Below are 57,095 nucleotides of genomic sequence, written 5' to 3'. Positions count from 1 at the left end.
GGCGGTGGAATACATAAACAAACACGGCTCGAAATCATGGAAAGAAGAAAACGGCTACCATCGACGAAGTCTCAACGAAGTGGTAATGTTCCGCTACAAGACAATTTTCGGTGGAGAATTGGATGCCCGAACATTAAATAATCAGAAAACGGAGGTCAAACTCAAATGTTTGACATTAAATAAATTCATCGGGATTGGTATGCCCGATGCTTACAAAGTGAGTTAATTTTACTTGCTACGATAGTGAAGAAAAATACCGGATGGACTGCCGTTGCAACAAAGTCCGGTAAATATGAAACTGCCGGGTGTGCCGGTATGGTTGCCTGCAATGGCCGCCGCACAGTTTTTATACCATGCGGCGGCTTGCCTTACAATTGTTTAGCTGCTTGCTATTTAATAAAGCCTTTATTGTTTATAACGCTGCCGTCATCATAAACCGTGCGCTTGATGACAAAGCCTTTTGCCGTTGCCGACACCGGTTTGCCGGTCAGGTCGTAATAGCTTTCGGAAACAATGGATTTTGCGCCGACAATGTTGTCCATATTGGTGCTTATCAGGTGTTCAAACGTTGCCGCTACCGTTACGCCAAAATCGGGCATGGTAAACTGATAGGTGGCCGTGCCGTTGGGTACAGACGCAATGCATCGCGTCTCTACGGTCGTCTCTGCATCCCCCGTTTTATGCGCCGAAACCGCATCTATTTCATACCCTTCGTCGGGCGTTACGGTCAGCGTAACTATTTCGTCTTCTTCATAATCGGCAGGGTTCCTGTCCAATAAAACCGTGCCATTTTCCAGCGTGGCGATGCTTACGGTGTAGGAGGGCGCGGTATACGCCGGTATATTCACCGTCAGCATATTGCTCACGTTGTCCGCCGCATCCTTTGCGGTGATATACAACGTATGCGCCCCCGCAGTGAGCATAGGGCTGATTGTCTGCTCGCCGGCAATCATAGCTGCGGAGTTCGTTCCCGTCGTTACAAGCGCGGTCGCGCTCGTCGGAGCTTCGCCGTCAAGCTGATAATAATACGTTCCCGCTTCGTCGCTGGTGAAATTTACCGTCGCCGCCGTGTCGCTTGTGCGGCTGACCGTCCCCTCTGTCAGTGTGGGCGCGGTGGCGTCGTCTTTTACCGTAATGCCGTCTACCGCGATAAAACCAGTGTTTGTGCCATTCACATAACTCACCCCGCTTTTGCCGCCCTGCCTTGCCCAGGTTGCTACGGCTTCGGTGCTGTTTGCCGTTACTTCAAGTTCGTCGCTTGTGCCGACAACAAAAACTGTTCCACTGCCGGTTTTTTCGATAAACACGGCTCTGGTAGTACTGTAGGGATCGCGAAATTTGCCGCCTGTGCCGGTCGTCGTAACAGTGCCTCCGTTTACCAGCACGGTGTTATAGACTCCGTATGCTTGAATAACCGGGTAATTGCTGTTGTTGCTTACCTCTCCACCGGAGATTATCGTGGTTTGATTCCCGCCGGTAAAAAAGATTGCGATTCCTTGCGCGGTGATTGTGCCGCCGGTTATTTCCAGCGTAGTGCGGTTGCCTTGGTAGTTAATCGCGTATCCGTAGTTAGCGGCGATTACGGCGTCTCCGCTGACGACTGTGTTCGTGCTTGTCCAGAGAGCGATTCCATTCCCGTTGTTTATCACGCTCGCGTCTTCGAATTCAAAAACACCGCCGCCGTAAGGATAAAGGATATAAGTGCCGGTTCCGCTTACGCTGGCTTTCCATACCACTTTTTTGCCTTCGAAAATACTTAATTCAACTCCTTCCGTCATATTGGAGAGTTCGCCCGTAACGGTAACGGTATCGCTCTCTTCGAGCGCGGCTTCAATGGCGTCGTTGATTTCCGCAACGATATATAAGCCCTCGCCGCCGTTGACGCTGATACCCGCCTGACGGGTTACGCTTACGGCGGTGGCGTCGTTTTTCCAGTTTTCAACGTCGGCTATGGAGCCGGTGGCGAGAAGGATTTCACCGCTGTTGCTCGTAATAAGGCAACTGTTGTTGCTCGCTTCGTTTGTGCTGGTGAAGTCGCCGGAGATAATCGTTACCGTGCCGCCATTACACCATATCGCGTTGTTATAGCCGCTGTAGATGCCGCTTTCTACTGTTAAATTGCCGCCTTCCACGCTGATATAAGAAGCAACGTTGCCGTTTTTAAGCGTAACCGCGCCGTTGTTTATTTGCAAGGAATAGCCGCTGCTGCCGAGCGTTTTACCGCCAAAATCTATGGTATAGGTTTTATCCACGGACAGCGAAACGTCCATCATATTGCTTACCGTTACGTCGTCCAGCATGGTAATGGTTCCGCCGTCTGCTACGGCTATGGCGGCTGCCACGAGAGTGCCGAATCTTTCCGTGCTGCTGCTGATTGCGAAGTATTCCTCTACCGTTATGCCGGGAGTTTCAATAAATCCGGTGTTGTCGCCGTTTTTGTAACTTATGCCGCTTTTGCCGTCTCGCTTTTTCCACGTTGCCGTGGCTTCGGCAGGCGTTACGGTGAGGGCGGTGCTTGTGCCTGTAACGAAAGAGGTTGCCGCGCCGGTTTTTTCGATAAACACGCCGTTGGTGTCGTCGGTAACGCCAAATTTGCCGCCTGAGCCATTTGCCGTAACCGTGCCGCCGCTTACCAGCACGGCGGTATTGTTTGCGTTGGCGTGAATAACCGCGTTGGCGTTGCTGCTGTTGCTTACCTCTCCTCCGGAGATAATCACGGTCTTATTTTCGTTGAAAAGCCGGATTGCGTTTGCGGTATTTGAAGTTATTTTGCCGCCGGTTACTTCCAGCGTAGCGGCGTTGGTGCCGTTGAGAAGAATCGCGTAGTTGCTGTTAGCGGCGATTTCAGCGTTTCCGCTGACAACCATGTCCGCGTCTGTCTGTATAGCGTATCCAGCCCCGTTTTGTATCACTCTCGCGCCTGCGACTTCAAGAACACCGGTGCTGCTGGCAACTAATGAAATGATAGAATTACCGGTGTTTCCGCTTACGTCTGCTTTCCATATCACTTTTTTGCCTGCGGGAATGTTAAAGTTAAATGTTGCCGTCACGCCAAATAAACTGCCCGTAACCGTAACCACGTCGTTATCTGCGAGCGCGGCGGTAATGGCGGCGTTGGTTGCCGCAACGGTGGTCAAAGCCTCGCCGCCGTTGACGTAGAGTTCGTTGCCGGACACCGTTACGCCGGGCACTTCAATAAAGCCAATGTTTGTGCCATTCATGTAACTCACTCCGCTTTTGCCGTCTTGCCTTGCCCACGTTGCCGTGCCGGCGGAAATTACGTCGAGTTCTTCGTTGCTGCCGGCAAGGTACTCCGTGCCTGCGCCGGTTTTTCGGATTGCCACGGCGTTGGTCGCTGGGTTCACGTCAAGCAGTGCGCCGGGTGCGTTTCCGTTGGAGGTGATTGTGCCGCCGTTCCAAAATACCACGTTGTTGCAGCCGCTGAGGGTGCTTCCGTCTGCATACACTACCGGCTTGTTGCTGGTGGTGGTGTTGCTGATTGTGCCGCCGGTGATAAGGAGTTTCAAGTCGCTGGTGCCTGATTTTATCAGAATTGCGTTTGCGTTTTCGGCGGTGATTGTGCCGCCGGTAACGGTAACAACTGTGTTTGCAAAACCTGAGAACGAGATTGCCTCGGCAGTTCCGCTTGTTGTGATTACGGCGTTTCCGCCTACCGCCAAATTGCCGTAGGTGGCAATTTTGCCTGCTACCGTTCCGCCGGTAGCGGTAAGAATGCCTGTCTGGGGCCAAAAAAGAATCACGGTTTGATTGTTATTGGGTCCTTCTATACGCCCGCCGGTTATTGTCAGTTTTGTATGGTCTTCTGCGTTGGTTGCGACAAGCGTTGTGGTGCCGGGGCTTTTGATTACCCCGCCCGCAATTTCCAGTTCGCCGTTGCCTGCCAGCTCGATAATCCTTTCGGCGAGGTTGCTTCCGCTTACGCTGGCTTTCCATACCACTTTTTTGTCTTCGGGAATGTTGAGTTCAAGGGGTTCCATTATGCCGTCCAGTTCGCCGGTAACGGTAATGGTATCGCTCTCGGCAAGCGCGGCGATAATGGCGGCGTTGATTTCCGCAACAACAGATAAGCCCCCGCCGCCGTTGACGTGAATACCGGTGGATACATACGCCGCCGCCACGATTTTCAGCGGCGCGCTGATGTTACCCGCCGCGTCCTCCACTACGACGTAAATATTCTGCGCACCTGCCGTGAGGGTAACGTCTTTGCCGCTTACCGTGCCGAAAACAGAGCCGATTACCGTTCCGGCTTTGACCGCCGTACTCGTCGGGGTGGTGGTTACACCGCTATTTTGGACGAGATAGTACGCCGTACCCGCTTTGTCGGTAGTGAAACCGATGGTCGCCTCCGTATCGCTTGTGCGGTTGACCGTTCCTGCCGTGAGCGCAGGCGGGATAAAACCGGGCGCGTAGTATTGCACCGCTCCCGCCGTTGCGTCCGGGAAAAACCGCGCCGCGCCGTAGAAGTCCGCCTCCGGGAAACCGCTTATGCCCGTCGGCACGATGTTCAGTTCTGTGCCGGTAGGTCTGAAAGTCGTGGTGTTGAAACGCAGCGTTTCGTCGTTCGTGTCGCCTGTGCCGTTGAATGTGAAGCGATAACTGCTCTTGTCCCACACATTGTATCCGCCCGATGTTACCGTTCCTCTGTAGCGATACACAATATTGCCGTTGACAGCAGCGGTGTTGCCGTAAAAGAGGTTGCCTGTCAGGGTAGTATTGTCGGAAGATGAACTGCTGTAAATACAGCCGCCATAATGTCCCGCCGTATTGTTATAGAAAGTAGAGCCGTTCACATTGAGCGTGGAGCTGCCTGCAACATACAGCGCGCCCCCATCCGCGGTGGAACTGTTGTTGGAGAAGATACACGAATTGAAGTTGAGCAGTGCGCCGTCCGTTACGCCCGCTACGGAGCGGTCGTTGGACACAATGCCGTTGAAGCGGACGTTGTTAATGGTAACGCTTACGCCCGACCCGCTCACGGTTATCGCTTCAAAGCTGCCGCCTGACTCGCTTGTGCTTGTACTTGTAATACTAACGCCGAAACCCTCAATGCGGACGGTTTTATTGACAGTAAGATTTGAGTTCAGCGTAATGGTTTGCCCCGCGATGGCGGAACAGTTTATTACCGCGCCGCTGCTTGCGTCTGCAACCGCTTGCCGCAAACTTCCGTCTCCGCTGTCGTTGTTATTGCTAACGTTTATTATACCGTTAAGTTGCGCGCCCACCTCTATTTTCAGCGGTGCGCTGAGAAAACCTGCCGCGTCTTCCACCACCGCGTAAATATCTCTTGCGCCCGCCGTGAGCGTTACCGGTATCAAGTTTTCGCCGAACGCGATACCGCTGATGGACGCTCCCGTACTCTTTATCGCCGTATTATCGGCGGGCGGCGTTGCTCCGTTTGCCAATTCCACGTACCATAGCTTGCTTGGCGCGTTGGTGGGCGTATAGGTGGGGACACCATTGGTGTTCGAACTGACGGTAAAAGCAATATTCGCCTCCGTATCGCTTATGCGGAGTGCGCTTCCCTCCGAAAGCAGCAGCGGCGATGTGGTAACAATAACGTAGTAGCTACCATTGGGAGCCGTAAAGACGCCTGTTTGGTTTTCCACTATAACCCGTATGAAGTATCGCATGGACGGCTCAAGCCCTGTAAAGGCTACTGTGTTCGCGCCTGCGATCGCTGTGCCGATTCTGCCGATATTAACTGTGCCCCAGGTAGCTTTACCGTTCGCATACTCTATAAACGTTTCTCTTGATGAGGGCGCACCTCCCGGGTTTATTGTAGCGTAACAGTAATAGGTTCCCGCCACGTTGGAGGTAAAGGTCAGTTTGGCACTGTTATTCGTTACGTCTGTTCCGCCGACGGCGGTGAGAACCGGTTGCGCCGGTGCGGTTTCCGCGGTCTCCACTGCGCCCGCCGCCGTTCTGTTGTACCGGCTGACGCCGTTAATGTCGGTTGCGGGATAGTTCGCAAGATTGGCGAGCGGCACGATGTTCAGGGGATAAAGGTCGTGGTGTTGAACGAGAGGTCGCTAATCCGCGTGTCTCCCGTGCCGTTGAAGGCGAAACCGCGATTATCGTTCATGTTGCTTGTAAGGTCTCTGTCCGACACGTTGTATCCGCCCGATGTGCGAGTTCTCGAAGCGCTGCTCTCACAGTAAACCACATTTCCTATTGTTGTTGCGGTATTACCGTAAAACAGGTTTCCCGTCAGCTTTATACTCGCGTCCGAACCAACATAAATAGCGCCGCCGAAGCCTGAGGTGTTATTGTAAAAAGTGTTCCCTGTTATCTCCGCATTGGTGTTGCTGCCCGTAACGACAATAGCGCTTTTGTTATTATTGGCAAAAATACAGTTGCGCACCGTTGCCGTACCGGATACTGCTAATGCTGCGGTTGTGAGTGTATTTCCTGTGAAGCGGCAGTTTTCAACTGTCCCGCCCTGTAAAGCAAACACGTAACCGCTGGTGAGATTTGAGAAATTCAGATTACGGACAGTAGTGCCGGTTGCGTTTCCGGCTGTGGTTAAAAGCATTCCTGTCACGGTAACGCCGTGTCCTTCGATAGTAAGGTCTTTTGCCGGAAATGTTATGTCATTATACACGAGCGTAACGGTTTGCCCCGCAATGGCAGAGCAGTCAATCACGTCTCCGTTCTGCGCCTCGTAAAGCGCTTTGCGCAAAGAGCCGTCTAAGCTGGCGTCGCCATTGTCGCTGTTAGTGGTAACGTTGCGGGTAACAGCCTGCGCCGTTAGCGGCGCGAGGGTGATGCACATTATATATATAAGGTACGCGAGGGTACGGGTTGCAAATAATGTTTTCATACGTTTGCCTCCTTTTCATAATGAATGTCCGCCAGTCCGTTTTTGAGTTCCACGCTCGGCGTAAAGATAACCTTAGCCGAGATGGATTCGGTGTTGAAATCGGCGGGAGTTTCCGCGCCTTCGCCCGAGAGGTTGAGCCGCAGGGTGCCAAAGTCGCCCAACTGTACGCTCATACCGAGTTTCAGGAAAGTGGGCAACTCTTCCATAAAGTTGCTCAGCACATTCTCGATGTCGCCCTTTGTGAGCGAACTGCGCCCTGCGATTTCCTTAGCGAAATCCTTGAGCGTGAATTTACCCGCATTTACCGCGCTCGGATACCATTTCTTCGGCGCAGTGGGCTGTGAGGGGTTGCCCTTTTCGATTAATTTAAACTTCATTTTAATAAAATTTATTTGTTAAACAATATAGTGAAAAAATCTCTTTATTTTTTTTGTCTGAATCAGGATTATCCGGATTAAAAGATTTACAGGATTTAATCCGGATAATCCCAAAATCCTGCAAATCCTGATTCAGACAAGGGTTGTATTTCCGTAAGGACAGCGCAAAATTTCCGTCTAAACGGAAATTTTCTTGCGTCTATACAGAAATGCGGGTGCGTGCAATGTAGGGGCAAGGCGCGCCTTGCCCCTACGAAACGCGCAACAAAACACATTGTTGAAAATATGCTTAATGCGTTGATTACAAGCTGTTTGTGTGTGTTTTTTTTGGGGGGGGGTAAAAGCCGAAATTTGCGCGAACCGCACTGCAAGGGGGCTTAAAACGCGCAGGAAGGGCGTTTTAAAGGCGGCACACAGGGCTGCGCAACGTGATATGTAGAGAAGTGTCGGCATTTTTTTTCTATTTCGCGGCGAAGATATGAAATAAAAAAATAATCGAGTGGACAATTCGTATATTTCTTCATGTCAAATCGTATTTTGGGGTGTTTTTTAGGTGACAATTCGTATATTTTTTTTACATTCTATTATGATTTGACAGGTAAATAGAGTTTTTATTCGCTGGTTTTCAGATAGTTAATTCTATTCATGTGATTAAAATAGAGAAAATCGGGGAATTTTTTGTATATTTGCAGCCGGATAAAATAGAAAAAATATGTTGCTTACAGAGAAAAATAATTTTGAAGAAAATGCAATTTTACGGACATTGTCCGCAAAATTACAGCAGTTTAATATTGAGGATTAAAAATATGAGCAAAAAAGAAACTATAACCGTTCAGGGAACGGAAATTGCAGTAATCACTTCAAAAGAGGATGATTATATATCATTGACCGACATGGCTAATGCCAAGGATGGACAGGCGCGTGCTGCCGATATTATCAAGAATTGGATACGGACGCGAACAACGCTTGAATTTCTTGGTGCGTGGGAGCAACTTTACAACCCGAATTTTAACGTGGTCGAATTTGACCACTTTAAAATGCAGGCGGGATTGCCGTCTTTCGTTCTCAGTACAGGAGAGTGGATTACAAAAACCAATGCTGCAGGCATTTACGTAAAGCAGGGAAAGTACGGTGGAACGTATGCCCACAAGGATATAGCCTTTGAATTTGGCGCAGCAATCAGCGCAGTTTTCAGGTTGTTTTTAATCAAGGAGTTTCAGCGTCTGAAGGAAAGCGAAGAACGGGCTAAATCTCTCGAATGGAACTTGCAGCGTACTCTCTCTAAAATCAACTATCGTATTCATACAGATGCTATTAAGGAACATATTATCCCCAATGTTGTTACAAAAGAACAGGTTTCCTGCACGTATGCAGAAGAAGCCGACTTGTTGAATGTAGCTCTTTTCGGCAAAACAGCCAGGCAGTGGAGGGATGAAAATCCGGGCACGAAAGGCAATATCCGCGACTTCGCCACATTGGAACAGCTTGTCGTCCTCTCAAATATGGAAAGTATTAACGCTCTGTTAATCAGGAAAGAATTGCCACAGGGTGAACGTTTGCCGGAATTGAACAAAGTGGCGATTACGCAAATGCGTTCGCTGGTGGAAAATAAGAATTTTAAGCGGTTACAATGATAGATTTCAGGCTATACCTCGCCATGCTTGCCATGCTTATCCCCGTCTTCACAGCCGGGACGTGCATGATACTGGCGGCTTTCTCGCGCATGAACTGCCTGACGCGGCAGGAAAAGACGTTGAAAACCATTCTTGTCCTGTATCTGTCGATGACATTCCTTACATGGTTTACCATTTTCTGTTATTACATCTTTCCCAAAGCGTTTGTTGTCCTGAACATTCCCTGTCTGGCAGGCTTCATTTTAGCTCCGCTATTCTTTTACCGCGTAATCCGTTTCCTTACACGCTTGGAACAGGCGGAACAGTTTTCGCCGTGGCATTATCTGCTTCCTGCACTGATTGGAGCGACATTCCTGTTGTGGTCGCTGTTTGTCCCGTTTGAGGCGCAGGTGGAAATTGTGGCGAGCAGGAAATTAGTCGTAGCCGGAGAATATGAGGCTTATTCGCGGTTTTTTACAACAAAACCGCTACTGCGGATGCTTTTTGTATTTGTTTACTATGGTTTTATCGCCCGCCTGCTTGTCCGCTACTATCGCCGGACAAATGATGCGGACGTTCCGGTGCGCAAGCCTGCCCGCTGGATGGTGTACCTGATTGTCCTTTCGCTGGTTTCCGTGTTTTCCTCCGTCATATCAGCGCTCCTGCCGAGAAACGAGATACTTGCTTCCGTATGGACGGCTGTTACGGCTTTTTGCATGTCGGGGCAGTTCATTGCGCTCACTTTCCATATTGTCCGTCGCAGGTACCTGCCTTATGCCGTGCACCCGGAGCCGGAGGAAGAAGTGGAAACGAAGGAGGAAATCGAAAAAAGTGAAGAAAGCGGGGAACAGGAAGATGACCGCCGGTTTCATTCGGGCAAACTGACGCGACGGCGGGTAAATGCTTATTTCCGCAAGGAAAAGCCGTACCTGCAAGCGGATTTTAAGATTACCGATTTGGCGGAGGCGATGGATGTGAACCGCGCCGTCATGTCGGGGTTTATCAACAAGGCGTACAAGATGAATTTCAACCGTTTCCTGAATCTGTGGCGGCTGAGGGAGCTTGAACGCTTGCAGGCTTTGCCTTCCAACAGGGGGAAAAGCATTGCCAAACTGATTGGCAGGGCGGGATTTACGGAAGAGAGGCAGTATTATCGCGCGAAGAGGTCTGAACTGTGATTTTAATATGATTTAGATGATTAGCATTAATCACGAAAATCATACTAAAATCACAGTTCAGACAATTGAATATTAGAAATTTATAAATAAAGATTATATGATAAAGAATGAATATAAGTATTCGGAATTGACTTCTAAAATTATTGGCTGTGCAATGGCAGTGCATAGAATTTTAGGCAATGGTTTTCAGGAGGTTATCTATCAGCGAGCGCTGGAAATCGAAATGAAGCTGGCGGGTATCCGTTTTCAGCGCGAATTTGAAATGCCTGTTTATTATCGTGATATTCAAATAGGCACTCGGCGGGTTGATTTTTTTGTTGAGGATGTAATTTCTGTTGAATTAAAGGCAATTACGCAATTTGAAAATACAAATTTCGCACAGGCAATCAATTATTTGGAAGCATATAATCTTGAAATTGGATTGTTGATTAATTTTGGCGAAACAAGTTTGAAATTCAAACGGCTAAACAACAAAAAATACAAACCCGAATAATCATACAAATCACAAAAATCAAATGGAAATCACAGTTCAGACGATACAGGCATTGATATTTTCCGCACCTGCCGCATGTGCGCTGGTGTGTCTGGTCATGATGCTGCTGGATACTTTATACACGGGAAAAAACCGGCAGGAAAAACTGCTCCGGCTTTTCCTGTCGCTCACCTTTACGGTTGCCGCCCTGTGCTGGACGGGGCTGGTGTTTCAGGCCGTCGCCCCCGAAGTGTTTATCCGTTATTCTGTCGTATTCACGCTTACGCTGATATTCGACCAGCTGCTGATTTACCGCTTTGTACACATTATAACGGCTACGGAACGGCACAGCCGTTTCAACCGTCTGCATTTCGTTGTCCCCGTCCTGCTGACGGCGGTTGTGGAGCTAACAGGCTACGCTGTCCTGACAGGCGTCGTTTTTGTTGTTTACAATACGCTTTACCCTGTTCTCGGTATCCTGCGGATACGCCGTTACAGGCGCAGCATTGAGGATTATTCAGCCGATGCGCAACGCACGTCCCTGAACTGGCTTTTGCTTATGCAGGCGCTTACGCTGATGACCACGCCCGTTCCGCTTTTCGGGATGTTGTTCAATGTGGATGTTTTTTCCGGCTCGTGGCTTTCCGTACAGGGAGCGTTGCCTGCGTTTTTTATTTATCCGATACTGTGCTACAACCTGCTTTCGGATAATTATGTGATTGTCAAGCCGGATGATGGCCCGGCGGACAACGCTGTCGAAATCACGCCGAAACGCTTTGCCCGCTACCTGCGCGATAAAAAGCCCTACCTGAACCCGCAACTGCGGATAACGGACGTCGCCGCCGACCTGCATTCCAACCGTAGCAGTGTATCTGCGCTTGTCAATCGTGAGTACGGCATGAATTTCAGCCGCCTTATCAACCGCAACCGCTTGAAGGAACTCAACCGATTGCGCCTCTCGCCCGACCACAGCGAAAAAGACAATCTGCAACTTGTGCTGATGGCGGGTTTCAGCAGTTACCGTAGTTACCTGCGCGTGAAAAGCAGGGAGGACAGGATGAGTGTGCTGAAAGAGTTTTGAGGGGAGTGCAAACCCCTGCCACACACGCGCAAACCCCTGTTTATTGTCTGAACCTTGATTTTCCTGATTACAGGATTTTCTTGATTTTTGTTTGGAGAACAATCATGTTAATCCTTTAATCCTATAAATCAGGGTTCAGACATTATCGACAAAAACGGCAATGCGCTTGAAAACTTTTTTGAGAACTTCAAGCGGCAAATCAAAGACCCTACCCGCTTTGACTTTTACCGCGCTCCGCTGGAAAAGTTAGGAGACGTTATGAGCTGAGCAGTGTACACGAGGGAAAAACCGTCCATACAGGCGAATTGACAGACCGCAACGGTAAAAAGTACAGCGGCTACATAACCCTGAATAAAGAAACCGGAAAATATGATTTCATGTTTCCGAAGGATTACAGGGATGCCCTTGCTGCCGGAAAAGTCATTCCCGATGACCGCCACAAGGTGCAGGTTGCCAAAAACAATAACGGCAACACCACCGAAGCTACCAAAAATATCAAAGAGCCTTTGAACAGCGGTCAAACGCAACCCACCGAAAAGCAGACGGAAAAACAAGCCGCCAAGCAGGAACAGGAAAAGCCGAAAAAATCCAAAGGCGTAAAAATGTAATATTCACCACTAAAATCCAAGTAAAATGAAGATAGCAATCATAGCAGAAAAACCGAGCGTAGCCCGCGAAATAGCGGCTATCGTTGGCGCAAGCCACAAGGAAGATGGTTTTATGACAGGCAACGGTTACATGGTAACGTATGCTTTTGGGCATTTGATACAACTCGCCATGCCCGAAGACTACGGCTTTTCGGGAATAATGTCTGAACCATGATTTGCTTGATTAAAGGATTATTCTGATTACTTTTGCAAAAAAGTTCAGATTATGTTGCATGAAGATTTAACAAAACGAATTATCAAATGTGCCATGCAGGTACATAGCGCTTTGGGAAACGGTTTTCAGGAAGTTATATACCAGCGAGCTTTGGCTATCGAAATGGAACACGAAGGGTTAGCATTTGCAAGAGAAATGGAAATGCCTGTTTTTTACAGGGATATTCAAATCGGAACACGAAGGGTTGATTTCTTTGTTGAAGAAAAGATTATGGTAGAATTGAAAGCAATTATCAACCTTGAAGATGTACACTTGGCACAGGCGATGAATTATCTTGAAGCCTATAAAATGCAGGTGGGATTATTAATTAATTTTGGCGCAAAAAGCCTGCAATTCAAGCGAGTACACAACAACAAACTTTGACCTTGATTTTTAGGATTAAAAGATTAACTTGATTGCTGAAAATCATGAAAATCTTTTAATCAAGAAAATCAAGGTTCAGACATTTACAAAAAGAAGCAAACCAAAAGCACGGTTTTTCGGCGGACAAGACGCTTTCCATTGCGCAAAAACTGTATGAGGCAAAACTGATTACCTACCCACGCACAGGCAGCTGTTATATTTCCGCCGATGTATTCGACGAAATCCCCGAACTCATTAACAGTCTGAAAACGCACCCGCGTTTTGGCGGTTATGCCGCCAAAATAGACACTCAAATCCTGAATCATATTACCATAATTATCATGTTAGTCTTGGGACTTAGTTGTAGCTTATCATCTTGTAGCGGTGATGATGATGCCCCAGCGCCTGTGCCCGCACAAGGTACATTCACTAAAACGTATTCTATTGCACTAAATGCATCCGCTAGTACTGCAACACCAAGTTATAGTACTGCTGTCCCATTAAAATTAGCTGACGCCATAGGCGAAGAAAACGTTAAGAATTTTGTAACAAATACAGCTGCTCCTAACTTGGTTGTAATGGGTATTAAAGTAAGAGGCTTAGAAGCGATTAAAGCAGCAGGTAAAGATGAAACCTTAGATTTGTTTTACGTTAAGGTTGGTTCTGCAGAATACAATTTGGGCAAAGTTAATGTTGCCGGAGGCGGTTCTGATTTTTATTCTGACCAACTCTTGCAAGGCGCAAAATACCTTCCGGTTGCCCAAAAGACTTTTGAACTTCTAACAAAAGATAAACAAGTGAATATTGCGTATAAATTTAAACCGGCTGTAAATATCAGTACTGTAGATAATTTGAATCCCGTTTATTTAGATATAACCGTTGCTGGAACTTACACGTACAATACCTATCCCAAAAAGTAAAATTTGGAATTAGTAAAATACAAAAGCCGTCCTTTTCGGGGGGCGGCTTTTTGTATTTGGACAGCCCCTCCTCAATCGAACTTGTATTTTAGTTCGTCGAACAGCAAAACAAAAAAACCTTCGTCAACACCCGAATCAATCAGGGTGTTTATGTCGGCTTCAAAAAGCGCGATAAAATCACTGGGACTATTGTCGAGGATTGATACGGTTTGCATATAGTAGTTCAGGGCGGCTTTTTTATTATTGAGAACCAACTCCACGTGTCCAGCATTCAGGTAATCGTGCTCATTGGGTTTTCCCGACAATATCTTTTGGTAGTATTGTCGCGATAAATCGAATCTCTTTAATAAAAAGGCCGTCCATGCTATTGGTCGCCAAGCTTTTGGATTATCTCCCCCGTCGAGTAATTCTACTTTGAAATAAACATTCAGCGCTTTCTCATATTCGCCCATATCCAGGTAGCAATGGCCTATGTTCAGCTCGTTGGATATATTGGCGGGCGTTAAAGTCTGCAATTTTAAATAATACCCGAGGGCAAGTTCCGGGCGCTTTATTGTGCGGTACACCTGTGCAATGCGCTTTATTGTCCACGAGTTGTCGGGTCGTATCAGGTCGGCTTGCAGGTAGGCCTCCAACGCTCCCTGCGTATCGTCCAGCATTTGCCGGCAGTAACCTATTTTCTGCCAGGCATCCGAATCGGTGTTTTCTTCTTTCACCAAAAGCAGGTATATATCAAGCGCTTCCTTCAGAAAGTTTTTCTCGAAACAATACAGGGCAATCTGCCGCATGATTTTGGCATCCGATATTAAGGGAGCGATGGATTTCTTGTCGTAAAAGTTTATTTTTAGCCGGAATATGTCAAAAAAGTTATTCTTGCTCCGGAACAATTTAAAGAACCGGTACAAGCTCTGTATGTATTGGTTCGACAGTATTTCTTCGCTTGTATTCGATTTCAGGGCAGCCGCTTCTTCTTGTATGTGTTTCATCTCTTCCGATTCGTCGCTAAACCGGTACATCATCATTTTTCGCTGACTTTCGGGCAATTGCAACAGGCTGAAACAAAACGAATATTTATCGGAATCGCACATGTGTCCCGAGTTGATGACCGCCGCCTGCAGCAAACTGTCTTTCCCTGCCTTTGAAAACAAGCTTTGCAATTCGGAATAAGATTTATCGAAAGGCAGGAACCAGTTTGTTATATCGCTGAAAAAAGGAAAGGATTTCAGGCTGGAGAAGGTGGAATGAAAAACATCGGCGCCCTCCATTTGCAGGTTCGAGTACTCCTGAAGCTTGTTTGCCAAGCCCGATTCTTCGAGTTCTTTTTTCCATTCGGGATTCTTTTCCGAGAAATCGGTTTCGCCCATCAACTCTTCCATGTTGAGCTTTTTTCCGGCCAGGGTATTAAACTTGAGCATTTCGGGGATAATCTCCTCGCGCAGTTTTTTGCTTATTTTTTCTGTTTCGCGCGAACGAATCAGTTGTTTTATGATGGCTACGACCGATTGCCTGAAGTACAGGTTTTCGGACAGGGATTCCAAATGTTGCTCGCATTCGGTATAAAACGACCAGCGCGCGTCGTACATTTGAAGGATGATAATTAGCCCTACAATCGCCCGTTGGGCAATCACCGGGTTTTCGTCAACCGAAAAGCTCATCAATATCCGTGTCTTTTTGGCATCGAAACGGTGTATGAGGTTCAAGGTCAAGGCCGAGATAAACAGGCGCTTTTCCCTGTCTTTAATGTCGAGGGACCGGAGGAAAGCGATGTAATTGTTGTAGTCGTTCTCGTTTGCCCGTGCCGACAGGTAAACCGACATAAACAGCCTGGATGCAATCTGTTCCCGTTTTACGGCCAGGCTCCTTAATTGCTCCTCTTTTTCGGCCCCTTCTGCCAATAAGTCCGTTAAGGCAATGGATTCGCCCACTTCCTTCAATTGACTTTGGTAGTCGGTTATTTTCAGGAACTTGCTCAGGACGCCAATCCGCGATCTTTCGTAAAAAAAGCCGGAAGATACGGACATCAATAATTCGTCGGCCACATCGTCCGACAACTCATACAATGTGCGTATCAGGCCGAAATACACCTCTTGCAGGCTGGGGTCTTCCATCGCTTCAAACTGATAATGAAGCATAAACTTGTAGTTGGTCTCCAGTTCGCTTAGCTTCTCGGAGACCTGCCAGTTCTGAAGATTTGCGGCTAACCGTGTCAGCGCTTCAATGGCCTCCTTCAACTGCCTTTTTGACAGATGCAGCGCAATTTCCTTTTTCTGATTGATTATATCTTGACTGTTCATATTTCAGATTCGTTTTTGCGTGGTAAATGTAATTAAAACATCAATAAATATGCCAGTTTAAGCGAAAAAATATAATGTGCCAATATGCCATGTGAATAATGAGACTAATATGCCAATGTGCTAATGAGAATAATGTAGGGTCGTGGCGTGCCGCGACCATTTTAATTTTTGTCATTGCGGGCTCCGACCCGCAATCTCCTGAGCATGGCGCAAACCTATGCATTGCACAACCTAATTTTCACCTCATTTTCATTAACAAAACAACCTCAGTAGCAGCATATTATGATGAATAATGGAACCTCATTACCTCATTATTCACGTGTTTTTTGTTGGTTCAATCTGATATAAAGAATTGCCGGCCGTATTTACTCAGGGACTTACCATTGACGAGGTAAAAGAAAATATTGCCGATGTTTTGGAAATGTATCTGGAAGATGTAAGAATAGCTTGACATCCCCAAACCACCCGAAAGATAATCACTCATCAAATTATTGAACACATAGGGGGCTCCGACCCGCAATGACAAAACGTTGCTTTGCTAATTCTCAACTCTCAATTCTCAATTCTCCATTCAATTGCCATCTTGTCATATTGGCGCATAAACACAAAATGTTAAAAGAACATATCAACTGAAAAAGCATGGTTAAACCCTATTAAATGCTTTTTTTGCAGGTTAAAAGTGTTAAAAAATAGAGGAAAGACTATTTTACAGAACGATATTTGTCTATACATTTGGAGAAAATATCACAAGAAACTTTTAAAACTTAGAGTATAAACTAAATTGGTAAATGAATATGAAAAAGATTTTAAAAAATGTGTCTATGTATGTTGCTGTTGCATTGCTGAGCGTTGGCGCTACTTATGCAACATATACTTACCTCGAAAATCAGGAAAATTCGGGTTCGGTGGATATATACGATAGCTTTTCGGGGCAATTCGATGCTAAGAACCTGCATCTGGCAGGCCTCACGGCAGAGGGCTATCCCGATTTTACGAAAGCCGCCGAGAATGCTGTTCATGCCGTAGTGCATATCAAATCGACTGCCAAGCAAAAGCTTAGGAGAGGCAATTCCAATCAGATGCCGATGGATCCGTTTGAATATTTCTTCGGATTTGGCAACCGCCCGAATCAACCAATCGAACCTCAGCCTGTTGTTGGCTATGGTTCGGGTGTCATTATTTCAAGCGATGGCTACATTGTAACCAATAATCATGTGATTAGCAAGGCGCAAGAGATAGAGGTAACACTGAACGACAACAGTAAATATTCGGCAACCCTGATCGGCGCCGACCCTCAAACGGATATTGCCCTGATAAAGATTGACGGGAAAGATTTCCCGCTCATACCCTTCGGCAATTCCGATGCCTTGAAAGTAGGCGAATGGGTGTTGGCGGTAGGTAATCCGTTTAACCTGAACTCCACGGTAACAGCCGGAATTGTTAGCGCAAAAGCCCGTGGCGGAATAGGCAGCAACGAGCCGGGTAATGTTCAATCCTTTATTCAAACCGATGCGGCAATTAATCCGGGGAATAGCGGCGGCGCTCTTATCAATACCAAAGGCGAGTTGGTCGGCATCAATACGGCCATTTATTCGCAGACTGGAAACTTTACGGGTTATGGCTTTGCCGTGCCCGTTTCGATTGCCGGAAAAGTAGTTGCCGACTTAAAAGAATATGGCGCTGTGCAACGAGCTCTGTTGGGCGTAATTATCAAAGATGTTTCCAATGCAAAAGAATATTACAAGGAAGAAAATCCCGAAAGAGCCAAGAACATCAAGGTAAACGAAGGCGCTTACGTTGACAGCTTAATCGAACGCAGTCCGGCCAAAGTTGCAGGCGTGCAGTCGGGCGATGTTATTGTGGGAATAAATAACGTGAAGATTCGCAATATCGGAGAGTTACTGGAGCAGATAAGCAAATACCGTCCGGGCAACAAAGTGAAAGTTGTGTTGAAACGGGGAGACGCCGATAAAACAGTTGATGTTGTGCTGAAAAACAGCAGCGGCAACACCTCCATTGTTACAAAAGCCGATGATTTGGTGGACGTTGGCGCAGCATTCAAAGAATTGTCGAAGGAGCTTAAACAGAAATACGGCATCAGTACGGGCGTGGAAGTCGCCGGAGTGGACAATAGCGGCAAATTTGCCCGAAGTGAAATAAAGAAAGGATTTATCATTCTGAAAATAAACGACCAACCGGTATCGGGTGTGGACGATGTGGAAGACATTATACAAGCCACCGCTCAAAGTCAGGACAAAGTGTTGTTTATCAAAGGTTTTTACCCGAATGGACGGGCAAAATATTATGCAGTTGATTTGGGGGAATAAAGCCCCCTAATCCCCCGTAGGGGGATTTCAAAAGTCTCTTCCTTGTTAAAAGCCTCCCCTACGGGGAGGTTCGGAGGGGCTTAACGCTTAATTCCCTAAAACATAATCGGGGGATTAAGCGTTATTATTACAATACATAAATTAAATGTCATTCGGGTTGCAAAATAGCGCTGAAAATGCTATATTTGCACACATTTTTCGTTTGATTCGGGTGAAAAGGTTTTTACTACACTATAACAATAAGTAAATGAGGCAATTAAAGATTACGAAATCAATTACTAACAGAGAAAGCGCTTCTCTGGATAAATATTTGCAGGAAATTGGACGCGAAGATCTGATTACTGTGGAGGAAGAGGTAGAATTGGCCCAAGCTATAAAAAGAGGAGACAGGGCAGCTCTCGAAAAACTCACCAGAGCTAATTTGCGATTTGTTGTATCTGTAGCTAAACAATATCAAAATCAAGGATTGAGCCTCCCCGACCTTATTAATGAAGGCAATCTGGGGCTGATTAAAGCTGCCGAAAAGTTCGATGAGACACGCGGTTTCAAATTTATCAGTTATGCGGTTTGGTGGATTCGCCAGTCCATTCTTCAGGCTTTGGCCGAGCAATCGCGTATTGTGAGGTTGCCGCTGAATCAGGTTGGTTCCCTGAACAAGATAAGCAAAGCATTCTCCAAGTTTGAGCAGGAACACGAACGCAAACCCTCTGCCGAAGAATTGGCCGATGAACTGGATATTCCGGTAGATAAAATCGCCGATTCGCTGAAGGTTTCAGGGCGCCACATCTCGATGGATGCGCCTTTTGTTGAAGGCGAAGACAACAGTTTGCTGGACGTTTTGATTAACGACGATGCCCCCATAGCCGACAGAACGCTGATTAACGAATCGTTGCAACAGGAAATAGAAAGGGCATTGTCCACACTGACCGAAAGGGAAAGCGAAATCATCAAAATGTTTTTTGGTATTGGCTGCCAGGAAATGACACTGGAAGAGATTGGCGACAAATTTCAACTGACACGGGAGCGTGTTCGTCAGATTAAAGAAAAAGCAATTAAAAGATTGAGGCAAAATTCGCGCAGTAAACTTTTGAAAGGTTATTTGGGTTAAAATTATCGTCCGAAACAAAAATACAAGAACCCCCGAAGAAATTAATTCTTTTGGGGGTTTTCTTATATGAAAACGATACTATAATACCATATTTTGTGTCATTTTATTGTCTTTCTTCTAAAACATCGTTCTTTATGATAGCTAAAATGCTTATTTTTGTGTCAAAAAGAATTTTTATTCTGTTAAAAATGAAAAAATGCATAGCTATTTTCTTGTAAAATCGAATATTTTATCTCAAATTTGCATCGGGAAATATCTACTATATATAATTCACAAAAAATAAACTTGTTGTACGCATGAAGAAGCTGAAATTTACTAAAATGCAAGGCGCGGGTAACGACTATATATACATCAATGGTTTCAATCAGGATGTAAAGGATAGAAGCGCTGCCGCTATTAAGCTTAGTAACAGAAATTTTGGTATAGGTTCGGATGGCTTGGTGTTTATCTTGCCCTCCGAAGTAGCGGATTTCAGAATGCAAATGTTTAACTCGGACGGTTCCGAAGCCGAGATGTGTGGAAATGCTGTGCGCTGTGTAGGAAAATACGTTTACGACAATGGATTGACCTCGAAAAAAGATATTTCGATTGACACCAAAGCCGGTGTGAAATATATTGCGCTATTGGACGGGAACGCCGTTTCGCGCAGGGCTACGGTTGATATGGGAGAACCTATTCTCGACTCGGCTTTGGTGCCGGTAACTATCGTTGGAAATCCGGTGCTGAGCCAGCCCCTGGAAATAGACGGCGAAACATGGAAGATTACCTGTGTGTCGATGGGAAACCCTCATGCTGTGGTTTTCACAACCGGAATCAAGGATTTCGATTTACCTGTATTGGGTCCGAAATTTGAGAAAAATCCAGTCTTTCCACGGAAAACAAATACCGAGTTTATAGAAGTAATCGACCGCAACACACTAAATATGCGTGTGTGGGAGCGGGGAGCCGGAGAAACCCTGGCTTGCGGAACGGGCGCATGTGCAGCAGCCGTAGCAGCGGTGTTGAACGGTTATTGCGACCGGAAAATTCGGATTCACCTGTTGGGTGGAGACCTCGAAATAGAGTGGAAAGAAGAAAATAACCGGGTGTATATGACCGGCGAAGCCGTAACCTCATTCGAGGGCGAAGTGTATTACGAAGATTAGATCAGAAATATATAAAGTTTAAGTTTAAGAGTAGAACATGGCATTAATAAACGAAAATTACACCAAACTGCCGGGAAGTTATTTATTCTCGGATATTGCGCGGAAAGTAAACGAATTCAAGGCCGCTAATCCTGATGCGAACATCATCCGGTTGGGGATAGGCGATGTTACAAGGCCATTGCCGCAAGCTTCGATTGAGGCGCTTCACAAAGCGGTAGATGAAATGGCTGTTGCCGGAACATTCAGAGGATACGGGCCTGAACAAGGCTATGACTTTTTGGTAAATACAATTGTAGAAAACGAGTACAAAGCATCGGGCCTGGATATTGCCGCCGATGAAATATTTGTGAGCGACGGCTCGAAAAGCGATACCGGAAATATCGGTGATATTCTGGGGATAGATAACATTATCGCGATAACCGATCCTGTTTATCCGGTGTATGTGGATACAAACGTGATGGCCGGACGGGCAGGAAATCTGGGCGCCGATGGCAAATGGAACAAGGTTGTTTATCTGCCTTGTACCGCCGAAAACAATTTTGCACCCTCGTTGCCCGCCACCAAAGTAGATATTATTTATTTGTGTTACCCCAACAATCCGACCGGTACCACGCTAACTAAATCGCAACTGAAGGTGTGGGTTGACTATGCACTGCAGAACAAGGCCATCATCCTGTTCGATGCGGCATACGAAGCATTTATAACCGAAAGTGATGTGCCACACAGCATATACGAAATAGAAGGAGCCAAAGAGGTGGCCATTGAGTTCCGCAGTTTTTCTAAAACGGCAGGCTTCACCGGCACACGCTGTGCCTTCACCGTTATTCCGAAAGCCCTGAAAGGATATACCTTGACAGGTGAGGAAGTATCGCTGAATAAACTTTGGAATCGCCGCCATACAACCAAATTCAACGGAACGCCCTACATTATTCAGCGCGCTGCCGAGGCTTGCTATTCGGCGGAAGGCAAGAAGCAAGTACGGGAAACGATTGATTATTACTTGAACAATGCTCGGATAATTCGCGAAGGGCTTACCGCTCAGGGACTGAAAGTTTATGGTGGCGTCAATTCGCCTTACATTTGGGTGAAAACGCCCAACGGATTGAGCTCGTGGGAGTTTTTCGATTATTTGTTGCAGAAATTGAATATAGTCGGAACTCCGGGTGTAGGATTCGGCCCGAGTGGTGAAAGTTATCTAAGATTAACTGCTTTCGGAACACTGGAAAATACACAGGATGCCGTAGCCCGTTTCAAGAAAATCTCGATTTGAATAGAATGAACAAAAAATATCAACAACTTTAATTTATTGATTTATGTCAACATTAAGATTCCAAGCTGTGGCAGATGCAGCAAACAGAAAGCCCGTAGAGGTAGAGAAGCCGCTACAAAAGACTTCTGAATATTACGGCAATAAGGTTTTTAACCGGAAGGCTATGATTAAGTACCTATCGAAGGAAACTTACAAAGTAATCATGGATGTGATAGAAAAAGGTAAGACCATTGATAGAGGAATTGCTGAACACGTTGCTGCCGGCATGCGCATGTGGGCGCTCGAAAATGGCGCAACTCACTATACTCACTGGTTCCATCCTCTGACAGACGGTACAGCCGAAAAGCATGACTCTTTTGCCGAACACGATGGCCAGGGCGGTATGATTGAAGAGTTTAGCGGAAAATTGCTTGCTCAACAAGAACCGGATGCATCCAGCTTCCCGTCAGGAGGTCTTCGCAATACATTCGAAGCTCGTGGATACTCGGCGTGGGATCCTACTTCACCCGCATTCATCGTAGGCGATACACTTTGTATTCCTACTATCTTTATCTCTTACACAGGCGAAACGCTCGACTACAAAACTCCTTTGTTGAGGTCGATTGCTGCCGTTGATAAAGCTGCCGTTGATGTATGCCATTATTTCAGCGATGATGTAAAAAAAGTATATTCGTATTTGGGCTGGGAACAAGAATACTTTCTGGTGGATGAAGCTTTGTATGCTGCTCGTCCCGATTTAATCCTGACCGGTCGTACATTGATGAGCCACGATAGCGCTAAAAACCAGCAGTTGGAAGACCACTATTTTGGTTCTATTCCGCAACGTGTGCTCAAGTTCATGGAAGAACTGGAGTATGAATCATATACCTTGGGTATTCCGGTGAAAACCCGCCACAACGAGGTTGCTCCCAACCAGTTTGAGTTGGCCCCTATCTACGAAGAATGTAACTTGGCGGTTGACCACAACTTGCTGGTTATGTCGGTAATGGAACGAGTTGCCCGTCGTCATAATTTCAGGATATTGCTGCACGAAAAACCGTTTAAAGGTATCAATGGTTCGGGTAAGCACAACAACTGGTCGCTGGGAACAGATACAGGCGTTCTGTTGACCGCTCCCGGAAAAGAAAAAGTGGCTAACTTGCGTTTTGTTACCTTCATCGTAAACATCCTTGCTGCCGTTTATAAAAACAACGGACTGTTGAAAGCTTCTATTTCGTCGGCAACAAATGCACACCGCCTGGGCGCCAACGAAGCGCCTCCTGCAATCATCTCGGTATTCCTGGGCAGCGAAGTTAGCTCTATCCTGGATAAATTTGAAAGCAGCTCGGTGAAAGACGCCATCGTTGTAGATGAAAAGAAACAAACCAGCCTGGGCGTTGGTCAGATACCGGAAGTACTTCTCGACAACACCGACCGTAACCGTACATCGCCTTTCGCGTTCACCGGCAACCGTTTCGAGTTCAGAGCTGTTGGTTCGTCTGCAAACTGTGCATCGGCCATGACCGCCTTAAACTCGGCTGTTGCAGAACAGTTGAAAACATTCAAAAAAGAAGTGGACGCTATTATCGCATCGGGCAAATCGAAAGAAGAAGCTTTGTACGAAGTATTGAAGAAATACATCAAAGAATCGCGCCCGATTCGCTTCAACGGAAACGGATACAGCGACGAATGGAAAGCAGAAGCTAAAGAACGCGGATTGGATTGCGAAACAAGCGCTCCGGTTATCTACGATAATTACACCTCTGCTCAAAGTATCAAGACTTTCGACGGCATTATGTCCGAAGTAGAACTTCATGCACGTAACGAAGTGAAATGGGAAATCTATACCAAGAAGCTTCAGATAGAATCGCGTGTATTGGGCGATTTGGCGCTTAACCATATCATTCCGGTAGCCATCAGCTATCAATCTGTATTGCTGAGCAATGTAGCCAAGCTTCAGAAAATATATACCGATCCTGCGAAATTCAAGGAATTGGCAGAAGAACAATTGCGCTTGATAGAAAAAGTATCGGATCATGTAAACGCAATCAATGCCAAAGTGCATGAAATGAAAGATGCTCGCAAAAAAGCCAACACTATTGAAAGCGAACGCGAAAAAGCAGTTGAATATCACGATATTGTAGCTCCATATTTTGACGAAATCCGTTATCATATCGACAAGCTGGAACTTATCGTTGACAACGAAATGTGGCCATTAGCTAAATACAGAGAGCTATTGTTCATCAGATAATAGAAAGCTTAAAGCTTTATGCAAAAGCCATTCCATGAGGGGTGGCTTTTGTTTGTTTTTAGGGTGCGCTTGGTATGTCCTGACTTTGACAATGCGTCACCCTAAAAAGGTTTCCAAAAATTTTCATCAAGAAGTGTGGCGATAGACTTGTGTCTTGTGGTTAGCAGCATTGTTTGCTGAAAAGTCGATGCCGGATAAGTTCTTCTATCAATTCCGGAAAGATTAAGTTTAATGGGGCTAGCGCCCAATCCCGCCCGAGCGGGATTTTGTGTGCATGTCATTAAGTTAAAGGATACGTTAATAAAGTGTCCCATGCGGGACAATACAACAAAAGAGACGCAAAACTTTGCGTCTCTTTTGCTTTAAATCCTGAGCAGAGCAGGCAAACACCACCCTACAAATACTTTACTTTTTTTTCTTAAAACTTGTTGTAGTAGAAGATTCGTAATCTTCCTCCTTGTCTGTTGTTACAAGCGTAAGATCGGTAGCTGTAAGCCTGGTTACAATATGAATCTGTTCACGACCATTTTCGTATGTCATGACCAGTTTCCCTTTTTCATAAGACCATACACCAGATCGAACATACACCTCATCATCGTTTTCGTCCAATTTTTCATAGAGAGAATATCTCCCATTTTTATCAATCTTGATTACGAAAACTTCGTCCGAGACTTTATAACTCTCATTCCAAGTATCTTTTTTACCGTCTTCTATTTCGTATCCCTTTTCGTTAACCAGCACCCATTCTCCAATTAAATTTTCTCCAGTTTGTGGAACTTTTTCGTCTTCATCATCACTACAAGAGCTCAAAACAAATGGTAAAACCAACAATAATAAAAATAATTTCTTCATAATTTTGTACATTTTAGTTTAAATAATCTTTTGCAAAGGTAAGAATTATTTCTATAATTTATTGTATCTTTTTCCTGCAAAATTCAGACAATTTCTAAAACTCTAATTTATCATACCTCTTCCGCCGCCTGAGGTAGAAAGCGGCTAGCAGACTGTGTGGATAGATGGTGGCTATTGAGTTTTGCTTTGTTTTTAAAATATTTTCTTTCCGTGCGTCCCTGTAATTCGGAATTATTTTTTTGAACTCCCGATGGGCTGCCAGAATAGCTTTGGCATTCTGAATTTTTCCTGCCAGAACTAGTTGTATAACAGCCAGATAATCGAGAATTAGACGGATTCTAAGGACGAGTTTTAGCTCTTTGTCGGGCAGATTTTTATAGAGCATCAGGAGGTTATTTCTAAAATTCAGGAAGGTTTTCCGGGAATTGCCGGTAGCGAGGGTCGCCCCTCCCAGGTGATACACTACGGAATGTGGCAGGCAGACAATTTTTCTTCCCCGTGCATTGAGTCGCCAGCATAAATCTATTTCTTCCATGTGCGCAAAAAAAGAGGCATCGAACCCTCCGGCATCATAAAAGTCTTTTTGCCGGATGACCATACACGCGCCGGATGCCCAGAAAACAGGAACCGGCAAGTCGTATTGCCCTGTGTCTTTTTCCAGCACGCCAAACAGCCGTCCCCTGCAAAAAGGATAGCCGTATTTATCAATGAATCCACCGGCGGCTCCGGCATATTCAAACTGTTCCTTATTATTGAATGACAGTATTTTGGGTTGCAAGGCGGCTACACCGGCATTGTTATCGAGGTAGTCGATTATTGGCTCTAACCATCCCGGGGTAACTTCAACGTCCGAATTTAGCAGCACAAGGTACTCGGCTTCCACTTCCGAAAGGGCTTTGTTGTAGCCTCCGGCATAGCCGTAGTTTTCGGCCAGAGGAATCGTCCGTATGTGAGGATAAGCGCTCGCGACAAAATCAACCGATCCGTCTGTTGAACAATTATCGGCGATAATTATCTCCGTATCGTTCCGTTCGGAATACTTGACAACAGAAGGCAGGAATTGTTCCAGTAACTTCTGTCCGTTCCAGTTGAGGATGACGACAGCTGCTTTTTTCATCCGGCGAAATCCTGTTTTTTATATTTCCACCGGTTGTGCGACCAAAGCCAGTAGGCCGGGTTCCGCAAAATTGTTTCCTCAAACAAGTGGATATATTTCCCCGTAATAAAAAATTCGGGTTCAGCTTTCGGGTCTTTGCTTATCAGCTTGCATTCGGCAATGTATTTTCCTCTTGCTACTCGTGTAATGTCGAGGTAGGCAACGCCAAAGCCGGTTAGTTTGGCAATGCGCTCTACGCCGGTGAATACCGGCGTTTCCTGATTGAGAAACATAGTCCAGTAATGGATATTGGAGCGCGAGGGCGTTTGGTCGGCGATAAAACCAATGACCATTTGCTTCCCTTCTCTTCGCAGGCGGACAATGTTTCGCAACGTGTCGCCCTTGGATATGCCTACCGAACCGAAGCGGCTTCTCAGTTTCAAGAACAGCCGGTCGAAGATTTTGTTGCTCAGGTGTTTATATATTTGTCCCAAGAGTATGTTTTTGTCAAACATCAAGGTTATGGAGGGTATCCACTCCCAGTTTCCATAGTGTCCCAGATACATCAGGCAGGAATTTCCTGTTTTCAGAATATCCTCGGCTACTTCTATATTTTTGTATATCATCCGTTCCTGCATTTCCTTGTCCGAAATGTGCAAGAGCTTGATGGTTTCGACAAAATAGTCGCAGAAATGGTGGTAAAAATCCTTTTCCAGTTTCAAAAGTTCTTTCGGCGATTTTTCGGGGAAAGAATTTTTCAGGTTCTTTCGGACTATCTTAATCCGGTAGCCTGCAATATAATAGACAAAAAGATAGAGGATGTCGGATAAAACATACAAAAGCCTCAACGGAAGCAAGGCATGTAAAAACAGCCATCCATAAATAAGATAGTATGCAATTTTATTGAACATGCGAACAAGTTGTTTTTTTCAGGTTTGTCAATGCTGTTTTTTCTTCGTTAAAAGCGCCGAGTATCACATCTTCCATCCTGTTGGATTTAAGAGAATCATATTCACATTCTACTTTAACGTAATTTTCGGTGAATCCGTACATTTTGTTGCCATATTTTGTATGCTCAAACAATACCTTACGCCTTGTACCCTGCTGCGATTCGTAAAAACTGCTCAATTTCTTATCCGAAATATCCAGTAATTGCTGGCAGCGAGCATGTTTGGTTTTCGGGGCAACTTCATGCGCTATTTTGAGCGCCTGCGTATCGGGGCGTTCGGAGTAGGTAAAAACATGGAGCTGGCTAATATTGAGGCTTTCGATAAAGCGGCGCGCCTCGTCAAAATATTCGTCGGTTTCGCCCCGTGTTCCGGCAATCACATCAACGCCTATAAAGGCATGGGGCAAGGTCGCTTTTATTTTTTCTACCTTGTGGCGGAACAATGCCGTATCGTATTTCCGCTTCATCAATCGAAGCACCTCATCCGAGCCTGATTGCAAGGGCAAATGAAAATGCGGCGCAAACCTTTTGGAGCGGGCAACGAACTCAATAATTTCGTCCGTCAGCAAATTGGGCTCTATCGACGAAATGCGGTAGCGGGCAATTCCTTCTACCTCGTCCAGGGCTTTTATCAGCGAGAAAAAAGTTTCGCCGGTGGTTTTTCCAAAGTCCCCGATATTAACGCCTGTCAGCACAATTTCTTTTCCGCCTTTGGCTGCCACCTCTCCGGCCTGCTTTACGAGGCTGTCGATGGTTCCGTTACGGCTTCGACCCCGCGCAAAAGGGATGGTGCAGTAGCTGCAAAAATAGTCGCAGCCGTCCTGCACTTTCAGAAAGTAGCGTGTCCGGTCGTCCTCGGAACAAGAGGGGACGAATGTTTTTATATCGTTGGTTTTGGTCGTGAAAATCGCGCCCGCCTTCTTTTTCTCCAGTCCGTTGAGGTAGGAAACTACATCCGGTTTTTGTTCGGCGCCCAACACCACATCCACCCCTTCGATTGACGCGATGTCTTCGGGTTTCAGTTGCGCGTAGCAGCCCGTAACAATAACAAAAGCGCCGGGATGCTCCTTAATCATTTTACGAATGGCTTGCCGGCATTTTTTATCGGCCAAGTCGGTTACCGAGCAGGTATTTATCACGCATATATCGGCAGTTTCCCCTTTCCTTATCTTGCGGATACCTGTTTCGTTCAGTTGTTTACCAATAGCGGATGTTTCGGCATAATTGAGTTTGCAGCCTAGCGTGAGGTATGCAGCCCGTTTATCTCTGAATATAGTATGATCGATCATCGTGTTTTAAAGTACATCGGATAATGATTTGCAAAAATACATAAATTGGCTTATATTTAGGACTAAAAAGTTGGCTAATATCAATAGAGTTTTTATTTTTGCACAAATCTATGAAAAGTGAGCAATAATTATGATCAAAGAAAATCTGATAGAACTATACGAACAAAGTTTCAAAAAAAACTGGGATCTGCCGGCCTTAACCGATTATACCGATGCTAAAACAATCCTGTACAAAGACCTGGCTACCGAAATAGCCCGGATGCACATTCTTTTTCAAAAGGCAGGACTGAAGAAAGGAGATAAAGTAGCATTAATAGGTAAAAACAACATTTATTGGTGTACCGTTTATTTGGCCGTCATCAGTTACGGCGTCATCATTGTACCTATATTACAGGACTTTCATACCGACAATGTACACCACATCGTTATACACTCCGAATCGAAACTGCTGTTTACGAGTGAAAGCATTTGGGAAAATCTGGATGAAAATCAAATGCCCGATGTGAGGGGAATCTTCTCGCTGACCGATTTGAGATGCCTGTATGAACAACCGGGCGAGAGTTTCAAAAAAATCCTGTCCGGCCTCGATAAGGAAATGGAAGCGAAATACGTCAACGGATACACGAAGGAAGACCTGAAGTATGCCAAAGTACCCAATTCGGAGGTTGTTTTGCTGAATTACACGTCGGGGACTACCGGTTTTAGCAAAGGCGTTATGCTGACAGCCAACAATCTGGCCGGAAATGTTACCTACGCCCACAAGCTTGATCTGTTGCATCAGGGCGAGCGAATGGTTTCGTTTCTGCCTTTGGCTCATGCTTATGGTTGCGCTTTCGATTTTCTGTATGCCATGTCGGAGGGGGTGCATACTGTTTTGTTGGGCAAAACCCCCTCGCCCAAAATTCTGTTAGAGGCTTTTGCCAAATACCAGCCGAATCTGGTAGTAACAGTACCCTTGGTGATTGAAAAGATTTACAAGAAAATAATTCTTCCGCAACTGGATAAGCCTGCTTTGAAGCTGGCCTTAAGCATACCTATATTAAATCAGAAGATATATGCCAAAATAAGGCAAAAGCTGGTTGATGCCTTTGGCGGTAAATTTAATGAAGTCATCATAGGCGGAGCAGCCCTGAACGGCGAAGTGGAAGCCTTCCTTTACAAGATTAAATTCCCTTTTATGGTGGGATACGGAATGACCGAGTGCGCCCCGCTGATTTCGTACGACCATCATTACGACTTTGTTCCTACTTCGTGCGGACAAGCGCTGAAAGGAATCATGGAAGTCCGTATCGATTCGGCAGACCCATACGCCATACTTGGCGAAATACAAGTGAGGGGCGAGAATGTGATGCAAGGCTATTATAAAAATCCCGAAGCTACAAAACTGGCGTTCACCGAGGATGGCTGGCTCAGAACAGGCGATTTGGGAACAATAGATCAAAATAACCGGATTTATATCCGGGGAAGAAGTAAAACGATGCTTTTGGGCTCAAACGGGCAAAATATTTTCCCCGAAGAAATAGAAGCCAAAATAAACAACATGCCCTACGTGATGGAAAGTTTGGTTGTTAGCCGAAGCGGAAAATTAGTCGGACTGGTATATCCCGATTATGAGGCAATGGATGCATCGGGGCTGTCGTCAACCGACTTATCGGAGATTATGGAAACGAACCGTCAGAACCTGAATAAAATGGTTTCGGCATACGAAAATGTGTCTGCAATACACGTATATCCCAATGAATTTGAGAAAACCCCGAAGAAAAGTATAAAGAGGTATTTGTACAATACTTGAAAAGTTTTTAAAATAATTGAAAAAAAAAGGCTATGTGCTATATAACATATAAAAAAAGTATATATCTTTGTGCAATCTTATTAGAGAGATAAAAACATTTACCGTTTAAAAATTAAAAAAGAAATGAAAAAGTTAGTTTTATTTGCTGCTGTTGTTGTTGCTATTTCATTTGCTTCATGTGCTAACAAAAGTGCAGAAGCTGAAGCTCCAGTAGAAACAGAAGCTGTTGTTGAAGAAACTCCAGCTGTAGAAGAAGTTGTTGCTGCTGACTCAACTGTTGAAGTTGTTGAAGAAGTTGTTGTTGAAACTCCAGCACAGTAATAGCTCAAAGAAAAAATTGAACCTGTATGTGAAAACATACAGGTTTTATTGTTTTTATACCCCTGCTATTGCCAGGGCAAACCTTGAAAAATTTTACTGCTTATGCCTTTCGGTAAAGTTGCTGATATGAGCAGGAGATTCCTCCCTTTGGTCGGAATGACCGTCTCCTTTTTGTGAGAGAGGATGAGGAAGCGGCGGCTTCGCCGCCGCTTCCTCATCCCTTAAACCACTAACAGGCGAGTCATTCCGACCAAAGGGAGGAATCTCATCCGTAATAGTGGTTCTAAACTTTTTCATGCGTTTATCCTGCAGCTATCACCAAAATATTGGCTAATCAGACGATTTTTATTATCTTTGTGTGTCTTATAATATATTTGTAAAAAGAACGTATCCACGGATATATATGGAATTGGAAAAAAAGTATTGGGATATTGAGATAAAACCAAGAGCAAGCAAATTTTCGCTAAACCTGAAAGAAATCTGGCAATACAAGGACTTACTGATGATGTATGTCCGCCGCGATATTGTTGTTACCTATAAGCAAACCGTGTTAGGCCCGTTGTGGTTTATTATACAACCGGTTTTAACCACCATCATGTTTATGTTCGTATTTGGAGGAATAGCCGGCATATCTACTGACGGATTGCCCCAACCCCTGTTTTACATGGCAGGAGTACTCTGCTGGACTTACTTCTCCGATTGTTTGAATAAAACATCCACCACATTTACAGCCAATGCAGGCGTATTCAGTAAAGTTTATTTTCCGCGGCTGGTTGTTCCGTTGTCAATTACCATTTCCAACCTGTTCAAATATTTCATCCAATTTGGGCTGTTTCTTATTTTGTACATCTATTATGTAGTGGCGGGCTCCAATGTGATGATTAACAGCTATGCCCTGCTGTTTCCGGTATTGCTGTTTATGCTTGCCGGTCTGGGATTGGGATTTGGCATCATTGTTTCGTCCATGACCACCAAATACCGCGACTTGGCGTTTTTGTTCACTTTTGCCGTGCAACTCTGGATGTACATAACGCCGGTAATCTATCCGCTGTCGGTGATGGAAGGAAAGTATGAGGAATGGATGTGGGTCATACAACTTAATCCGCTGACATCCATTATAGAAGCATTCAAGTATGGCTTTCTGGGAACAGGAACATTTACCTGGCTGTCGCTGGGTTATAGTTTCTTGTCAACCATTTTTATACTCCTGTTCGGAGCATGGGTATTTAATAAAGTAGAACGCAGTTTTGTGGATGTGGTGTAAAAATTGAGCCCCCTAATCCCCCGTAGGGGGACTTAAAGTGTCCCCCTACGGGGGATTAGGGGGCTTTCTTAATTAAAAATAGTATGTCGGAAATAGCCATCAAATTTGAAAATATATCGAAACAGTACCGGCTGGGAACAATCAGTACGGGAACCTTGAGCCACGACCTCAACCGTTGGTGGTATCGTGTGCGAGGGCTGGACGACCCTTACCTGAAAATAGGGGAAGTGAACGACCGCAGCTCGAAAGCTACAAGCGATTATGTTTGGGCGTTGCGCGATATAACGTTCGATGTGAAACAGGGCGAGGTGCTGGGAATAATCGGTAAAAACGGAGCCGGAAAATCGACTTTGTTGAAGATTCTGTCGAGGGTAACCTCTCCAACAACGGGCGCCATCAAAGCCAAGGGGCGCATCGCTTCACTCCTCGAAGTGGGAACAGGTTTTCATCCCGAAATGACAGGCCGTGAAAATATTTTTATGAACGGCGCCATAATGGGCATGACCAAGCAGGAAATTAAATCGAAACTGGATGAAATAGTCGATTTCGCCGGCATCGAAAAATACATTGATACGCCCGTAAAACGCTACTCGTCGGGGATGACCGTACGCCTGGGCTTTGCCATTGCCGCCCACCTCGAACCCGAGATACTGGTGGTGGATGAAGTGCTGGCCGTAGGCGATGCCGAATTTCAGAAAAAAGCCATCGGCAAAATGCAGGACGTATCGAAAGGCGAAGGCAGGACGGTGCTGTTTGTTAGCCATAATATGACAAGCATGAAATCGCTGTGTAACAACGGTATAATCCTGAAAAACGGGAGCCTCGATTACATGGGAACGATGGACGAATGCATAGACAGATACATTGTAGAAGAAGACCGGGATGAAGGGAATATTATGAATTTGGTTAAATATAATAGTCCCGACATTAAACTCGAATCTATTACCATTAACGGTTCTTCAAGCGATACTGTAAATTTATTGCATGACGAAAATGTGTTGGATTTTACCATCAAAGGTTGCTTGAGAACCGGTATGAAACTGGCGCTGGAAGTCCGGTTCCTTGATAAGATGGAGCGTCCTGTCTTTTTCTATAGCCCTTCGCACTATACCGGAGAAGTAACCGACTACAAAGAAGGTGATTTTGAAATGAAAAACAGAATAACCTTACCGGAAGGAATGAATAAAACCACCCTGCTTATGCAGATTTGCATAAGCCACCCCGGTTTCATCGGTTACGTTGATGCACTACCCCTTGTTTTGAATATAGAAGGAACAATAATAGGAAATGGTAGTGTTGTAGATGCAAATAATACAGGTATATTATTTTTGCATTAATGATGTCGTTAAATAAAATTTGTTTTGATAATGAAAGATTTACAAGAAAAATATACCCAACTGAATAATTCCTTTAAAAGGAAACTTGTATTTCATTTGGGAAGTGAGGCAGGATTCTTTTCCGAATACAACAACATGATTTTGGCTATGTTGTATTGTTTGGAGCATAAAATACAGTTTATACTGTATTCGGATGATGCAAATTTTGGCTATGAAAAAGGCTGGACGGATTATTTTTTACCATTTTGTAAAGAGGTACACGGCAGTTTCCACAAAAAATATAATATACGGAATCATGGGGGGAATCCTATTCTTTCAAGCAGGAAAGAGAGATTGAAAATCAGTTGTTATAAACTATTTTCAGGAATTGATTATTTCACGCAAGACTTGTGGTTGAATTTCAGAGATAGAAAACAAGAAGATTCGTATTATACGATTCCCGAATTGGGAATAAACGGCAATTTACAACATGCATGCAGCATGCTGATAAATCTAACATGGCGATACAACCCCAAGGTGGAAGAGGATATTAATAAACTAAAAAACACGGTGCAATTGCCGACTGAATACATTGGTCTCCACATTCGTCAGGGAGATAAAATTATAGAAGCGGAACCGGTAGACTACAGCGTATATATGAATAAAGCTAAAACTTTATCCGATAACAGGGACACATATATATCAACCGATGACTACACTGTGATAGAAAACATTAAAAAACAATATCCCGGCTGGAATGTCTATACCCACAGCAATACGAGCGAAAGAGGTTATATTCATGCTGAATTTCAAAGGAAAAGCAAGAGTGAAATAAAAAATGCTTATCTGGAGTTATTTGTTTCCATGGATATGTTGTATGCTTCCACTTTTTTTATTGGCACATACAATTCTAACGTGGGTATGTATATGGGAATGCGAAAAGATGCCGGTAAATGCTTTGGGGTTGATATGGAAAATTGGAGAATATGGTAACAGAGAATAAGATGGACACAAAAATAGAAAAACTTCCTATTAGCGCCATAATTACAGGATGTAATGAAGCCCATTTATTAGAGGATTGCCTTCAATCTATTTCGTTTTGTGATACCATAAAATATGTGGATTTGGAATCTGTTGACAATTCCGTGGATATTGCCCGAAAGTTTGCCAACATTGATATTATTCGCCACGAGAGAGTAGCGATAGCTGAGATAATACAGATGGAATATTATAAAACCGAAAAACATGACTGGTTATTATCAATTGACCCGGACGAACGCGTAGATAATGGTTTATATAGAGATACTGTCGAATTGTTCGAAAAAGGGATTCCAGAGAATGTGGGATGCGTGATGGCTCCATGTATTTTTTATTTTAAGAAGCATCCACTGAAAGGAACTCCATGGGGAGGGATGAATGAACGAATATATTTATACAACAAACATAGATACGAAATTATCGGAGCGGTTCATTCGGGACGTAGATTGATAGAACCATACATAAATTATCATATTCCGTACAACGGCAATAACGCAGATCATCATTACTGGATGATTAGCTATAAACAGTTGTTCGAAAAGCATCGCAGGTATCTCAAATACGAACCACAGGCCAGATATAAAAATGGGTTTACTACAACTTTAGCTAAAGTAATTAAAACACCGTTCAAAGCCTTTAAATACAGTTTTTACCACAAACAAGGATATAAAGACGGCTTCACCGGCCTGTTTCTTTCCTTGTTTTGGAGCTGGTATCAAACCAGTGCAGAATGGGGTTTATATAAATATCAGAAAAAAAACAGGAATACCGAACTGAACAATGAAACTCTCGATAATAACAGTTAATTACAACAATGCCGCCGGTCTCGAAAAGACTATACGGAGCATTGTTTCTCAAGATTACGATGATTTTGAGTACTTGGTTATTGATGGAGCTTCGACAGACGGAAGCGTTGACATTCTGGAGAATGGAGAATTATCTACTATCCCTTTTCGTTGGATTAGTGAACCAGACACTGGGATTTACAATGCTATGAATAAAGGCATACGGGCAGCAAAAGGCGATTACCTGCTGTTTATCAATAGTGGCGATACGCTATACAACGAGCATGTATTATCCGATGCGTTTAAATTGGCGAAAGGTGATACCAACCTCATCTACGGCGATTTACACCGGTCGTTTCCTGATGGGCATACCGATGTGGTTGAGATGCCCGATACGGTAACATTGTTCCGTATGATTTATTCCACATTAACCCATCCTACCACATTTATAAAAAAGGAATTGTTTGATAAGTATGGTTTGTATCGCGAAGATTTGAAAATTGTATCGGATTGGGCTTTTTTCCTGAAATTAATGCTTCTGGGAAATGTAACACAACAACATATCCCGTTGATTGTAGCCACATTCGAGATGGATGGAATTAGTTCGCAAAACGAACAGGCTGTGAGAACCGAACGGAAAAAAGCGCTGGATGATATGCTATCGCTCGATTTGCAACGGATATTATACAACTTCGACCGCTACGAACGGTTCTACAATAAACCGGCATTCGCAGCATCACGCAGAATAAGAAGCTTTATCCAAAATTTCTTCTCCCTTCGGAGCTGGAAAGAATATGTGTATAAAAAACGGTTTCGTCCTGCGATTTGGTGTTTTAATAAAACGGTCAGAGAGCAAAAGCGGAATCCGATGTCGATACCGGTTATCATCATCAACTACAACCGCTTATCCGACCTGAAGAAGATGCTTGCCTTTTTCGGCAAACGAGGGCACACACGGGTGGTAATAGTCGATAACAACTCAACATACCCGCCCCTTCTGAACTATTACGAAGAGATAAAAGACCAAGTTAGCATCGAACGGCTGAACGAAAACAAAGGACATCTGGCTTTTTGGAAAGACAAAGATGTGTACAACCGTTATTCAAAGGGGTATTATATACTTACCGACCCCGATATAATTCCGAACGAAAACTTGCCAACGGATTACATGGAGCAGCTGGTTGCCATACTGGATAAAAACAAACACAAAACAAAAGTGGGTTTTGCGCTAAATCTGGATGATATTCCCGATACTTTTTCCCAAAAACAAAAAGTGATTGACTGGGAAAAACAATTCTGGAAAAAATCCTTAGGCGGCAATCTGTATGACGCCATACTTGATACCACTTTTGCCATTTATCCTCCACGTTACCTGTATAACTCGGGAAATTTTCTGAATGCCATAAGAGTGGCCGGCAATTTTACGGCACAGCATGGCGGGTGGTATGTGGATGGTAAAAATCTGACGGACGAAGAATTGTTTTATTATAAAACATCCAACACCTCCAATTCGTGGAAATTAAACGCTGAGGGAGAACTTATCAGCAATCAGTAACAGAAAAGGAAAATAATATGGTTTCGGTTATTATCCCCAATTACAATCATGCCTTGTACCTGAAGCAACGGATAGACTCGGTATTGAATCAAACCTGCCAGGATATGGAGTTGATTCTGCTGGATGATAAATCGACTGATAATAGCAAGGAAATAATAGAGCAATACCGCGAACATGCAAAGGTGTCGCATATTATCTACAACGAAACCAATTCGGGTTCTACATTCAAGCAATGGAAAAAAGGCATACAACTGGCCAGGGGAGAATATATCTGGATAGCCGAAAGCGATGATTATGCCGATAAGACATTCATAGAAACGGCAATGGCTGTCCTCGAAAAAGACAGTTCTATTGGTTTGGTTCAGGCGCAATCGTACAATTTCGACGAAAACGGACAGGTACAAGGCCTTTGGATAAATCGCAGGAAAAGCAAACTGTGGAATAAGGATTTTAAAGAAACCGGATTGCAAATGATTAAGGAGCACATGCTTATCAACAATCCGATTGTGAATGCCAGTGCGGTTGTCTTCCGAAAACCGGCGCTCTCGGAAGAGATGATTGATACAAGTTTTACGCTTAACGGCGATTGGTTGCTGTATGTGAAAATATTGCTTCATTCCGATTTCTACAATATAGGGAAACCGCTGAATTATTTCCGGCAACACAACAACAAAGGCAGCTCGAGAAATGTAAAGAATTACAATAACATAACCGAAACAGCCCGCATCATCAATTTCATTTTCAGCCGGATACATCTTAGTAAGGATGAAAAAAATATGGTGCGCTATGTTTTTGTATCAAAATGGGCCGATCAAGCCAACAATAGCCTGTTTTCAGTTTTAAGAAACCGGTTTTTAACCATATCGGCGGAAGCATTTAAAAACGACCGGCTATTTTTATTCCGGTTGATAAAAAAGATAAGTACAAAAAGTATTCAATAAATATGGTTATAGTTATTCCCGTATATAAAACCCAACCCGACCGATTCGAGAGAACCTCTTTTATCCAGTGCCTGAAAGTGCTGGGGAAGTATTCCTTTAGCCTTGTTACTTACGAGGGCTTGGATGTTTCTTGTTACACCAACCTGTTTCAGCAGTTTGGCTGCCAATACAAGCTGGTTGTTTTCGACAAGGAGTATTTCAAAGGTTGGGCTTCGTACAACAAGCTGCTGTTGTCGAGGGATTTTTACGGGGCGTTTAACCAATACCGGTATATGTTGATATACCAGTTGGATGCATACGTCTTCGAGGATGAGCTGGCCGATTGGTGCGACAAAGGATACGACTATGTTGGCGCCCCCTGGTTCGAGGACTTTGGCAACAGCCACACGGTTTCGGACCTGAAAGCCGTTGGTAACGGCGGTTTTTCGTTGCGGAATATACCTTCGTTTTTAGCCGCTTTCGATTATGCTAAGTTGCACGACAAGCGCATTTCGCCGTTCAATTACTGGAACAGGCACCTGATGAAGCGATATTATGGCCGTTCGCCCCGCTTTATCCTTAGCCGGTTTTTCGGGAAGAGCAATACCCTGAGGTATTTCCTTTCCTCAACCATAAACGAAGATACTTTCTGGTCGCAAATTGTGCCCGAGGCGATAAAGACATTCAAGGTGGCGCCCATCGAAGAAGCTGTTCGGTTTTCGTTTGAGACCGACCCCGCCTACCTGTACGACTTGAACAACCGGAAATTGCCCTTCGGATGTCATGCATGGCAGAAGAACCAGTTCGATTTGTTTTGGAGCGATTATATAAAACCGGAAAACGACTGAGTATGAAGTTAACTGTTATAACCATCAATTGGAACAATAAACAGGGATTGGAGAAAACAATGAAGAGTGTTTTTGCCCAGTCGTACACCGATTTCGAGTACCTGATAATTGACGGAGCTTCGACTGACGGAAGCGTTGACTTAATTAGGAATGGAGAATGGAGAAACAACGTTCGCCCTCAGGCAATGGAGAATGGAGAATTTCCATTTCACTGGGTTAGTGAACCTGATATGGGGATTTATAACGCTATGAATAAGGGTATCAGGCAGGCAAAAGGCGAATATTGCTACTTCCTTAATTCGGGCGATTATTTGGTATCGGACGATGTTCTTGAGAAGATATTCGCCGATAACTGCACCGATAGTTTTATCTGTGGCAATTTTATCTGCGACCACAAAGGGAGGCTTGAAGCAAAAACCAATTACAGAAACAGGGACTGGAGTTTTTCGCTCTACGACCTGTTTGCAGGCTTTCTGGCGCATCAGGCATTCTTTATCCGCAAAGAGATGTTTGATAAGTACGGATTGTACGACGAACGCCTGCGCATCGTATCCGACTGGAAGCTGTTTTATATAGCCATCGGCATTCACCGCGAAAAGGTGGCATACAAGGATGTCAGCATATCGGTCTATGACATGGATGGCCTGAGCAGCCGGATTGGAGGCAAGGTAATCTATGCCGAAAAGCTACAAGTGATAAGAGAAGAACTACCCGAACAACTGGCCAAAAAACTGGAACGGCTCTACTATCTGGAAAGCAATGGCTTTGTGGTCGATTTTGTTCATTCTAAGAGATGGATACATTTTTTGTTTAAGGTTTTTTTGAAGTGGTGCAAGATGTTTGGGGTGTGGAAAGGGTGAAAGTAGCTACATTTATATAATTACTTATCCCTAAGACCTTTAAGCTCGGATTGAATATTGCGGTTTAATAAATATTTTGTCTTTTATTTGCTATAAGAGATATAAAAGTTATATCTTTGCGATGTATAATTCATGTGATTCATAGTTATATACAAATATTACCGTATAAATTTTCAAATGAAAAGTATTGCTGACATATCCAAAATTAAAGCGACAGTATTATATATTCTAAATTCCTTTCCTGAAGGAGTGGATTATATAAAGTTTTTTAAAATTATGTATTTTGCACAGCAAGATCATTTAGTTAAATATGGTAAACCTATATTTAACGAAGCATTTCATGCACTGAAACATGGACCTGTACCGTCATTCACATACAAAATTTTTCAAGTTTTGGATGGGCGTAAAAATCCCATTGATGATTTGAGTGATTTTAGTAAATCGTTTAAAATCGAAAACGGGAATAAGAATCCTGCGGTTTATTTGGTTGAACAACCCAATTTAGATGAATTATCTAAATCAGATATTAAATCGTTGGATTTAGCAATTGCCAAGTGCAAAGATATTTCCTCTTATGATTTATCCGAAAAATCACACGATAAGGCTTGGGAAGAAGCATATTCAAGGTCTCAAGATGACCCTGAAAAAGATAGAATTTCTTTAATTGAAATAGCTAAAGCTGGTAATGCTTCAACAGAAATTATTGACTATATAAGAGAAAAAGAACAACTGAAAAGGGCTTTATCGTTGTGAAAGAGAGTTTGGCAGAGCAATTAGGCAAGCGGCTTAATATTCCTATAGTGCAACAAAAGAAAACAAGGAGGAAGCCCAAAGAAACTCCCATTACCGATAATTCATTCAAAGTTGGCAATATTCTGAAAATGTCATTTGACAAGTCTGATGGTATTGTATTGAAGGATGGGTATGAGCAACGGAATAAGTATTTTGTTGTTTTAGGAGAAATTCCAAATGACTGTATTGTTGGCGCATTTTTCATAAACAGCATTATCAATGTGAACGCAATAAACACAAAAGAATTATTAAATTGCCAGTTCCCATTGAAAGAGAAAGACTATCCTAACATATTGGAATATGATAGCTTTTTAGATTGTAGCGATTTACTTGAAATAAGTAAAATAAAAATAAAAAATATAGGAGCTGAAATAGGGAAATTAACAGAATCGGACAAGAATTTAGTCATTGATCATGTCGAAAAATCGGAAGTCCTTACCCCTAAACAAAAAAGAAGATTTGGATTTGAAGATAAATCTTAGAAAGGGAATCACTATTCGATTCTCTTTTTATTTTTGTATTTTTCATGCGATTGCCTTGCCCTAATTTCTTGCAATTTTGCAATATAATAATTTGTTTATATCTTTGATTAAACTATTTCGATGGAAAAATTATTCATTATCGGATACATGGGCGCCGGAAAAACCACCTTGGGTAGGGCGCTGGCCAAAATAGAAAGGCTCGAATTTATTGATTTGGATTTGTTTATCGAATCGAAATATCAGAAGTCGATAGCTAGGCTTTTTGAGGAGTATGGCGAAACCGGTTTTCGCGAAATTGAGAGCGCTGCCTTGAAGGATGTTGCTGATTTTGAAAATATTATCGTTTCAACAGGTGGTGGAACTCCTTGTTTCTTCGACAATATGGCGTTGATGAATGCGAAAGGGACAACGATTTATCTGAAAGTTTCGCCCGAAAGATTAGCTAAACGGTTAAATAAGCATAAAGACAAGCGCCCTTTGATTAAAAACAAAAGTGAAATCGAACTATTAGACTTTGTATCTGTTACATTAAGCAAGCGCGAATTGTTTTACAATCGGGCTTCTGTGATATTTGAAACAGAAGAATTTGAGTCTAAAGAAGAAATTCCTCAATGTATTGAAAAACTGAGGAAAATATTGAACATAAACAAAAAAGAACTATGAAACAGCTATTTCTATTATTAATCGGGCTGGCGTGTACTGCAACAACGATTGCACAAATAGGTGAAGGGGGAACGCCACCCAGTTTCAAGTATAAAAAATTCCTGCAGTCAGGGATTCTTGATCATAAAACGCTTAGGGTTTCGGTTAAATTAGATAGGGAGACATTGGAAAAGGAAGACCGGCTGGCGAGAGAAATTGCCGCACCTTTGCGCATCGCAGTTTCGGTACCCGTGTTAGTGGACATAAGCAAAACCGGCGAATGGTCGGTACTGGCAGGTGGCGAAAAAATCTGGCAGCAGTCGATACAACTTCCCGAGGCACAGGGACTGATTGTCAGCTACAAAGACTTTTATATCCCCAAGGGAGCAAAGCTTTTTATCTACAACGAAGATAAGAGCGAAGTACTGGGCGCCTATACCGAAACAACCAACCCGAACAACGGCGGTGAGTTTTCGACCCAAATGCTATCGGGCGATAAAATTACGCTGGAATATGTTGCCTCCGAAGTATCCGGCGAACAGCCCCGCATTTTGATTAATGATGTAGGCTATGTGTATAACCTGAAGGACATCCGCAGCACATTGGCCGATGAACTGGCCTGCATGGTTGACATCAATTGCGCCGAAGGAGACAACTGGCAGAAACAAAAAAGAGGCGTTGTGCATATCCGAATGAAATATTCGGATGGCTGGTATGTGTGTTCCGGTTCGCTGATAAACAACACGGCAAAAGATAAAACGCCATATATTCTGACAGCGGGTCATTGCTTTTATGATAATGGCGTAAATGCAAATTTTGAAACTGCCCAATTCTATTTCAACTACGAAAACAGTACTTGTAAACCCACTACATCCGATGCTCTCAAGACTCAAACCTTAACCGGCTGCGATATGAAAGTGAATCTTCCGATAGCAGGAAAATCGGATGGCTTGTTGTTGCAACTGAAATCGGCTATCCCAACAAATTACAATGTGTATTACAATGGCTGGGATGCGAACAATGTTGTGCCGGCAAATGGCGTTGTTATACACCACCCGGACGGAACACCAAAGAAAATATCAACCTATACCCAATCGCCTGTAACCACAAGATGGGAAAATACAAATCCGGCCAATTCGTTTTGGGAAGTTAAATACGCTCAAACAACCAATGGTAAGGGCGTAACTGCCGGAGGCTCTTCGGGCTCTCCCCTGTTTAATCAGAACGGATTGATAATCGGCACATTGACAGGTGGGTCAAGCTATTGCGTCAATACATACGAGGGTGGCGAATACCTCGGAGGCCCCAACGAACCGGATTGGTATGGCCGGTTGTGGTACCATTTCGACCAGTCGTCAACAGCCGACCAAAAAATGAAAACATACCTCGATCCAACTAATTCGGGCGTAAAAACCTTGCCGGGATACGACCCAACAGGCGGAAGTGGCATTTATAGCGAAAAAGAAACGGTAGAAATCGTTGTCTTCCCCAATCCGGTGGAAAACGAACTGAATATAAACGTCAGTGGCATAATAGAATACATCCGAGTATTTGACATGCTCGGCCAACAAGTTTACGAATCGGCAGGGCTTCAATCTTCTACAGCCGCTATTCCGGTTCAGGCCTGGGCAAAAGGCGTGTATCTGGTTGTTGTGAAAACCGAACGAGGACTATTTACTGACAAGATAGTAAAAAAATAACAGGACATGGCGAAAACCAAAACTGTATATGTTTGTAGCAATTGTGGCAACGATTCGCTCAAGTGGCTGGGAAAATGCCCCGTTTGCGGCGAATGGAATACCTACAAGGAAGAAATAATAGCGAAAGACGGGCCAGGCAAAGGTCCGTCTTCGGTTTTTGAAACATCCAAAGCAAAACCTTTGAAGTTGCAGGATGTGGAAACCAGCGAAGAAGCCCGCATTGATATTCGCGATGCCGAACTGAACCGCGTATTGGGAGGTGGCTTGGTGCGGGGTTCGCTCGTGCTTTTGGGTGGAGAACCCGGTATTGGCAAATCGACCCTGATTCTGCAAACCGTGTTGAATCTGGATGAAATAAAAACCCTGTACATTTCGGGTGAAGAAAGCGCCCGTCAGCTAAAATTACGCGCCGACAGAATAAGCGCCGATAGCCGGAATTGCTACATCGTTTGCGAAACCAATCTGGAACAGATATTTGTACACATACAAAACGTGCAGCCCGACTTTGTGGTTATTGATTCCATCCAAACTATTTATAGCGATACGGTTGAGTCCTCGCCCGGCAGCGTTTCGCAGGTGCGCGAATGCTCTGCCGCCATCCTCAAATTTGCCAAAGAAACCGGTACGCCCGTCATTCTGATAGGGCATATCAACAAGGAAGGCAGTATTGCAGGGCCTAAAGTGCTGGAACATATAGTCGATACGGTTTTGCAGTTTGAAGGCGACCAGCATTACATGTACCGCATACTGAGGAGCATAAAAAATCGCTTCGGCAGCACAGCAGAACTCGGCATTTACGAAATGCGGCAAAATGGCCTGCGTCAGGTGAGCAACCCGTCCGAATTGCTTCTGACACAGAATCATGAAGGTTTGAGCGGCGTATCTATTGCGGCGGCCATCGAGGGGGTGCGACCGTTTTTGATTGAAACACAAGCCTTGGTCAGCACGGCAGCCTACGGCACGCCACAACGTTCGGCGACAGGCTTCGACATCCGGCGAATGAACATGCTGCTGGCTGTTCTCGAAAAACGGGCGGGCTTTAAACTCATACAAAAAGATGTGTTCCTCAACATAGCCGGTGGCCTGAAGGTAAACGATCCGGCGATTGATTTGGCTGTTATCAGCGCCGTGCTATCTTCCAGCCTCGATATATCGGTGGAACGTCAGGTGTGCATGGCGGGCGAAGTCGGCTTATCGGGCGAAATTCGGCCTGTCAACCGCATCGAACAACGGATTCTGGAAGCCGAAAAACTGGGCTTCCATAAAATATTGATACCGCATAACAACCTGAAAGGCTTTGCCTCGAAGGTAAATATAGAGATTATCGCCGTCCGCAAAGTGGAAGAAGCATTTCGGCAATTGTTTGGGTAAATAATTGATAATTAGCAAATTAAGGCTGAAAGCCTTTTATAACCCAGCCCAACGCGCTGCGTTGAGGAAAATTTCGCGCCCTGAAAGGGGCAACATATCAAGGCAAACGTATGAAAAATTTTACTGCTTATGCCTTGGTAAAGTGGCTGATATGAGCAGGAGATTCCTCCCTTTGGTCGGAATGACTGTCTCCTTTTTGGGAGAGGGGATGAGGAAGTGGCGGCGAGGCCGCCACTTCCTCATCCTTTAAACCACTAACAGGCGAGTCATTCCGACCAAAGGGAGGAATCTCATTCGTAACAGTGGCGCTAAAATTTTTCATGGTTTGCCCTGCGCAGCATATCACTATGCTGCTTACAGCCCGACCACAGATGTCCACCCTTAACCCAAGGCGTTGCCTTGGGCTGGGTTATTAAAGGCTTTCAGCCTTAGCCTAACGACTATACCCGTAGCGGGTTGAACACCTTACGGCATATTGGAACATAGGCAATTATCTAATTTACTAATTCGACTTTTGAAACGTATAAAACATTTTCCTTTTGTCATTTAATTAACTGATTTGCTAATTAAATAAAGATATATGCCAAAAATTTGTTTACTTAACCAGATTTTTATTACTTTGCACAATAAATTTTCACACCGCTTAATCATATTTTCATGTCGGAAAAAATACAAGTTAAGGACGTAAAAGATGTTGTTATCCGTTTTTCGGGAGATTCGGGAGATGGGATGCAACTGTCAGGTACAATTTTTTCAGCGTTATCTGCTATTTTTGGTAGCCAAATCGCCACTTTTCCCGATTTTCCTGCCGAGATACGCGCTCCACAGGGAACATTGAGTGGTGTATCGGGTTTTCAGGTTCATATCGGATCCGAAGTTTATGCATCGGGCGATAAAACGGATGTACTGGTTGCGATGAATCCTGCGGCATTGAAGGTCAATGCAGGAAACCTGCGGGCTAACTCAGTTGTAATAATAGATACCGATTCTTTTCAGAAAAAGGATTTGGAAAAAGCGCTGTTTAAGACAGATGAACCTTTCGTCGAACTCGGATTAACAACCGTTCAGGTTGTCGCCATCCCCATTACAACACTTACCAAAGACAGCCTCGAAAACATCGACTTGGATTTGAAATCGAAGATAAGATGCAAAAATATGTTTGCCTTGGGGCTTACATGCTGGCTGTTCAATCTGTCTTTGGAATCGGCAAACACCATGTTGTCGAAAAAATTCTCGAAAAAACCCGTGTTGGTCGAAGTCAACCTGAAAGTGTTGGCCGACGGGTATAATTATGGGCAGAACCAAGATATGAACATTGCTTCGTACCGGGTAGAAACCATCAATGCCGAAAAAGGATTTTACACAGATATTAATGGCAATACCGCCACAGCATACGGACTAATTGCCGCCGCCGAAAAAGCAGGCAGGCAGTTGTATCTGGGCTCATACCCCATTACTCCGGCTACCGATATTTTGCACGAACTGGCAAAAAGAAAAGACCTCGGCGTAAAAGCCATTCAGGCCGAAGATGAAATTGCCGGTGTTTGTATGGCCATAGGCTCAAGCTTTGCCGGAAGTCTGGCTGTTACAAGTACATCGGGACCCGGTTTGGCGCTGAAAGGCGAAGCTATTGGCTTGGCCGTTATGGCCGAACTGCCCCTGATAATTATTGATGTGCAGCGCGGAGGCCCTTCTACCGGATTGCCTACCAAAAGCGAACAGACCGATTTGCGTCAGGCCTTGTATGGTCGCAGTGGCGAATGCCCGTTGGTGGTAATTGCCGCATCGAGCCCAACAAATTGCTTCGACTCAGCCTATTGGGCTGCAAAAATAGCATTGGAGCACATAACTCCCGTCATTTTATTGACGGATGCCTATATCGCTAACGGCTCCTCGGCATGGAGAATACCCGATATGGACAAATATCCGGTCATTGTTGTTCACGATCAATCGCAATACAAGGGCGACGACTGGAAACCGGCATTGAGGAACAACGAAACTTATGCCCGGTATTGGGCTGCCGCCGGAACCGAAGGATGCACCCACCGCATCGGAGGTCTCGAAAAGGATTACGACACCGGAGCCATTTCCACTCAACCGGAGAACCACCAGAAAATGGTGAATGTGCGACAGGCAAAAGTGAATAAGGTAGCCAATTTTATCCCCGAACTCGAAGTCATGGGCAATCCCGATGCCGATTTATTAGTAGTTGGCTGGGGTGGAACATACGGACAATTGAGGGAAGCCGTTCAGAAAATGAACGCTGACGGTAAGAAAACGGCTTATGCCCATTTCAACTTTATCAGTCCGCTACCCAAAAATACCGAAACAGTACTTCGGAAGTATAAAAAAATAATTGTAGCTGAACAAAATAGCGGACATTTCGCCGGACTTCTGGCAGAGGAAATCCCGGGATTGGTTGTTTCACGTTATAACAAAATAGAAGGCCGCCCTTTCGAGGTGCAGGCTTTAATCGAAGAATTTACTAAAAAACTGGAGGAATAAGAAGCATGGCTATAGATACAAATATAAAAATGGCAGAACACGAAGCAAAGGATTTTAAGAGCGACCAATATGTGCGCTGGTGTCCGGGTTGTGGCGATCATGCGATTCTTAACAGTTTGCATAAAGCGATGGCCGAACAAAACATCCCCCCCCATCAAGTAGCGGTAATATCCGGTATCGGATGTTCGTCTCGCTTGCCTTATTACATGAATACTTATGGTTTTCATACCATTCATGGACGGGGAGCCGCCGTTGCAACGGGCGTTAAAACAGCTAAACCCGAACTTTCGGTTTGGTTGATTACGGGCGATGGCGATTGCCTGGCTATTGGCGGGAACCACTTCATACATGTTGTCAGACGCAATGTGGACATTAACATACTGTTGTTCAACAACAAGATTTACGGCTTGACCAAAGGGCAGTATTCTCCCACTTCCGATCGTGGATTTATCTCTAAATCATCGCCTTACGGAACCGTTGAAGACCCCTTTAATCCAGCAGAACTGGTTTTTGGCGCACGCGGAACGTTCTTTGCACGCACCATTGACGTTGATTTGAAAAACGCGGTCAGCTTATTCAGCGATGCAGCCAAACACAAAGGTACATCGGTGGTTGAAGTGCTTCAGAATTGTGTTATCTTCAACGACGACATACACGATAAAATTGTAAACAAAGCTTGGCGGGACGAACGGACTATCACCCTGAAACACGGCGAAAAGATGTTATTCGGAGCCAACAAGGACAAAGGCATTGTAGCCGACGGCTGGAACCTGAAAGCCGTTACATTGGGCGAAGAGGGTTACACCATCGACAATGTGCTTGTTCACGATGCCAAAGCAGCCGACAACACCTTGCATACCAAGCTAGCCATCATGCACAACGGAGACGGAATGCCTCTGGCTCTGGGAGTTATCAGGGATGTGGACGCGCCGGTGTATGATGCCGAAGTGGAAAAAAGCATAAAAGAAGTTCAGAAAAAGAAACCGTTTAAATCCTTGCACGATTTTTTGATGAGCGGCGAAGTTTGGGAAATAAAATAAGAAGAGTCGACTGTCTCAAAAGAACGCAAATTACGCAAATAATACGCTGTGGGGCTGTCTAAAAAGTCTGTCATCCCGTGCTTGACACGGGATCTCCTGAGTAAACGTGCAATGATTGTCAGGAGATTGCGGGTCGGAGCCCGCAATGACAAGTTCGAAAATAAGGCTTATAAGACAGCCTCCTGTCTCTAAGTAGAATTAGCCTCCTTTGCTACAAGTTGAAAACTTGCACCAAAGGAGGGATATATCAACCTCACATTAACTTGGATTCTTAGAACCTCATTTATTATATACCCCATTTTATCAACACAAAGACACGTGGATGATGACTTTCCTTGTAATCCGTGTGCTATTTATCCGGCTTTCTCTTTCTCTTCAATATTCAACAGCCTAACAAGGAGAGGTAATCCGAGACCCTGCACAACAAGCATGATAATCACCACCGAAACCGTCAGAAAAAGAATGGTATTGCGGTGAGGAAAGGCGCTTCCGTCTGCCATCAGCAAGGGCAGGGACAAGGCGGCGGCCAGCGAAACAATTCCCCGCATACCCGACCAACCAATGATAAACGCTTCTTTCCAATGGAGTAACAGGGATTCAAGCATCTTCAATCTATCTTCGGACAAACGATTCTTTTTGTCCACTTTCTGCCGGTGTATTTTTCCTGTTTTGAACTCACTCAGGCGTTTTTTGAAAGCCGAATGCCGTTTCTCCATGGTAGTTTTGTGCCAAAAAATCACCGCCATCCGAATAGACAACGCCACCCCAAAAATCAGGAATGAGAAGCCTATAAGCTGTAAAATATCCTGCAGGGGTATATTCTGCAACAGATACGGGAACTCCACGCCAATCAATATAAAGACCAATCCGTTCAGAATAAATACGGCGGTGTTCCATGCCGATTTGGATTGAATATTTGTTTGTTCGGAAAACTTGTTCCGGTTGCGGGAAACTATCAGTCCGGTTGTTACAACAGCAATTACCCCCGATACGTGCAGATTTTCGGCTATCAAATAGGCGACAAAAGGGAGCAGGATATTCAGGCTGACAATGACGTTTGTATCCAATTTTCGCTTTTTCACAAGGAGCAAAAATAAAACCCAGATGCCCCAACCAACCAGCAATCCGCCTGCGATGGCAAGCAAAAACATCAAAGCTGCCTGCCAGGGGATAAAAGCGCTTCCGGCTACCGCAGCCACAGCAAAACGAAAGGCAACAAGTGCAGAGGCATCATTGATTAAACTCTCGCCCTCCAACACTACATTGGTGCGGTGCGGCAAACCAAGCCCTTTGGTAACGCTCGTAGCGGCAATGGCATCGGGCGGAGAAAGAATAGCCCCAAGCACAAACGACAGTTGCCAGGTCATGCCCGGAATAAAATAATGTGCGGCAACGGCGATGGCAATTGTTGTGATGAAAACCAACATAATTGCCAGCATGGAAATAGTGGACAGGTTGGCTTTGAAATCTTTGAACGAAATATTGTAAGCAGCATCGTAAAGCATCGGAGGAAGGAATATCAGAAACACGACTTCCGGGTCGATGGTGATGCGGTGAAATTCGGGAATGAATCCGACTACGATTCCCGCTGCCAACAATAATACGGGATAAGGCAATTTCATTTTGGCGGCAACGGGCGATAATCCGATTGCTACCGCCAGCAGGATAATAACGGCGCTGTATAATTCCATCGGTCAAAATTTTCAGCAAAGATAATAACTTGATTTATATTATTAAAATTAATTTATTACTTCAATCTGTTTATCATTTTAATCACTAAATAACCTCATTATCAGGTAGATAACAACAAGATAGATCTCTTATGTAACAAAAGCATAAGAGGTCTTACTTTTTTTATATTGTATTGATACTGGCGTTATTCTGGCTCGCCAGCAAACCCCTGTGTTTAACCCTCGAAATCATATTACATATCAATAGAAAACAGGCTAAATCCCCCTCATAAATTGTCCGTAGGACATTCACCTGCTCATTGGTGTATCCCCTACGGGGAAAATGGCGAATTGTATGCTAATTTTCTATTGATATGAATGCCCTGCGGGCAATTGTCGTAAAAATAGGTGTCGCCCTCTGCGGGGCTTGGCAGGGAAAATTGATTTATTTGATTGGAATGATTTCATGATTCAATACCCTGACTGTCATTGCGGGCTTGACCCCGCAATCCCCCGTGCATGGCACAAACCCTGTGTATTGCAGAACGAATTGTAGGGGCGTATGGCATACGCCCCTGCGGATGCAACCGATATTGGATTTTGATTATTGTGTGCAACGGACGTACACCATTCCCCCAATTTATTTGCGAAAATTCGCGCAATCCGCGTTCTACCGCCCAGGGCAAACGCATGAAAATTTAGTAGTACTGTTACGGATGAGATTCCTCCCTTTGGTCGGAATGACGGTCTCCTTTTGGGGAGAGGAGATGAGGAAGCGGCGGCTTTGCCGCCGCTTCCTCATCTCTTAAACCACTAACAGGCGAGTCATTCCGACCAAAGGGAGGAATCTCCTGTTCATATCAGCAATTTTACAGAAAGGTATAAGCCTCAAAATTTTTCGTACGTCTGCCCTGTTCCACCGCCGCCGTACTTGTTAAAAAACACACACGAAAAATCACCAATAGCCGCTACTGTGGCGATACTTACAATTTAGAACATAAAAAAAAGCGCTTAAAGCGCTTTTCTTTTAATTCTTTGAACTCTCAATCGATACCTTTCGGAATTCTTTTAAAGCCTTTTCGATGGCTAAAGAAGCTTTTCTGGCACGTGTTCCGGCAGCCTTGTTTCCGTTTTCAACCTGTAGTGCGGCATCCTTCGTAAAGTCTGCGATAAGAGCGTTCAACTCATTCAATAAATCCTTCATAAATTCTATAAATTAAAATTATCTTCAAATATAGTTTCAAATTGGATATTCTACCAAAAATTTGATGAAAATTTTTCTTAGACTGTGCAAATAATCTTTAAAGAACCGCTTTTTAGCCCCAAAATTGACTTTATTTACCTATTTTGAAGCTGTCGGCATCTTGCAAAGCCGGAAATTTCCGGCGGAACTCTACGAGTGGCTCCATCGTTATTTCGCCCGAAACGGCATCTTCCTTAGCATCCGCGGCCGCTACAACAGTGCGCCCCAAATAGTCGATAAGAACCGAACCGCCGCTGTATGAAGTTGCCGGATCGTTCCCTGTGCGGTTTACGGCTGCCACATAGCAAAGATTTTCTATTGCACGAGCGCGCAAAAGTGCATTCCAGGCCGAGATGCGGGATGTAGGCCAGTTGGCCACATAGATAATCAGATCATAATCGCCTGTATTGCGGGAAAAAACAGGAAAACGAAGGTCGTAGCATATTTGCAACAGGATGCGGAAGCCCCCGTATTCTACAACTACACGTTCCTCACCCGCGGCATACACTTTATCCTCGCCTGCATACGAAAACAAATGCCGCTTATTGTATATGGTGTAACTACCATCGGGACGGACAAAGTGCAGCCGGTTATAGTACCGCCCATTTTCCTCCGTAGCGATGCTTCCGGCTAAGGCTGCTTTTTTCTCTTTTGCAACGTACTGCATCCACTCAAGAGTTTCCGCAGTAGCCTTCTCCGACACATTTTCCGTGGACATGCAAAACCCGGTGTTGAACATTTCGGGCAGAATAATAAGATCGACTTGCGAAGAAGCGTCAATCATTTCTTTGGCTCGTTTCCTGTTGGCATCAGGCAACTGCCATTTTATATCGGTTTGAAGCAGTAATATGTTCATATTTTTAATGTGATAATTTGCTGATGTGATAATGCGGCGCTTGTTCGTTTGTATTTGGTTTGTATTCATTTTATCGCTATTCCAAGATCGTCGAATTTTATGTCAAAATCAATATAGCAATTAATTTGTTAATTCTAAAACAGATTCCCCGCCTTAACACAAGGCAGGGAATCATCTTGAAACAAACACTTGAAAAAAACTATATTTACTCCTTTCAGAGCTAGGCAAAGATAGTAATTATTTTATAAAGTCAACTCTCCTTTCAGACGAATATCTTCCGATGAAGAGCCTATCATGAATAAATAGGTCCCTAACGGGGTAACAAAGGCCTTTTTATTGTCGTCCCAGTACCTCAGATTTTCTTTTTTCAACTCAATTTTAACTTTTTGGGTTTCGCCTTTACCAATAAATGTGCGTTTAAAACCTTTCAGTTCTTTTATTGGCATGGGTATCGACTGTTCCGGCAGCTTCACATACACTTGCGAAACTTCATCACCGGCCTGGCGACCTGTATTTTTTACATCGAAGGTTAAGGATACCACATCTCTGCTGTCGGCCAGTTTAAGATTTGTATAGCTGAACGAGGTGTAACTCAAGCCATAGCCGAAAGGATACAGGGGTTTCCCTCTGAAATACTGGTAGGTGCGCCCTTTTGTAATATCGTAATCGTCGAAAGCCGGTACATCGTCCAGAGAGCGGTAGTAGGTCAACGGCAAACGCCCCGCAGGATTGTAATCACCAAACAATACTTCGGCAACCGCTGTTCCGCCCTGTTCGCCCGGGTACCAGGCATTTACAATGGCAGGGATATTATCGTTCAACCAGTCGATAGCCAGTGAACTGCCCGCAACCAATACCACAATCATATTCGGATTGAGCTTGTATATTTCCTGCAAAAATTCCATTTGGTCGGCAGGCAGATGAATATCGGAGCGGTCTTTGCCTTCGCGTTCTATCGTTTTGTTTATTCCCATTACGGCTATCACTTTCTCGCAATTGCGCACCACTTTTCCGGCTTCGCCATAGAGGTCGATGCGTTCTTTCTTGCCAACTTCGGGAATTTTCCAGTAAAGACGGGCAATTGAATTATCGCGGTTGATAAAATATTCGGCTTTCAGGTTATAATCTTTTCCGGCCTCCAGATAAACAGATACCGAATCGGTGGTGATGCTCCTCACTTTCCATTGGTCGATGAGCATTTTCCCGTCAATGCTTAAACGGCTACCATCATCAGCCGTAAAATACAAGGTATAATTTCCCGTAATATTCGGGCGCAATTTCCCTGTCCAGCGAATGGATAAGGGGAAACCCGGAATAAATGGGTCGGGAGCCTGATTGGCCGGTTCAAATTCAATCCATTCTTCGGTTCGCACTTTTGGCTCGCCTTTCAAATCCGTATTCGGGTAATATTCGGTTTTCAGACCTTCGGGAAAATATTCCTTCGATATTTGTTCCTTGCCATCAACAGCCGATTTCCAGGGTGCATACACAATTTTCGTATCGTTCCCTACCCTGTTTTTTATCCCTTGAAGTATCGAAACCGGCGCATTTACCGGCGCGCCACTATAATCGCCAAACTCACTCGAACCGGCATTGATACCGACTACAGCTATCGACTTCACTTTCTTCGGATTAAGCGGCAGTACATTGTTCTTATTTTTCAGCAGCACAATACTCTGACGGGCAGCATCCAAAGCCAATTGCTTGTGCTTTTCGGAACCAATTACCGCCGTTGTTAACTTACTGTACGGGTTCGATGTAGGGGCGTCAAACAATCCCAGCCTTATCCTGGCCCGCAACACGCGGTAGGCCGCCGTGTCAATGTCGGCCTGCGACACCATATAATTATTGTAGGCATTCAAAAGCGGTTGCATATACACATCGTCGCCACACTCCAAATCCAATCCGGCTTTGATGGACAATGTGGCCGCCGCTTCTTTTGTTTTCACATACTTCATGGCCGAGACCAACAGGCTTGGGCCGCCGCAGTCGGAAACCACATAACCCCTGAAACCCCAGTCGTTGCGCAAAACTTTTGTCAGCAACCAGGGATTTGCGGTACAAGGCACATCGTTTATCGCATTGTAGGCCGACATAAAGGAGGCAGCCTTTCCGTCTTTTGCACAAGCTTCAAAGGCCGGAAAATAGTATTCGCGCAATTGCCTTTCCGATATTTGCGGATTGCATACAAAGCGGTTATGCTCCTCGTTGTTGGCCGCAAAATGTTTGGGCGTGGCAACAACCTTCAGGTAACGCGGATCGTCTCCCTGCAAGCCTTTCACAAATTGTGTACCCAGTACTCCCGTCAGGTAAGGGTCTTCGCCGTAGGTTTCGGGCGTGCGTCCCCAACGCGGGTCGCGTGCCATATTAACGGTTGGCGACCAGAATGTAAGTATATCGCTGAACCGGTCGATTTGTCCTGCGCCATAATCCAGTTCATTCCAACGGGCGCGCGCCTCGTCCGAAATAGCCGTAGCAATCTGATAATGCAAATCGGGGTTCCACATGCTGGCCATCCCTATGGCTTGCGGAAAAACAGTAAACCGTCCCGGACGAACAACGCCGTGTAACGCTTCGTTGCCGTGGTAATACTTGGGTATATTCAAGCGGGGAATACCCGGCGAGGTAGCCCGCAACAAGCTTATTTTTTCTTCTATCGTCAGTTGGCTCAGCAAGTCGTTAATCCGGCTCGCCTCACTGGCCGAAGGGTTTTCAAAGGTATCTTTCTTCCCGTTTTTATTAAAATCTATCCATCCTCCGTTCGATTGGTTAGTTTGTCCAAATCCGGTTAGTGGAAGTAGGGACAGCGTAGCGAAAATTAGCGCAATAATGAATTTCATATAATTATTTTTTAAATACATTGTTCATCAAATAATAAGTCTCCAGTAATTTGGAGAAAATGCGTTCTCCTGCGCCTACTTCTATCAAACTGGGGCCATGGTCGGCTCCATACCCGCCATAAGCTGCCGAGCGGATGTCGGCCAGATAGATAGGCCATTTACCGCCATTCCATGTATATCCGAAGAAAAATGGGATGCCTTCCTGCTGCATTTCCCGTTTCCAGTCAATCTGAAATTTAATGAAAGGTTCGCCCGGAACGGTTGCAATCAGGTATCTGTTATTGATGGAAATGACGGAGAAATAGACGTTGTAGCGCAACTCTTTGTCGAATCGTCCGGTAAAGTGCAGGGAGTCGGTTTTCACCTTAATATTGGGGACATCGTTCGGGTTGGGATACAGTTCCTTTGCCAGCTTCACCGTTTCGATAGAAAGCAATTTCCCCATGCGGTCAATCAAATCGTAGTTGGATGGCCTTGGGTCGTTGGGGTCTTTGCGTCCGCCGTCCTTAAACAGAGGCGCTTGGTTGCCTCCCCCGCCCTGCACAAACAAGCAATTGACCGTGTTGTCAAAAGCTTCTTCCGTATATTTGGTGGCATAGCCCACATAGTCGGCGGAAATCTCGAAGTTGTTCCATGCCACGTCGGGATGACAGGCATAGTTCATTATCAACACTTTAGGTTTTCCAGTCAAATCTTCTATCTTAACCACACCCACGGCATTGTCCACCGACCCATGCGGAATACGCTCGGGATTAACGGCGCGATAGTGGTCGTCTCCTATCCACGATTCGCGGGCGCGTCCGTCATCGCGCATCACCAAGCGGTTGAAACTCAGTTGAGGGAAGTAACGATGTCCGCCCGAGATGCGGGCTTCAAACATGTTTTTTGAGGCTTTATCCATAGCGGATATAACCTGTCCTTCCAACCATTCGCGCGGAGCCGTTTCCGAAGAATGGGTATGCTGCGGACAGAAATACACCTCTTTCAGGTTGTATTTGCTCTTCAGTTTTTCGGCCAGCGGGATATTGGTATAACCGCCCAAATCGAAAGCTACAAATGCAATGCGGGAACCTCCGGCATCGAGAATGAGCGTACGCACATACAACGAATCGTGAACCGGATATTTGGGCTTTAGGGGTGTAATGTTTATTTTAGCCGTTCCTGCCATCAGTTTATCCGCACCCATAGCCGGAGTAATTGACAAAAACAAACCGCTTGTAACAAGCAGGGACACGAGTAGGGTTTTTATTTTTTTCATGATAGTAGCGTTAAGTTATTTTGTACCTAGATTTCCTTGAATGAAAGTGTTTTTGATATTATTTTCAATCCGCACTTTTCCGATAACCGTGTTTTCGCTGATTATCGCCCGTTCAGCATCCTTGCCTATATAAACCTGAGGGCTGTCTTGCCTGAAGTCGCAGCCTCTGACCAATACCGTGCCCCCGTTTACCTGAATGGCTTTCCGACCTTCTTTGGCTTTATCCCACTGCACAAAAATACAATCCGAGAAGCCGATTGTTCCTTTGCCGTTTATTTTTGCAATCTGGTTGCATGGCCCCCAGAAAGCGCTATTCACAAAGCGGACGTTTCCTTTATTGGCGGCGGTTATTTCCACCATGGTAGGGTCTTCGCCACGCATGGCAACAAACTCGCCATTGGTTATCAGTATGCCATACACGGCGCTCTGCTCCACTTTTACGGAGGTATGACAACCATCGGCGCCGATACCCAGAAAGTTTCCGTTGCACGAACCGCTACTGCCCGAACTGGCGCCAAACTTGTAGCCAATATTATAGCCATAGCAAAAGGTATTTATCACATAATGCCAGTCGGTACGTTCAAAAATAAAGGCTTCACCGTTATCCATCTGCCATTTATACAACTCGGGTTTCATGCTCCACCACGGATTCCAGTGCACATTTTCTATGCGCCCGATGTCGTAAATGGCATCCACATAAATTCCCCGGCGGAGGGGTTGTCCGCTGATGTTGCGAATCAAAGCGCGCTCGTTGTGCGATGCATCAATACCATTGTAGGGATTCAGGAGTTCCACATCCAATACGGCAGGATTTTTGCCGCGCATGGCAATGCCCCAGGGATAGGCATCCGGGATTTTTTCGGGATTTTGTAGCGGCCAATACATCACCACACCCTTGAGCGTGCTGTTCGTATTTAATGTGATAGCCGGTTTGGCGTCTTCGTTGCCTTTGTTTCCGGTAATCAACAGCGTAGTTCCATCGTCGCCGGGTTTTGGTAAACCCTTATCGCGCATACCATTATGCGAGGGAACCGATTCAAATGCGCCCTTCAGCGTAATTGCAGGAGGCACATTCAGCGAACCGGCTATCAGGTAAGAACCTCTCGGCACATACACCGTTCCGCCCCGTGTTCCGAAAGACTCCAGCGCTTTCTGAAAAGCCTCCGTATCATCCGTAACTCCGTCTGCCTTCGCGCCAAAGCTAAGCACCGAAACCACATCTGTCGACTCGGGGTAGGGAGTTATTTCCACACTCTTCGGCGTTTCACTCAAGCCCTGTGCCGAAACAGTTGTCATACCCAACAACATGAGGTATGTGAAAAATGATTTTTTCATAATCAAAGAGAATTAGTTACTTGTTTATTAGCATATTAATAAACCAGTTAGCCAATGTGAGAATTAGCAAACCAGCTATTGAGTCGTCAGAACCAGATTTGTCATTGCAAGCTTGACCCGTAATCTCCTGACATTCAGTTGATGTTTGTTAGGAGATCCCGTGTCAAGCACAGGATGACAGACTTTTGAGACAGTCCCGTTTTTACTTACCGTTTAGAAAAAATAGAATGTGAATATATTTTTCTCATGTTCTTACTTCCTAATTGCAAATATATAAGCAAAAGGCACAAGTAGCGTATTTATAAATCCATATTATTTATAATAAATCTTAAAGCCCCCTAATCCCCCGAGGGGGACTTTTAAAGCCTGCCCCTTTGGGGAGGTTGGAAGGGCTAC

The 57,095-nt window shown here is 44.7% G+C and carries 46 protein-coding genes and 3 pseudogenes; 33 read left to right on the top strand and 16 right to left on the bottom strand.

Features of this window, described 5'->3' with window-relative positions; translation table 11 throughout:
- A pseudogene (locus tag ACYPWY_RS06850) lies at window positions 1-226 on the top strand (IS5-like element ISLesp5 family transposase); the annotation flags it as partial.
- Window positions 227-389: 163 nt separating this feature from the next.
- Here ACYPWY_RS06850 and ACYPWY_RS06845 read toward each other — a convergent pair.
- Genes ACYPWY_RS06845 through ACYPWY_RS06835 form a run of 3 tightly spaced genes read right to left on the bottom strand, consistent with a single transcriptional unit; the run spans window position 390 to window position 7,218 of the window.
- Window positions 390-6,008 carry a beta strand repeat-containing protein gene (locus tag ACYPWY_RS06845; protein WP_459684692.1) on the bottom strand — a complete coding sequence of 1,873 codons (5,619 nt, stop codon included), beginning with the start codon at window positions 6,006-6,008 and terminating at the stop codon, window positions 390-392.
- Between the two features lie 5 nt (window positions 6,009-6,013).
- On the bottom strand, window positions 6,014-6,841 hold the full coding sequence (locus ACYPWY_RS06840; RefSeq protein WP_459684691.1) for a right-handed parallel beta-helix repeat-containing protein: 828 nt from the start codon (window positions 6,839-6,841) through the stop codon (window positions 6,014-6,016).
- Entirely contained in the window at window positions 6,838-7,218 is a 381-nt protein-coding gene (locus ACYPWY_RS06835) for an HU family DNA-binding protein (protein WP_459684690.1), read from the bottom strand. Before ACYPWY_RS06835 ends, ACYPWY_RS06840 begins: the two co-directional genes overlap by 4 nt.
- Window positions 7,219-8,024: 806 nt before the next feature.
- On the opposite strand from ACYPWY_RS06835, the gene ACYPWY_RS06830 reads away from it, so the two are divergent.
- The 9 genes and pseudogenes from ACYPWY_RS06830 to ACYPWY_RS06790 all read left to right on the top strand — a co-directional run bounded on the left by ACYPWY_RS06830 (window position 8,025) and on the right by ACYPWY_RS06790 (window position 13,706).
- Window positions 8,025-8,852, top strand: coding sequence for a KilA-N domain-containing protein (locus tag ACYPWY_RS06830; RefSeq protein WP_459684689.1), 828 nt, complete (start codon window positions 8,025-8,027; stop codon window positions 8,850-8,852).
- Window positions 8,849-10,009 carry an AraC family transcriptional regulator gene (locus ACYPWY_RS06825; protein ID WP_459684688.1) on the top strand — a complete coding sequence of 387 codons (1,161 nt, stop codon included), beginning with the start codon at window positions 8,849-8,851 and terminating at the stop codon, window positions 10,007-10,009. The genes ACYPWY_RS06830 and ACYPWY_RS06825 overlap by 4 nt, the downstream gene beginning before the upstream one ends.
- A gap of 127 nt (window positions 10,010-10,136) precedes the next feature.
- Window positions 10,137-10,502: a GxxExxY protein gene (locus tag ACYPWY_RS06820; RefSeq protein ID WP_459684687.1), complete on the top strand. Its 366-nt coding sequence runs from the start codon at window positions 10,137-10,139 to the stop codon at window positions 10,500-10,502.
- Between the two features lie 22 nt (window positions 10,503-10,524).
- Complete coding sequence (locus ACYPWY_RS06815) at window positions 10,525-11,562, top strand: helix-turn-helix domain-containing protein (RefSeq protein ID WP_459684686.1); 1,038 nt, start codon at window positions 10,525-10,527, stop codon at window positions 11,560-11,562.
- 305 nt (window positions 11,563-11,867) lie between these two features.
- Window positions 11,868-12,170 carry a hypothetical protein gene (locus ACYPWY_RS06810; protein WP_459684685.1) on the top strand — a complete coding sequence of 101 codons (303 nt, stop codon included), beginning with the start codon at window positions 11,868-11,870 and terminating at the stop codon, window positions 12,168-12,170.
- A 25-nt stretch (window positions 12,171-12,195) separates the two neighbouring features.
- Window positions 12,196-12,378, top strand: a pseudogene (locus ACYPWY_RS06805) (DNA topoisomerase); the annotation flags it as partial.
- Window positions 12,379-12,435: 57 nt separating this feature from the next.
- Window positions 12,436-12,807: a GxxExxY protein gene (locus ACYPWY_RS06800; RefSeq protein WP_459684684.1), complete on the top strand. Its 372-nt coding sequence runs from the start codon at window positions 12,436-12,438 to the stop codon at window positions 12,805-12,807.
- 83 nt (window positions 12,808-12,890) lie between these two features.
- A pseudogene (locus ACYPWY_RS06795) lies at window positions 12,891-13,109 on the top strand (DNA topoisomerase); the annotation flags it as partial.
- Window positions 13,110-13,127: 18 nt separating this feature from the next.
- Window positions 13,128-13,706, top strand: a complete 579-nt coding sequence (locus ACYPWY_RS06790; RefSeq protein WP_459684683.1) for a hypothetical protein — start codon at window positions 13,128-13,130, stop codon at window positions 13,704-13,706.
- Window positions 13,707-13,777: 71 nt separating this feature from the next.
- On the opposite strand, the gene ACYPWY_RS06785 is transcribed toward ACYPWY_RS06790, so the two are convergent.
- Window positions 13,778-16,000 carry a tetratricopeptide repeat protein gene (locus tag ACYPWY_RS06785; RefSeq protein WP_459684682.1) on the bottom strand — a complete coding sequence of 741 codons (2,223 nt, stop codon included), beginning with the start codon at window positions 15,998-16,000 and terminating at the stop codon, window positions 13,778-13,780.
- 352 nt (window positions 16,001-16,352) lie between these two features.
- Between ACYPWY_RS06785 and ACYPWY_RS06780 the strand changes: the two genes are divergently transcribed.
- The 6 genes from ACYPWY_RS06780 to ACYPWY_RS06755 all read left to right on the top strand — a co-directional run bounded on the left by ACYPWY_RS06780 (window position 16,353) and on the right by ACYPWY_RS06755 (window position 24,080).
- On the top strand, window positions 16,353-16,451 hold the full coding sequence (locus tag ACYPWY_RS06780) for a type II toxin-antitoxin system HicB family antitoxin (protein ID WP_459684681.1): 99 nt from the start codon (window positions 16,353-16,355) through the stop codon (window positions 16,449-16,451).
- 343 nt (window positions 16,452-16,794) lie between these two features.
- Window positions 16,795-18,327, top strand: coding sequence for a Do family serine endopeptidase (locus ACYPWY_RS06775; protein WP_459684680.1), 1,533 nt, complete (start codon window positions 16,795-16,797; stop codon window positions 18,325-18,327).
- A 247-nt stretch (window positions 18,328-18,574) separates the two neighbouring features.
- Entirely contained in the window at window positions 18,575-19,435 is an 861-nt protein-coding gene (locus ACYPWY_RS06770; protein ID WP_459684679.1) for a sigma-70 family RNA polymerase sigma factor, read from the top strand.
- A gap of 296 nt (window positions 19,436-19,731) precedes the next feature.
- A complete protein-coding gene (gene dapF, locus ACYPWY_RS06765) occupies window positions 19,732-20,580 on the top strand; it encodes a diaminopimelate epimerase (RefSeq protein WP_459684678.1) in 849 nt (282 codons plus the stop codon).
- A gap of 37 nt (window positions 20,581-20,617) precedes the next feature.
- A complete protein-coding gene (locus tag ACYPWY_RS06760) occupies window positions 20,618-21,850 on the top strand; it encodes an LL-diaminopimelate aminotransferase (RefSeq protein ID WP_459684677.1) in 1,233 nt (410 codons plus the stop codon).
- Window positions 21,851-21,893: 43 nt separating this feature from the next.
- Window positions 21,894-24,080, top strand: a complete 2,187-nt coding sequence (locus tag ACYPWY_RS06755) for a glutamine synthetase III family protein (RefSeq protein WP_459684676.1) — start codon at window positions 21,894-21,896, stop codon at window positions 24,078-24,080.
- A gap of 405 nt (window positions 24,081-24,485) precedes the next feature.
- Here the strand turns inward: ACYPWY_RS06755 and ACYPWY_RS06750 are convergent, their stop codons facing one another.
- From ACYPWY_RS06750 to mtaB, 4 genes are all read right to left on the bottom strand, one after another.
- Window positions 24,486-24,932 (bottom strand): lipocalin-like domain-containing protein, encoded by a 447-nt coding sequence (locus ACYPWY_RS06750; protein WP_459684675.1) that lies wholly within the window; start codon window positions 24,930-24,932, stop codon window positions 24,486-24,488.
- A gap of 94 nt (window positions 24,933-25,026) precedes the next feature.
- A complete protein-coding gene (locus ACYPWY_RS06745; protein WP_459684674.1) occupies window positions 25,027-26,049 on the bottom strand; it encodes a glycosyltransferase family 2 protein in 1,023 nt (340 codons plus the stop codon).
- Window positions 26,046-26,939, bottom strand: a complete 894-nt coding sequence (locus tag ACYPWY_RS06740; RefSeq protein ID WP_459684673.1) for a lysophospholipid acyltransferase family protein — start codon at window positions 26,937-26,939, stop codon at window positions 26,046-26,048. The genes ACYPWY_RS06745 and ACYPWY_RS06740 overlap by 4 nt, the downstream gene beginning before the upstream one ends.
- Window positions 26,929-28,266: a tRNA (N(6)-L-threonylcarbamoyladenosine(37)-C(2))-methylthiotransferase MtaB gene (mtaB, locus tag ACYPWY_RS06735; protein ID WP_459684672.1), complete on the bottom strand. Its 1,338-nt coding sequence runs from the start codon at window positions 28,264-28,266 to the stop codon at window positions 26,929-26,931. The genes ACYPWY_RS06740 and mtaB overlap by 11 nt, the downstream gene beginning before the upstream one ends.
- A gap of 130 nt (window positions 28,267-28,396) precedes the next feature.
- On the opposite strand from mtaB, the gene ACYPWY_RS06730 reads away from it, so the two are divergent.
- Both ACYPWY_RS06730 and ACYPWY_RS06725 read left to right on the top strand, forming a co-directional pair.
- Window positions 28,397-30,058, top strand: a complete 1,662-nt coding sequence (locus tag ACYPWY_RS06730; RefSeq protein ID WP_459684671.1) for an AMP-binding protein — start codon at window positions 28,397-28,399, stop codon at window positions 30,056-30,058.
- A 123-nt stretch (window positions 30,059-30,181) separates the two neighbouring features.
- Window positions 30,182-30,379 (top strand): hypothetical protein, encoded by a 198-nt coding sequence (locus tag ACYPWY_RS06725; protein ID WP_459684670.1) that lies wholly within the window; start codon window positions 30,182-30,184, stop codon window positions 30,377-30,379.
- Between the two features lie 93 nt (window positions 30,380-30,472).
- On the opposite strand, the gene ACYPWY_RS06720 is transcribed toward ACYPWY_RS06725, so the two are convergent.
- Window positions 30,473-30,676, bottom strand: coding sequence for a hypothetical protein (locus ACYPWY_RS06720; RefSeq protein ID WP_459684669.1), 204 nt, complete (start codon window positions 30,674-30,676; stop codon window positions 30,473-30,475).
- A 106-nt stretch (window positions 30,677-30,782) separates the two neighbouring features.
- Between ACYPWY_RS06720 and ACYPWY_RS06715 the strand changes: the two genes are divergently transcribed.
- The 13 genes from ACYPWY_RS06715 to radA all read left to right on the top strand — a co-directional run bounded on the left by ACYPWY_RS06715 (window position 30,783) and on the right by radA (window position 43,952).
- On the top strand, window positions 30,783-31,643 hold the full coding sequence (locus ACYPWY_RS06715) for an ABC transporter permease (protein WP_459684668.1): 861 nt from the start codon (window positions 30,783-30,785) through the stop codon (window positions 31,641-31,643).
- Window positions 31,644-31,726: 83 nt separating this feature from the next.
- Window positions 31,727-32,980 carry an ABC transporter ATP-binding protein gene (locus ACYPWY_RS06710; RefSeq protein ID WP_459684667.1) on the top strand — a complete coding sequence of 418 codons (1,254 nt, stop codon included), beginning with the start codon at window positions 31,727-31,729 and terminating at the stop codon, window positions 32,978-32,980.
- Between the two features lie 30 nt (window positions 32,981-33,010).
- A complete protein-coding gene (locus tag ACYPWY_RS06705) occupies window positions 33,011-33,952 on the top strand; it encodes an O-fucosyltransferase family protein (protein ID WP_459684666.1) in 942 nt (313 codons plus the stop codon).
- Window positions 33,946-34,803, top strand: a complete 858-nt coding sequence (locus ACYPWY_RS06700) for a glycosyltransferase family protein (protein WP_459684665.1) — start codon at window positions 33,946-33,948, stop codon at window positions 34,801-34,803. Before ACYPWY_RS06705 ends, ACYPWY_RS06700 begins: the two co-directional genes overlap by 7 nt.
- Window positions 34,778-36,337, top strand: coding sequence for a glycosyltransferase (locus ACYPWY_RS06695; RefSeq protein WP_459684664.1), 1,560 nt, complete (start codon window positions 34,778-34,780; stop codon window positions 36,335-36,337). Before ACYPWY_RS06700 ends, ACYPWY_RS06695 begins: the two co-directional genes overlap by 26 nt.
- A 17-nt stretch (window positions 36,338-36,354) precedes the next feature.
- A complete protein-coding gene (locus tag ACYPWY_RS06690) occupies window positions 36,355-37,278 on the top strand; it encodes a glycosyltransferase family 2 protein (protein WP_459684663.1) in 924 nt (307 codons plus the stop codon).
- 2 nt (window positions 37,279-37,280) lie between these two features.
- Window positions 37,281-38,105, top strand: coding sequence for a DUF5672 family protein (locus ACYPWY_RS06685; protein ID WP_459684662.1), 825 nt, complete (start codon window positions 37,281-37,283; stop codon window positions 38,103-38,105).
- Between the two features lie 2 nt (window positions 38,106-38,107).
- The gene (locus ACYPWY_RS06680) at window positions 38,108-38,965 is read left to right on the top strand and encodes a glycosyltransferase family 2 protein (RefSeq protein WP_459684661.1); all 858 of its coding nucleotides are present in this window, start codon (window positions 38,108-38,110) and stop codon (window positions 38,963-38,965) included.
- A 177-nt stretch (window positions 38,966-39,142) separates the two neighbouring features.
- Window positions 39,143-39,718: a Panacea domain-containing protein gene (locus tag ACYPWY_RS06675; RefSeq protein WP_459684660.1), complete on the top strand. Its 576-nt coding sequence runs from the start codon at window positions 39,143-39,145 to the stop codon at window positions 39,716-39,718.
- The gene (locus tag ACYPWY_RS06670; protein WP_459684659.1) at window positions 39,715-40,239 is read left to right on the top strand and encodes a hypothetical protein; all 525 of its coding nucleotides are present in this window, start codon (window positions 39,715-39,717) and stop codon (window positions 40,237-40,239) included. The genes ACYPWY_RS06675 and ACYPWY_RS06670 overlap by 4 nt, the downstream gene beginning before the upstream one ends.
- Before the next feature lie 120 nt (window positions 40,240-40,359).
- A complete protein-coding gene (locus ACYPWY_RS06665; protein WP_459684658.1) occupies window positions 40,360-40,902 on the top strand; it encodes a shikimate kinase in 543 nt (180 codons plus the stop codon).
- Window positions 40,899-42,581: a T9SS type A sorting domain-containing protein gene (locus ACYPWY_RS06660; protein ID WP_459684657.1), complete on the top strand. Its 1,683-nt coding sequence runs from the start codon at window positions 40,899-40,901 to the stop codon at window positions 42,579-42,581. The genes ACYPWY_RS06665 and ACYPWY_RS06660 overlap by 4 nt, the downstream gene beginning before the upstream one ends.
- Window positions 42,582-42,587: 6 nt before the next feature.
- Window positions 42,588-43,952: a DNA repair protein RadA gene (radA, locus tag ACYPWY_RS06655; RefSeq protein WP_459684656.1), complete on the top strand. Its 1,365-nt coding sequence runs from the start codon at window positions 42,588-42,590 to the stop codon at window positions 43,950-43,952.
- A gap of 127 nt (window positions 43,953-44,079) precedes the next feature.
- On the opposite strand, the gene ACYPWY_RS06650 is transcribed toward radA, so the two are convergent.
- Window positions 44,080-44,274 (bottom strand): hypothetical protein, encoded by a 195-nt coding sequence (locus ACYPWY_RS06650; RefSeq protein ID WP_459684655.1) that lies wholly within the window; start codon window positions 44,272-44,274, stop codon window positions 44,080-44,082.
- 335 nt (window positions 44,275-44,609) lie between these two features.
- On the opposite strand from ACYPWY_RS06650, the gene ACYPWY_RS06645 reads away from it, so the two are divergent.
- Window positions 44,610-46,457 carry a 2-oxoacid:acceptor oxidoreductase subunit alpha gene (locus ACYPWY_RS06645; protein ID WP_459684654.1) on the top strand — a complete coding sequence of 616 codons (1,848 nt, stop codon included), beginning with the start codon at window positions 44,610-44,612 and terminating at the stop codon, window positions 46,455-46,457.
- A gap of 5 nt (window positions 46,458-46,462) precedes the next feature.
- On the top strand, window positions 46,463-47,497 hold the full coding sequence (locus tag ACYPWY_RS06640; RefSeq protein ID WP_459684653.1) for a 2-oxoacid:ferredoxin oxidoreductase subunit beta: 1,035 nt from the start codon (window positions 46,463-46,465) through the stop codon (window positions 47,495-47,497).
- 353 nt (window positions 47,498-47,850) lie between these two features.
- On the opposite strand, the gene ACYPWY_RS06635 is transcribed toward ACYPWY_RS06640, so the two are convergent.
- The 6 genes from ACYPWY_RS06635 to ACYPWY_RS06610 all read right to left on the bottom strand — a co-directional run bounded on the left by ACYPWY_RS06635 (window position 47,851) and on the right by ACYPWY_RS06610 (window position 56,699).
- Complete coding sequence (locus ACYPWY_RS06635; protein ID WP_459684652.1) at window positions 47,851-49,188, bottom strand: Na+/H+ antiporter; 1,338 nt, start codon at window positions 49,186-49,188, stop codon at window positions 47,851-47,853.
- Between the two features lie 1,006 nt (window positions 49,189-50,194).
- A complete protein-coding gene (locus ACYPWY_RS06630; RefSeq protein ID WP_459684651.1) occupies window positions 50,195-50,371 on the bottom strand; it encodes a histone H1 in 177 nt (58 codons plus the stop codon).
- Window positions 50,372-50,501: 130 nt separating this feature from the next.
- A complete protein-coding gene (locus ACYPWY_RS06625) occupies window positions 50,502-51,266 on the bottom strand; it encodes an amidohydrolase (protein ID WP_459684650.1) in 765 nt (254 codons plus the stop codon).
- A 242-nt stretch (window positions 51,267-51,508) separates the two neighbouring features.
- The gene (locus ACYPWY_RS06620) at window positions 51,509-54,106 is read right to left on the bottom strand and encodes a beta-glucosidase (RefSeq protein ID WP_459684649.1); all 2,598 of its coding nucleotides are present in this window, start codon (window positions 54,104-54,106) and stop codon (window positions 51,509-51,511) included.
- A gap of 4 nt (window positions 54,107-54,110) precedes the next feature.
- Entirely contained in the window at window positions 54,111-55,364 is a 1,254-nt protein-coding gene (locus ACYPWY_RS06615; protein ID WP_459684648.1) for a hypothetical protein, read from the bottom strand.
- A gap of 15 nt (window positions 55,365-55,379) precedes the next feature.
- A complete protein-coding gene (locus ACYPWY_RS06610; RefSeq protein ID WP_459684647.1) occupies window positions 55,380-56,699 on the bottom strand; it encodes a glycosyl hydrolase family 28-related protein in 1,320 nt (439 codons plus the stop codon).
- Window positions 56,700-57,095 lie beyond the last annotated feature (396 nt).

The organism is Viscerimonas tarda (assembly GCF_054601255.1).
Note: the sequence above shows the minus strand (reverse complement) of the source record. Positions and strands in the feature narration are given on the sequence as shown.

What these genes read in the sequence shown, in the direction of transcription:
- ACYPWY_RS06840 (WP_459684691.1), bottom strand. Translation starts at nt 6,841, where the DNA reads ATGAAAACATTATTTGCAACCCGTACCCTCGCGTACCTTATATATATA.
- ACYPWY_RS06835 (WP_459684690.1), bottom strand. Translation starts at nt 7,218, where the DNA reads ATGAAGTTTAAATTAATCGAAAAGGGCAACCCCTCACAGCCCACTGCG.
- ACYPWY_RS06830 (WP_459684689.1), top strand. Translation starts at nt 8,025, where the DNA reads ATGAGCAAAAAAGAAACTATAACCGTTCAGGGAACGGAAATTGCAGTA.
- ACYPWY_RS06825 (WP_459684688.1), top strand. Translation starts at nt 8,849, where the DNA reads ATGATAGATTTCAGGCTATACCTCGCCATGCTTGCCATGCTTATCCCC.
- ACYPWY_RS06815 (WP_459684686.1), top strand. Translation starts at nt 10,525, where the DNA reads ATGGAAATCACAGTTCAGACGATACAGGCATTGATATTTTCCGCACCT.
- ACYPWY_RS06800 (WP_459684684.1), top strand. Translation starts at nt 12,436, where the DNA reads ATGTTGCATGAAGATTTAACAAAACGAATTATCAAATGTGCCATGCAG.
- ACYPWY_RS06790 (WP_459684683.1), top strand. Translation starts at nt 13,128, where the DNA reads ATGTTAGTCTTGGGACTTAGTTGTAGCTTATCATCTTGTAGCGGTGAT.
- ACYPWY_RS06785 (WP_459684682.1), bottom strand. Translation starts at nt 16,000, where the DNA reads ATGAACAGTCAAGATATAATCAATCAGAAAAAGGAAATTGCGCTGCAT.
- ACYPWY_RS06775 (WP_459684680.1), top strand. Translation starts at nt 16,795, where the DNA reads ATGAAAAAGATTTTAAAAAATGTGTCTATGTATGTTGCTGTTGCATTG.
- ACYPWY_RS06770 (WP_459684679.1), top strand. Translation starts at nt 18,575, where the DNA reads ATGAGGCAATTAAAGATTACGAAATCAATTACTAACAGAGAAAGCGCT.
- dapF (WP_459684678.1), top strand. Translation starts at nt 19,732, where the DNA reads ATGAAGAAGCTGAAATTTACTAAAATGCAAGGCGCGGGTAACGACTAT.
- ACYPWY_RS06760 (WP_459684677.1), top strand. Translation starts at nt 20,618, where the DNA reads ATGGCATTAATAAACGAAAATTACACCAAACTGCCGGGAAGTTATTTA.
- ACYPWY_RS06755 (WP_459684676.1), top strand. Translation starts at nt 21,894, where the DNA reads ATGTCAACATTAAGATTCCAAGCTGTGGCAGATGCAGCAAACAGAAAG.
- ACYPWY_RS06750 (WP_459684675.1), bottom strand. Translation starts at nt 24,932, where the DNA reads ATGAAGAAATTATTTTTATTATTGTTGGTTTTACCATTTGTTTTGAGC.
- ACYPWY_RS06745 (WP_459684674.1), bottom strand. Translation starts at nt 26,049, where the DNA reads ATGAAAAAAGCAGCTGTCGTCATCCTCAACTGGAACGGACAGAAGTTA.
- ACYPWY_RS06740 (WP_459684673.1), bottom strand. Translation starts at nt 26,939, where the DNA reads ATGTTCAATAAAATTGCATACTATCTTATTTATGGATGGCTGTTTTTA.
- mtaB (WP_459684672.1), bottom strand. Translation starts at nt 28,266, where the DNA reads ATGATCGATCATACTATATTCAGAGATAAACGGGCTGCATACCTCACG.
- ACYPWY_RS06730 (WP_459684671.1), top strand. Translation starts at nt 28,397, where the DNA reads ATGATCAAAGAAAATCTGATAGAACTATACGAACAAAGTTTCAAAAAA.
- ACYPWY_RS06725 (WP_459684670.1), top strand. Translation starts at nt 30,182, where the DNA reads ATGAAAAAGTTAGTTTTATTTGCTGCTGTTGTTGTTGCTATTTCATTT.
- ACYPWY_RS06720 (WP_459684669.1), bottom strand. Translation starts at nt 30,676, where the DNA reads ATGAAAAAGTTTAGAACCACTATTACGGATGAGATTCCTCCCTTTGGT.
- ACYPWY_RS06715 (WP_459684668.1), top strand. Translation starts at nt 30,783, where the DNA reads ATGGAATTGGAAAAAAAGTATTGGGATATTGAGATAAAACCAAGAGCA.
- ACYPWY_RS06710 (WP_459684667.1), top strand. Translation starts at nt 31,727, where the DNA reads ATGTCGGAAATAGCCATCAAATTTGAAAATATATCGAAACAGTACCGG.
- ACYPWY_RS06705 (WP_459684666.1), top strand. Translation starts at nt 33,011, where the DNA reads ATGAAAGATTTACAAGAAAAATATACCCAACTGAATAATTCCTTTAAA.
- ACYPWY_RS06700 (WP_459684665.1), top strand. Translation starts at nt 33,946, where the DNA reads ATGGTAACAGAGAATAAGATGGACACAAAAATAGAAAAACTTCCTATT.
- ACYPWY_RS06695 (WP_459684664.1), top strand. Translation starts at nt 34,778, where the DNA reads ATGAAACTCTCGATAATAACAGTTAATTACAACAATGCCGCCGGTCTC.
- ACYPWY_RS06690 (WP_459684663.1), top strand. Translation starts at nt 36,355, where the DNA reads ATGGTTTCGGTTATTATCCCCAATTACAATCATGCCTTGTACCTGAAG.
- ACYPWY_RS06685 (WP_459684662.1), top strand. Translation starts at nt 37,281, where the DNA reads ATGGTTATAGTTATTCCCGTATATAAAACCCAACCCGACCGATTCGAG.
- ACYPWY_RS06680 (WP_459684661.1), top strand. Translation starts at nt 38,108, where the DNA reads ATGAAGTTAACTGTTATAACCATCAATTGGAACAATAAACAGGGATTG.
- ACYPWY_RS06675 (WP_459684660.1), top strand. Translation starts at nt 39,143, where the DNA reads ATGAAAAGTATTGCTGACATATCCAAAATTAAAGCGACAGTATTATAT.
- ACYPWY_RS06665 (WP_459684658.1), top strand. Translation starts at nt 40,360, where the DNA reads ATGGAAAAATTATTCATTATCGGATACATGGGCGCCGGAAAAACCACC.
- ACYPWY_RS06660 (WP_459684657.1), top strand. Translation starts at nt 40,899, where the DNA reads ATGAAACAGCTATTTCTATTATTAATCGGGCTGGCGTGTACTGCAACA.
- radA (WP_459684656.1), top strand. Translation starts at nt 42,588, where the DNA reads ATGGCGAAAACCAAAACTGTATATGTTTGTAGCAATTGTGGCAACGAT.
- ACYPWY_RS06650 (WP_459684655.1), bottom strand. Translation starts at nt 44,274, where the DNA reads ATGAAAAATTTTAGCGCCACTGTTACGAATGAGATTCCTCCCTTTGGT.
- ACYPWY_RS06645 (WP_459684654.1), top strand. Translation starts at nt 44,610, where the DNA reads ATGTCGGAAAAAATACAAGTTAAGGACGTAAAAGATGTTGTTATCCGT.
- ACYPWY_RS06640 (WP_459684653.1), top strand. Translation starts at nt 46,463, where the DNA reads ATGGCTATAGATACAAATATAAAAATGGCAGAACACGAAGCAAAGGAT.
- ACYPWY_RS06635 (WP_459684652.1), bottom strand. Translation starts at nt 49,188, where the DNA reads ATGGAATTATACAGCGCCGTTATTATCCTGCTGGCGGTAGCAATCGGA.
- ACYPWY_RS06630 (WP_459684651.1), bottom strand. Translation starts at nt 50,371, where the DNA reads ATGAAGGATTTATTGAATGAGTTGAACGCTCTTATCGCAGACTTTACG.
- ACYPWY_RS06625 (WP_459684650.1), bottom strand. Translation starts at nt 51,266, where the DNA reads ATGAACATATTACTGCTTCAAACCGATATAAAATGGCAGTTGCCTGAT.
- ACYPWY_RS06620 (WP_459684649.1), bottom strand. Translation starts at nt 54,106, where the DNA reads ATGAAATTCATTATTGCGCTAATTTTCGCTACGCTGTCCCTACTTCCA.
- ACYPWY_RS06615 (WP_459684648.1), bottom strand. Translation starts at nt 55,364, where the DNA reads ATGAAAAAAATAAAAACCCTACTCGTGTCCCTGCTTGTTACAAGCGGT.
- ACYPWY_RS06610 (WP_459684647.1), bottom strand. Translation starts at nt 56,699, where the DNA reads ATGAAAAAATCATTTTTCACATACCTCATGTTGTTGGGTATGACAACT.